Annotated in this window: 83 protein-coding genes and 1 other annotated feature (2 of these 84 cut by a window edge); of the genes, 76 read left to right on the forward strand and 7 right to left on the reverse strand. The window is 44.6% G+C overall.

Annotated features, from left to right (window positions below; translation table 11 throughout):
* The 17 genes from PWYN_RS14645 to tuf all read left to right on the forward strand — a co-directional run.
* A protein-coding gene (locus PWYN_RS14645) for an NYN domain-containing protein (protein WP_036652869.1) crosses the window boundary here: on the forward strand, nucleotides 1-470 show its 3' portion. Its footprint begins 55 nt before the window's first position; 470 of the gene's 525 nt are visible here — the last part of the coding sequence; its start codon lies beyond the left edge, outside the window; the stop codon is at nucleotides 468-470.
* A gap of 160 nt (nucleotides 471-630) precedes the next feature.
* On the forward strand, nucleotides 631-1275 hold the full coding sequence (gene sigH, locus PWYN_RS14650) for an RNA polymerase sporulation sigma factor SigH (protein ID WP_036652871.1): 645 nt from the start codon (nucleotides 631-633) through the stop codon (nucleotides 1273-1275).
* Nucleotides 1276-1694: 419 nt separating this feature from the next.
* Nucleotides 1695-1844, forward strand: a complete 150-nt coding sequence (rpmG, locus tag PWYN_RS28715; RefSeq protein WP_076099620.1) for a 50S ribosomal protein L33 — start codon at nucleotides 1695-1697, stop codon at nucleotides 1842-1844.
* A gap of 20 nt (nucleotides 1845-1864) precedes the next feature.
* Nucleotides 1865-2056: a preprotein translocase subunit SecE gene (secE, locus tag PWYN_RS14655; RefSeq protein ID WP_036652875.1), complete on the forward strand. Its 192-nt coding sequence runs from the start codon at nucleotides 1865-1867 to the stop codon at nucleotides 2054-2056.
* A gap of 21 nt (nucleotides 2057-2077) precedes the next feature.
* Nucleotides 2078-2611 carry a transcription termination/antitermination protein NusG gene (nusG, locus tag PWYN_RS14660; RefSeq protein WP_036652878.1) on the forward strand — a complete coding sequence of 178 codons (534 nt, stop codon included), beginning with the start codon at nucleotides 2078-2080 and terminating at the stop codon, nucleotides 2609-2611.
* 75 nt (nucleotides 2612-2686) lie between these two features.
* Nucleotides 2687-3112 (forward strand): 50S ribosomal protein L11, encoded by a 426-nt coding sequence (gene rplK / locus PWYN_RS14665; RefSeq protein WP_036652881.1) that lies wholly within the window; start codon nucleotides 2687-2689, stop codon nucleotides 3110-3112.
* An 80-nt stretch (nucleotides 3113-3192) separates the two neighbouring features.
* Nucleotides 3193-3885 carry a 50S ribosomal protein L1 gene (gene rplA, locus PWYN_RS14670; RefSeq protein ID WP_036652884.1) on the forward strand — a complete coding sequence of 231 codons (693 nt, stop codon included), beginning with the start codon at nucleotides 3193-3195 and terminating at the stop codon, nucleotides 3883-3885.
* Between the two features lie 72 nt (nucleotides 3886-3957).
* Nucleotides 3958-4110, forward strand: a sequence feature (ribosomal protein L10 leader region).
* A gap of 63 nt (nucleotides 4111-4173) precedes the next feature.
* The gene (gene rplJ / locus PWYN_RS14675) at nucleotides 4174-4677 is read left to right on the forward strand and encodes a 50S ribosomal protein L10 (protein WP_036652886.1); all 504 of its coding nucleotides are present in this window, start codon (nucleotides 4174-4176) and stop codon (nucleotides 4675-4677) included.
* Nucleotides 4678-4746: 69 nt separating this feature from the next.
* Complete coding sequence (gene rplL, locus PWYN_RS14680) at nucleotides 4747-5106, forward strand: 50S ribosomal protein L7/L12 (protein ID WP_036652889.1); 360 nt, start codon at nucleotides 4747-4749, stop codon at nucleotides 5104-5106.
* A gap of 79 nt (nucleotides 5107-5185) precedes the next feature.
* Nucleotides 5186-5782: a class I SAM-dependent methyltransferase gene (locus tag PWYN_RS14685; RefSeq protein WP_036652893.1), complete on the forward strand. Its 597-nt coding sequence runs from the start codon at nucleotides 5186-5188 to the stop codon at nucleotides 5780-5782.
* Nucleotides 5783-6210: 428 nt separating this feature from the next.
* Nucleotides 6211-9753 carry a DNA-directed RNA polymerase subunit beta gene (gene rpoB, locus PWYN_RS14690; RefSeq protein ID WP_036652896.1) on the forward strand — a complete coding sequence of 1181 codons (3543 nt, stop codon included), beginning with the start codon at nucleotides 6211-6213 and terminating at the stop codon, nucleotides 9751-9753.
* Between the two features lie 112 nt (nucleotides 9754-9865).
* Entirely contained in the window at nucleotides 9866-13477 is a 3612-nt protein-coding gene (rpoC, locus tag PWYN_RS14695; RefSeq protein ID WP_036652898.1) for a DNA-directed RNA polymerase subunit beta', read from the forward strand.
* 176 nt (nucleotides 13478-13653) lie between these two features.
* A complete protein-coding gene (locus PWYN_RS14700) occupies nucleotides 13654-13905 on the forward strand; it encodes a ribosomal L7Ae/L30e/S12e/Gadd45 family protein (protein ID WP_036652901.1) in 252 nt (83 codons plus the stop codon).
* 142 nt (nucleotides 13906-14047) lie between these two features.
* A complete protein-coding gene (gene rpsL, locus PWYN_RS14705) occupies nucleotides 14048-14467 on the forward strand; it encodes a 30S ribosomal protein S12 (RefSeq protein ID WP_036652903.1) in 420 nt (139 codons plus the stop codon).
* Between the two features lie 48 nt (nucleotides 14468-14515).
* Nucleotides 14516-14986 (forward strand): 30S ribosomal protein S7, encoded by a 471-nt coding sequence (gene rpsG / locus PWYN_RS14710; protein ID WP_036652908.1) that lies wholly within the window; start codon nucleotides 14516-14518, stop codon nucleotides 14984-14986.
* Between the two features lie 47 nt (nucleotides 14987-15033).
* Nucleotides 15034-17112 (forward strand): elongation factor G, encoded by a 2079-nt coding sequence (gene fusA / locus PWYN_RS14715; protein WP_036652911.1) that lies wholly within the window; start codon nucleotides 15034-15036, stop codon nucleotides 17110-17112.
* Between the two features lie 108 nt (nucleotides 17113-17220).
* Nucleotides 17221-18411, forward strand: a complete 1191-nt coding sequence (gene tuf / locus PWYN_RS14720) for an elongation factor Tu (RefSeq protein ID WP_036652914.1) — start codon at nucleotides 17221-17223, stop codon at nucleotides 18409-18411.
* Between the two features lie 139 nt (nucleotides 18412-18550).
* On the opposite strand, the gene PWYN_RS14725 is transcribed toward tuf, so the two are convergent.
* The 3 genes from PWYN_RS14725 to PWYN_RS14735 are packed head-to-tail and all read right to left on the reverse strand — an operon-like array spanning nucleotide 18551 to nucleotide 19640.
* On the reverse strand, nucleotides 18551-18892 hold the full coding sequence (locus tag PWYN_RS14725; protein WP_036652915.1) for a cupin domain-containing protein: 342 nt from the start codon (nucleotides 18890-18892) through the stop codon (nucleotides 18551-18553).
* A 33-nt stretch (nucleotides 18893-18925) separates the two neighbouring features.
* The gene (locus PWYN_RS14730) at nucleotides 18926-19171 is read right to left on the reverse strand and encodes a hypothetical protein (RefSeq protein ID WP_036652916.1); all 246 of its coding nucleotides are present in this window, start codon (nucleotides 19169-19171) and stop codon (nucleotides 18926-18928) included.
* A gap of 22 nt (nucleotides 19172-19193) precedes the next feature.
* Nucleotides 19194-19640, reverse strand: a complete 447-nt coding sequence (locus tag PWYN_RS14735) for a V4R domain-containing protein (protein WP_036652918.1) — start codon at nucleotides 19638-19640, stop codon at nucleotides 19194-19196.
* A 172-nt stretch (nucleotides 19641-19812) separates the two neighbouring features.
* On the opposite strand from PWYN_RS14735, the gene PWYN_RS14740 reads away from it, so the two are divergent.
* The 36 genes from PWYN_RS14740 to rpsI all read left to right on the forward strand — a co-directional run bounded on the left by PWYN_RS14740 (nucleotide 19813) and on the right by rpsI (nucleotide 39537).
* Nucleotides 19813-20511: a Crp/Fnr family transcriptional regulator gene (locus PWYN_RS14740; RefSeq protein ID WP_036652920.1), complete on the forward strand. Its 699-nt coding sequence runs from the start codon at nucleotides 19813-19815 to the stop codon at nucleotides 20509-20511.
* Between the two features lie 205 nt (nucleotides 20512-20716).
* Nucleotides 20717-22066, forward strand: a complete 1350-nt coding sequence (locus PWYN_RS14745) for a globin-coupled sensor protein (protein WP_052087959.1) — start codon at nucleotides 20717-20719, stop codon at nucleotides 22064-22066.
* Nucleotides 22067-22292: 226 nt separating this feature from the next.
* Nucleotides 22293-22601: a 30S ribosomal protein S10 gene (gene rpsJ, locus PWYN_RS14750; RefSeq protein WP_036652923.1), complete on the forward strand. Its 309-nt coding sequence runs from the start codon at nucleotides 22293-22295 to the stop codon at nucleotides 22599-22601.
* 42 nt (nucleotides 22602-22643) lie between these two features.
* Nucleotides 22644-23267: a 50S ribosomal protein L3 gene (gene rplC / locus PWYN_RS14755; protein ID WP_036652926.1), complete on the forward strand. Its 624-nt coding sequence runs from the start codon at nucleotides 22644-22646 to the stop codon at nucleotides 23265-23267.
* A 22-nt stretch (nucleotides 23268-23289) separates the two neighbouring features.
* Nucleotides 23290-23913: a 50S ribosomal protein L4 gene (gene rplD / locus PWYN_RS14760; RefSeq protein ID WP_036652928.1), complete on the forward strand. Its 624-nt coding sequence runs from the start codon at nucleotides 23290-23292 to the stop codon at nucleotides 23911-23913.
* Nucleotides 23913-24206: a 50S ribosomal protein L23 gene (rplW, locus tag PWYN_RS14765; protein WP_036652931.1), complete on the forward strand. Its 294-nt coding sequence runs from the start codon at nucleotides 23913-23915 to the stop codon at nucleotides 24204-24206. The genes rplD and rplW overlap by 1 nt, the downstream gene beginning before the upstream one ends.
* A gap of 27 nt (nucleotides 24207-24233) precedes the next feature.
* Nucleotides 24234-25064 carry a 50S ribosomal protein L2 gene (rplB, locus tag PWYN_RS14770; RefSeq protein ID WP_036652935.1) on the forward strand — a complete coding sequence of 277 codons (831 nt, stop codon included), beginning with the start codon at nucleotides 24234-24236 and terminating at the stop codon, nucleotides 25062-25064.
* Nucleotides 25065-25139: 75 nt separating this feature from the next.
* Nucleotides 25140-25418: a 30S ribosomal protein S19 gene (gene rpsS / locus PWYN_RS14775; protein ID WP_036652940.1), complete on the forward strand. Its 279-nt coding sequence runs from the start codon at nucleotides 25140-25142 to the stop codon at nucleotides 25416-25418.
* 33 nt (nucleotides 25419-25451) lie between these two features.
* Nucleotides 25452-25784 (forward strand): 50S ribosomal protein L22, encoded by a 333-nt coding sequence (rplV, locus tag PWYN_RS14780; protein ID WP_036652942.1) that lies wholly within the window; start codon nucleotides 25452-25454, stop codon nucleotides 25782-25784.
* Between the two features lie 13 nt (nucleotides 25785-25797).
* Nucleotides 25798-26463, forward strand: a complete 666-nt coding sequence (gene rpsC / locus PWYN_RS14785; protein WP_036652944.1) for a 30S ribosomal protein S3 — start codon at nucleotides 25798-25800, stop codon at nucleotides 26461-26463.
* Nucleotides 26464-26465: 2 nt separating this feature from the next.
* The gene (gene rplP, locus PWYN_RS14790; RefSeq protein ID WP_036652954.1) at nucleotides 26466-26900 is read left to right on the forward strand and encodes a 50S ribosomal protein L16; all 435 of its coding nucleotides are present in this window, start codon (nucleotides 26466-26468) and stop codon (nucleotides 26898-26900) included.
* On the forward strand, nucleotides 26890-27087 hold the full coding sequence (rpmC, locus tag PWYN_RS14795; protein ID WP_019908232.1) for a 50S ribosomal protein L29: 198 nt from the start codon (nucleotides 26890-26892) through the stop codon (nucleotides 27085-27087). The genes rplP and rpmC overlap by 11 nt, the downstream gene beginning before the upstream one ends.
* Before the next feature lie 43 nt (nucleotides 27088-27130).
* Nucleotides 27131-27397, forward strand: a complete 267-nt coding sequence (rpsQ, locus tag PWYN_RS14800) for a 30S ribosomal protein S17 (RefSeq protein ID WP_036652956.1) — start codon at nucleotides 27131-27133, stop codon at nucleotides 27395-27397.
* A gap of 39 nt (nucleotides 27398-27436) precedes the next feature.
* Nucleotides 27437-27805 (forward strand): 50S ribosomal protein L14, encoded by a 369-nt coding sequence (gene rplN, locus PWYN_RS14805; protein WP_036652959.1) that lies wholly within the window; start codon nucleotides 27437-27439, stop codon nucleotides 27803-27805.
* A gap of 47 nt (nucleotides 27806-27852) precedes the next feature.
* The gene (rplX, locus tag PWYN_RS14810; RefSeq protein WP_084146720.1) at nucleotides 27853-28206 is read left to right on the forward strand and encodes a 50S ribosomal protein L24; all 354 of its coding nucleotides are present in this window, start codon (nucleotides 27853-27855) and stop codon (nucleotides 28204-28206) included.
* 30 nt (nucleotides 28207-28236) lie between these two features.
* On the forward strand, nucleotides 28237-28779 hold the full coding sequence (rplE, locus tag PWYN_RS14815) for a 50S ribosomal protein L5 (protein WP_036652961.1): 543 nt from the start codon (nucleotides 28237-28239) through the stop codon (nucleotides 28777-28779).
* Nucleotides 28780-28818: 39 nt separating this feature from the next.
* Nucleotides 28819-29004, forward strand: a complete 186-nt coding sequence (locus tag PWYN_RS28720; protein ID WP_013312154.1) for a type Z 30S ribosomal protein S14 — start codon at nucleotides 28819-28821, stop codon at nucleotides 29002-29004.
* 32 nt (nucleotides 29005-29036) lie between these two features.
* The gene (gene rpsH, locus PWYN_RS14820) at nucleotides 29037-29435 is read left to right on the forward strand and encodes a 30S ribosomal protein S8 (RefSeq protein ID WP_036652964.1); all 399 of its coding nucleotides are present in this window, start codon (nucleotides 29037-29039) and stop codon (nucleotides 29433-29435) included.
* A 30-nt stretch (nucleotides 29436-29465) separates the two neighbouring features.
* Entirely contained in the window at nucleotides 29466-30008 is a 543-nt protein-coding gene (gene rplF / locus PWYN_RS14825) for a 50S ribosomal protein L6 (protein ID WP_036652967.1), read from the forward strand.
* 84 nt (nucleotides 30009-30092) lie between these two features.
* Entirely contained in the window at nucleotides 30093-30461 is a 369-nt protein-coding gene (gene rplR / locus PWYN_RS14830; protein WP_036652970.1) for a 50S ribosomal protein L18, read from the forward strand.
* A 27-nt stretch (nucleotides 30462-30488) separates the two neighbouring features.
* Nucleotides 30489-30986 carry a 30S ribosomal protein S5 gene (gene rpsE / locus PWYN_RS14835; protein ID WP_036652980.1) on the forward strand — a complete coding sequence of 166 codons (498 nt, stop codon included), beginning with the start codon at nucleotides 30489-30491 and terminating at the stop codon, nucleotides 30984-30986.
* A 14-nt stretch (nucleotides 30987-31000) separates the two neighbouring features.
* The gene (gene rpmD / locus PWYN_RS14840) at nucleotides 31001-31186 is read left to right on the forward strand and encodes a 50S ribosomal protein L30 (protein WP_036652983.1); all 186 of its coding nucleotides are present in this window, start codon (nucleotides 31001-31003) and stop codon (nucleotides 31184-31186) included.
* A gap of 40 nt (nucleotides 31187-31226) precedes the next feature.
* A complete protein-coding gene (gene rplO / locus PWYN_RS14845; protein WP_036652984.1) occupies nucleotides 31227-31667 on the forward strand; it encodes a 50S ribosomal protein L15 in 441 nt (146 codons plus the stop codon).
* Nucleotides 31667-32965, forward strand: coding sequence for a preprotein translocase subunit SecY (gene secY / locus PWYN_RS14850; protein WP_036652985.1), 1299 nt, complete (start codon nucleotides 31667-31669; stop codon nucleotides 32963-32965). Before rplO ends, secY begins: the two co-directional genes overlap by 1 nt.
* Nucleotides 32966-33062: 97 nt before the next feature.
* Complete coding sequence (locus tag PWYN_RS14855; RefSeq protein WP_036652987.1) at nucleotides 33063-33707, forward strand: adenylate kinase; 645 nt, start codon at nucleotides 33063-33065, stop codon at nucleotides 33705-33707.
* A 4-nt stretch (nucleotides 33708-33711) separates the two neighbouring features.
* The gene (gene map, locus PWYN_RS14860; RefSeq protein WP_036652989.1) at nucleotides 33712-34464 is read left to right on the forward strand and encodes a type I methionyl aminopeptidase; all 753 of its coding nucleotides are present in this window, start codon (nucleotides 33712-33714) and stop codon (nucleotides 34462-34464) included.
* 10 nt (nucleotides 34465-34474) lie between these two features.
* Nucleotides 34475-34783 (forward strand): KOW domain-containing RNA-binding protein, encoded by a 309-nt coding sequence (locus PWYN_RS14865; RefSeq protein WP_036652992.1) that lies wholly within the window; start codon nucleotides 34475-34477, stop codon nucleotides 34781-34783.
* A 2-nt stretch (nucleotides 34784-34785) separates the two neighbouring features.
* Nucleotides 34786-35001 carry a translation initiation factor IF-1 gene (infA, locus tag PWYN_RS14870; protein WP_036652996.1) on the forward strand — a complete coding sequence of 72 codons (216 nt, stop codon included), beginning with the start codon at nucleotides 34786-34788 and terminating at the stop codon, nucleotides 34999-35001.
* Nucleotides 35002-35091: 90 nt separating this feature from the next.
* Nucleotides 35092-35205, forward strand: a complete 114-nt coding sequence (gene rpmJ, locus PWYN_RS14875; protein ID WP_003322638.1) for a 50S ribosomal protein L36 — start codon at nucleotides 35092-35094, stop codon at nucleotides 35203-35205.
* 19 nt (nucleotides 35206-35224) lie between these two features.
* Nucleotides 35225-35593 carry a 30S ribosomal protein S13 gene (rpsM, locus tag PWYN_RS14880; protein ID WP_036653001.1) on the forward strand — a complete coding sequence of 123 codons (369 nt, stop codon included), beginning with the start codon at nucleotides 35225-35227 and terminating at the stop codon, nucleotides 35591-35593.
* A 19-nt stretch (nucleotides 35594-35612) separates the two neighbouring features.
* Nucleotides 35613-36008, forward strand: coding sequence for a 30S ribosomal protein S11 (gene rpsK, locus PWYN_RS14885; protein WP_019908251.1), 396 nt, complete (start codon nucleotides 35613-35615; stop codon nucleotides 36006-36008).
* Nucleotides 36009-36141: 133 nt separating this feature from the next.
* On the forward strand, nucleotides 36142-37086 hold the full coding sequence (locus tag PWYN_RS14890; protein ID WP_036653005.1) for a DNA-directed RNA polymerase subunit alpha: 945 nt from the start codon (nucleotides 36142-36144) through the stop codon (nucleotides 37084-37086).
* A 33-nt stretch (nucleotides 37087-37119) separates the two neighbouring features.
* The gene (rplQ, locus tag PWYN_RS14895) at nucleotides 37120-37485 is read left to right on the forward strand and encodes a 50S ribosomal protein L17 (protein ID WP_036653009.1); all 366 of its coding nucleotides are present in this window, start codon (nucleotides 37120-37122) and stop codon (nucleotides 37483-37485) included.
* 188 nt (nucleotides 37486-37673) lie between these two features.
* Nucleotides 37674-38453, forward strand: a complete 780-nt coding sequence (gene truA / locus PWYN_RS14900) for a tRNA pseudouridine(38-40) synthase TruA (protein ID WP_036653012.1) — start codon at nucleotides 37674-37676, stop codon at nucleotides 38451-38453.
* A 234-nt stretch (nucleotides 38454-38687) separates the two neighbouring features.
* A complete protein-coding gene (rplM, locus tag PWYN_RS14905) occupies nucleotides 38688-39125 on the forward strand; it encodes a 50S ribosomal protein L13 (protein ID WP_036653015.1) in 438 nt (145 codons plus the stop codon).
* A gap of 19 nt (nucleotides 39126-39144) precedes the next feature.
* Nucleotides 39145-39537: a 30S ribosomal protein S9 gene (gene rpsI / locus PWYN_RS14910; protein WP_036653017.1), complete on the forward strand. Its 393-nt coding sequence runs from the start codon at nucleotides 39145-39147 to the stop codon at nucleotides 39535-39537.
* Nucleotides 39538-39634: 97 nt separating this feature from the next.
* Here rpsI and PWYN_RS14915 read toward each other — a convergent pair whose 3' ends face one another.
* The 3 genes from PWYN_RS14915 to PWYN_RS30670 all read right to left on the reverse strand — a co-directional run bounded on the left by PWYN_RS14915 (nucleotide 39635) and on the right by PWYN_RS30670 (nucleotide 42202).
* A complete protein-coding gene (locus tag PWYN_RS14915; protein WP_052087960.1) occupies nucleotides 39635-40831 on the reverse strand; it encodes a site-specific integrase in 1197 nt (398 codons plus the stop codon).
* 12 nt (nucleotides 40832-40843) lie between these two features.
* A complete protein-coding gene (locus PWYN_RS28145; protein ID WP_052087961.1) occupies nucleotides 40844-41728 on the reverse strand; it encodes an ImmA/IrrE family metallo-endopeptidase in 885 nt (294 codons plus the stop codon).
* A 75-nt stretch (nucleotides 41729-41803) separates the two neighbouring features.
* Nucleotides 41804-42202 carry a helix-turn-helix domain-containing protein gene (locus PWYN_RS30670; RefSeq protein WP_052087962.1) on the reverse strand — a complete coding sequence of 133 codons (399 nt, stop codon included), beginning with the start codon at nucleotides 42200-42202 and terminating at the stop codon, nucleotides 41804-41806.
* A 196-nt stretch (nucleotides 42203-42398) separates the two neighbouring features.
* On the opposite strand from PWYN_RS30670, the gene PWYN_RS14930 reads away from it, so the two are divergent.
* The 4 genes from PWYN_RS14930 (at nucleotide 42399) to PWYN_RS14945 (ending at nucleotide 43621) form a co-directional block, all read left to right on the forward strand.
* Nucleotides 42399-42641, forward strand: coding sequence for a helix-turn-helix domain-containing protein (locus tag PWYN_RS14930; RefSeq protein ID WP_420805754.1), 243 nt, complete (start codon nucleotides 42399-42401; stop codon nucleotides 42639-42641).
* A complete protein-coding gene (locus tag PWYN_RS14935; protein WP_036653019.1) occupies nucleotides 42622-42939 on the forward strand; it encodes a DUF771 domain-containing protein in 318 nt (105 codons plus the stop codon). The genes PWYN_RS14930 and PWYN_RS14935 overlap by 20 nt, the downstream gene beginning before the upstream one ends.
* 58 nt (nucleotides 42940-42997) lie before the next feature.
* The gene (locus PWYN_RS14940; RefSeq protein ID WP_036653022.1) at nucleotides 42998-43351 is read left to right on the forward strand and encodes a hypothetical protein; all 354 of its coding nucleotides are present in this window, start codon (nucleotides 42998-43000) and stop codon (nucleotides 43349-43351) included.
* A 72-nt stretch (nucleotides 43352-43423) separates the two neighbouring features.
* The gene (locus PWYN_RS14945; protein ID WP_036653025.1) at nucleotides 43424-43621 is read left to right on the forward strand and encodes a hypothetical protein; all 198 of its coding nucleotides are present in this window, start codon (nucleotides 43424-43426) and stop codon (nucleotides 43619-43621) included.
* A 133-nt stretch (nucleotides 43622-43754) separates the two neighbouring features.
* Here PWYN_RS14945 and PWYN_RS14950 read toward each other — a convergent pair whose 3' ends face one another.
* Nucleotides 43755-43964, reverse strand: a complete 210-nt coding sequence (locus PWYN_RS14950; RefSeq protein ID WP_036653028.1) for a hypothetical protein — start codon at nucleotides 43962-43964, stop codon at nucleotides 43755-43757.
* An 88-nt stretch (nucleotides 43965-44052) separates the two neighbouring features.
* Here PWYN_RS14950 and PWYN_RS14955 point away from each other — a divergent pair, with 88 nt between their 5' ends.
* The 19 genes from PWYN_RS14955 to PWYN_RS15045 form a co-directional block, all read left to right on the forward strand.
* Entirely contained in the window at nucleotides 44053-44811 is a 759-nt protein-coding gene (locus tag PWYN_RS14955) for an ORF6N domain-containing protein (protein WP_036653882.1), read from the forward strand.
* A 13-nt stretch (nucleotides 44812-44824) separates the two neighbouring features.
* Nucleotides 44825-45088, forward strand: coding sequence for a hypothetical protein (locus PWYN_RS14960; RefSeq protein ID WP_036653031.1), 264 nt, complete (start codon nucleotides 44825-44827; stop codon nucleotides 45086-45088).
* On the forward strand, nucleotides 45072-45425 hold the full coding sequence (locus PWYN_RS14965) for a hypothetical protein (protein WP_036653032.1): 354 nt from the start codon (nucleotides 45072-45074) through the stop codon (nucleotides 45423-45425). The genes PWYN_RS14960 and PWYN_RS14965 overlap by 17 nt, the downstream gene beginning before the upstream one ends.
* Nucleotides 45415-45807, forward strand: a complete 393-nt coding sequence (locus tag PWYN_RS14970) for a hypothetical protein (RefSeq protein WP_036648389.1) — start codon at nucleotides 45415-45417, stop codon at nucleotides 45805-45807. The genes PWYN_RS14965 and PWYN_RS14970 overlap by 11 nt, the downstream gene beginning before the upstream one ends.
* Nucleotides 45807-46133, forward strand: a complete 327-nt coding sequence (locus PWYN_RS14975; RefSeq protein ID WP_036648386.1) for a hypothetical protein — start codon at nucleotides 45807-45809, stop codon at nucleotides 46131-46133. Before PWYN_RS14970 ends, PWYN_RS14975 begins: the two co-directional genes overlap by 1 nt.
* A gap of 105 nt (nucleotides 46134-46238) precedes the next feature.
* On the forward strand, nucleotides 46239-47198 hold the full coding sequence (locus PWYN_RS14980) for a hypothetical protein (RefSeq protein ID WP_052087716.1): 960 nt from the start codon (nucleotides 46239-46241) through the stop codon (nucleotides 47196-47198).
* Nucleotides 47195-47512 carry a hypothetical protein gene (locus PWYN_RS14985; protein WP_036648384.1) on the forward strand — a complete coding sequence of 106 codons (318 nt, stop codon included), beginning with the start codon at nucleotides 47195-47197 and terminating at the stop codon, nucleotides 47510-47512. Before PWYN_RS14980 ends, PWYN_RS14985 begins: the two co-directional genes overlap by 4 nt.
* A complete protein-coding gene (locus PWYN_RS14990; RefSeq protein WP_036648382.1) occupies nucleotides 47509-48039 on the forward strand; it encodes a Holliday junction resolvase RecU in 531 nt (176 codons plus the stop codon). Before PWYN_RS14985 ends, PWYN_RS14990 begins: the two co-directional genes overlap by 4 nt.
* A 95-nt stretch (nucleotides 48040-48134) precedes the next feature.
* Nucleotides 48135-48527, forward strand: coding sequence for a hypothetical protein (locus PWYN_RS14995; protein WP_036648379.1), 393 nt, complete (start codon nucleotides 48135-48137; stop codon nucleotides 48525-48527).
* 23 nt (nucleotides 48528-48550) lie between these two features.
* A complete protein-coding gene (locus PWYN_RS15000) occupies nucleotides 48551-49258 on the forward strand; it encodes a hypothetical protein (RefSeq protein ID WP_036648377.1) in 708 nt (235 codons plus the stop codon).
* Nucleotides 49259-49312: 54 nt separating this feature from the next.
* Nucleotides 49313-49660: a hypothetical protein gene (locus tag PWYN_RS15005; RefSeq protein ID WP_036648375.1), complete on the forward strand. Its 348-nt coding sequence runs from the start codon at nucleotides 49313-49315 to the stop codon at nucleotides 49658-49660.
* On the forward strand, nucleotides 49657-49923 hold the full coding sequence (locus PWYN_RS15010) for a hypothetical protein (protein WP_036648372.1): 267 nt from the start codon (nucleotides 49657-49659) through the stop codon (nucleotides 49921-49923). The genes PWYN_RS15005 and PWYN_RS15010 overlap by 4 nt, the downstream gene beginning before the upstream one ends.
* Nucleotides 49924-49927: 4 nt before the next feature.
* Entirely contained in the window at nucleotides 49928-50593 is a 666-nt protein-coding gene (locus PWYN_RS15015) for an HNH endonuclease (RefSeq protein ID WP_052087715.1), read from the forward strand.
* 32 nt (nucleotides 50594-50625) lie between these two features.
* Entirely contained in the window at nucleotides 50626-50820 is a 195-nt protein-coding gene (locus PWYN_RS15020; RefSeq protein WP_036648369.1) for a zinc-finger domain-containing protein, read from the forward strand.
* A 14-nt stretch (nucleotides 50821-50834) separates the two neighbouring features.
* On the forward strand, nucleotides 50835-51101 hold the full coding sequence (locus PWYN_RS15025) for an EthD domain-containing protein (RefSeq protein ID WP_036648366.1): 267 nt from the start codon (nucleotides 50835-50837) through the stop codon (nucleotides 51099-51101).
* 3 nt (nucleotides 51102-51104) lie between these two features.
* Nucleotides 51105-51896, forward strand: coding sequence for an RNA polymerase sigma factor sigma-70 region 4 domain-containing protein (locus PWYN_RS15030; protein ID WP_036648363.1), 792 nt, complete (start codon nucleotides 51105-51107; stop codon nucleotides 51894-51896).
* Nucleotides 51893-52210 carry a hypothetical protein gene (locus PWYN_RS15035; RefSeq protein WP_036648361.1) on the forward strand — a complete coding sequence of 106 codons (318 nt, stop codon included), beginning with the start codon at nucleotides 51893-51895 and terminating at the stop codon, nucleotides 52208-52210. The genes PWYN_RS15030 and PWYN_RS15035 overlap by 4 nt, the downstream gene beginning before the upstream one ends.
* Before the next feature lie 33 nt (nucleotides 52211-52243).
* Nucleotides 52244-52456, forward strand: a complete 213-nt coding sequence (locus PWYN_RS15040) for a hypothetical protein (RefSeq protein ID WP_036648358.1) — start codon at nucleotides 52244-52246, stop codon at nucleotides 52454-52456.
* Nucleotides 52457-52483: 27 nt separating this feature from the next.
* Nucleotides 52484-52723, forward strand: the 5' portion of a protein-coding gene (locus tag PWYN_RS15045; protein WP_036648356.1) for a hypothetical protein. 75 nt of this gene lie beyond the right edge of the window; the window shows 240 of its 315 coding nt (coding positions 1-240); the start codon lies at nucleotides 52484-52486; its stop codon lies off the right edge, out of view.

The raw sequence follows: 52723 nt of genomic DNA on the forward strand, positions 1-52723 counted from the left end.
GGCCAGATTTAGCGGAATTATCGCATACCGGCATGAAGGAAGCTCGAGACCGACTTCTGGATATGCTGGCTGATTTTCAGGCCTTTTCGGGCCGTCGCATCATCGCTGTATTTGATGCTTATCGTGTTCCTGGACTCGGACGGGCTTTTGTTCAGGGGAAGGTGCAGGTTTATTTCACAAAAGAAAAAGAAACCGCCGATGAATGTATTGAACGGCTGGTAGGTGAACTCAGTCACCGGCGCCGGCAGATTTATGTGGCAACCAGTGACTTGGTGGAACAGCATGTTATTTTTGCTCACGGTGCCTTGCGACTCTCTGCCAGAGAACTGCGTCTGGAGATAGACGAGAATCAAAGGGAAGTTAAAAAGGCCATCGACAAGCCGGGTGCTCGAAACTCCCGGCATGCTCTAGAAGATAAGCTCCCCCCTGAAGTGCGCAGCAAGCTTGAAGATTGGCGCAGAAAGTCTTGAGTAAGCAAAAGGAACATCAGTCCTCACAAATGCCATAATATGCTATTGATGATTGTTTTTGGACAAACTTCGGTTGACGGTGTAAGGTAACATAATATATACTGTTCGTATATTTCGAGAAGTAACGATGTGTCTTGCGTTGCAGCCGGGGGGATTCTTGGTGAGTGTCGACCTCAAGGAATTAATGCTATCCGAGTATGATTGCATCAGCGATGAAGATATTGTCGAGGTTTTCCGTGGTGGCGACAGTGGCGCATTGGAGTACTTGATTAATAAATACCGCAATTTCGTCCGCGCCAAAGCTCGCTCTTATTTTTTAATTGGTGCCGACCGTGAAGACATTGTACAAGAAGGTATGATTGGCCTTTATAAGGCAATTCGTGATTTCAAAGGGGATAAGCTTTCTTCGTTCAAAGCATTTGCCGAGCTATGTATCACGCGGCAGATCATAACTGCGATTAAGACTGCGACCCGTCAGAAGCACATTCCTCTTAATTCATACGTTTCATTGGACAAGCCCATCTATGATGAAGATTCCGACCGTACACTTATGGACGTCATTTGCGGAACCCAGGTGATGGACCCGGAAGAACTGATTATCAATCAGGAAGAATTCATGGGGTTGGAAGACAAGATGGCTGAGATACTCAGTGATCTTGAACGTAAAGTTCTAATGCTATACCTGGACGGACGATCCTATCAGGAAATTGCTGAGGATTTGAAGAGACATGTGAAGTCGATTGACAATGCACTGCAGCGGGTTAAGCGGAAATTGGAAAGATATCTGGAAGTGCGTGACAATTAATGATATAATGACAGGGAAAGGCTCGGACTTCGAGTCTTTTTTTAGTTTGTGATCAGGGTCCCTATGTTTATTCATAGCTGTAATGCATCATAATGTAAGAATCACAGCGGAGTGAAAAGGAAAAGACTATAGCAAAGACAACGAGCGTAAAAGATGTTGCATTCCCTAAATTCACCCAACATAGAAGGCAATTCTTTCGTTGACACAGACCTTGACATTATGCTAAAGTGTTTTAGGTAGGCCTAAATTCGCGGCTTTTTTTAAAATATCGGAAAGATAGAGCTCTGCTCCATTCTTTTTTGATATTTCAAAGAGATAGGATGCCGTTCTAATAAGGACGTCAACACCCTTTCTTTTTGGGATCAATATTTGCGTCTTCTAATTTGCATATTAGAAGAACGTCTCGGGAGGTGCACATCATGCGGGTAATTATCACTTTGGCTTGTACAAGTTGCAAACAAAGAAACTATGCGACAACCAAAAACAAGCGAAATCACCCCGACCGCATGGAGATGAAGAAATTTTGCAAGTATTGTAACTCGCAAACTCCTCATCGCGAAACCAGATAGTCTTTGGAGGTGTAGTCGGCGTGAAACGTAGTTTCAAGTCAATGTTTTCCTTTTTCACTGAGAGCTGGAGTGAACTCAAAAAAGTTCGCTGGCCTAGCCGTAAGGAACTGACAAACTATACATTGATCGTTCTCGGTACAATTGTAGTTGTCGCTGTTTACTTCTGGGTTCTGGACATCGGTATTTCCGCTGTGATTGAAGCGATTATTTAGAGAGGTCCCAGGTGGCTTGATATGGAAAAAAGATGGTATGTCGTTCATACCTATTCAGGGTATGAGAACAAAGTCAAAGCCAATTTAGAAAAACGCGTTGAGTCTATGGGCATGGAAGACAAGATATTCCGTGTTCTTGTTCCTATGGAAGAAGAACTGGTAAGCAAAGACGGCAAGACCAAAACGGTCATGCGTAAAGTTTATCCTGGATATGTCTTGGTGGAAATGGTCCAAACTGATGATTCCTGGTATGTTGTCCGCAATACGCCGGGCGTTACTGGATTTGTTGGTTCGACAGGCTCAGGTTCGAAGCCTACGGCTCTGCTTCCAGAAGAAGTAGAACAAATTCTGAAGCATATGGGTATGGTTGAACCTAAGGCTAAGATTGATTTCGAAATCAAGGAATCGGTACGCATTATGGTTGGTCCCTTTGCGAATTTTGTGGGCTCCGTGGAAGAAATTTTGGTGGATAAGAGCAAGATCAAAGTACATGTTAACATGTTTGGACGGGAAACCCCGCTAGAGTTGGATTTCACTCAAGTGGAGAAGATATAACTACGCATAAGGGTTTCTTGTGGGAGGGCGCGTAAGCGTACCGAAGACCACTATTTACGCAAGGAGGTGTCACTCATGGCTAAAAAAGTTATTAAAATGGTGAAACTGCAGATCCCTGCAGGGAAAGCGAATCCAGCGCCTCCAGTAGGTCCGGCGTTAGGACAAGCGGGTGTCAACATCATGGCATTCTGTAAGGAATTCAATGCTCGTACAGCTGACCAGGCTGGTCTTATCATCCCGGTTGAAATTACAGTATTTGAAGACCGTTCATTTACCTTTATCACCAAAACTCCACCGGCTGCTGTTTTGCTTCGCATCGCTGCGAAAGTAGAAAAAGGATCCGGCGAACCAAACAAGAAAAAAGTAGGTAAGCTAGGCCGCGCTGCAGTTCGTGAAATCGCTGAGCAAAAAATGCCCGATTTGAACGCTGCTAGTGTTGAAGCTGCTATGCTTATGATTGAAGGTACTGCTCGCAGTATGGGAATCACAATCGAAGACTAATAGGTCTTCGAGGATCGGTCATTCGTGACCTTAATATGTGGGAGGAATTTCCGCTAACACCACAAAGGAGGAACATTTTCATGGCTAAACATGGTAAGAAATACCAAGAAGCTGCTAAGCTGATCAACAGCGAAGCAACTTACGAGCCTTCAGAAGCTGTAGAGCTTGTTAAAAAGGCAGCGACTGCGAAATTCGACGAAACCGTTGAAGCAGCAGTTCGTTTGGGAGTAGATCCCCGTAAACAAGATCAAGCCGTTCGCGGAGTAGTAGTCTTGCCTCACGGCACAGGTAAAACTCAACGCGTGCTTGTATTTGCAAAAGGTGAAAAAGCGAAAGAGGCTGAAGCTGCTGGCGCGGATTTTGTAGGCGATCAAGATATGATCAATAAAATCCAACAAGGCTGGTTTGACTTTGATGTCTGCGTAGCTACACCTGATATGATGAGTGAAGTCGGTAAACTGGGTCGTCTGCTCGGTGGTAAAGGCCTTATGCCTAACCCTAAAGCTGGCACAGTTACATTCGATGTTACCAAGGCTGTTCAAGAAATTAAAGCCGGTAAAATTGAATACCGTCTCGACAAAGCAGGTCAAATTCACGCGCCAATCGGCAAAGTGTCTTTTAATGCTGATCAATTGAACGAGAACCTTAAATCTCTTATCGACGCTCTTAACCGTGCGAAACCGGCTGCTGCTAAAGGTGTATACCTTAGAGGCATTTCGATTTCTTCGACTATGGGACCAAGCGCTCGTGTAAACACAGCTAACTTCAAATAATTAAAGCTTGACTCTATGAGTCATCTTTGATAATCTATAGCAGTTGTGAAGAAGATTAACGGTTATCCTTCTTTAACTTGAATATGCTTACCGTAGACAGTAGGTGCCCTAAGGCTTAATTTCCTACCGAGGTGTTGTGATAGAAACAAGATGCTACTGGGTTCGCCCGTGCAACTAACGTTTATCAAGCCTTCGTGATTCTGCGGAGGCTTTTCTAATGCCTGCGTAGGAACAGCTGAGGTTCTTCGGAAATGATGCTGTCACATAAATTTTCAGGAGGTGTATACATTGGCAAATGAAAAAGTAATCCAAGCAAAACAGGACGCGGTAGACGTTGTTGCAGCTAAATTGCAAAACAGTATTACTACTGTTGTTGCTGACTACCGTGGATTGAACGTTTCTCAAGTGACTGAACTGCGTAAGCAGCTTCGTGAAGCTGGCGTTGAATTCCAAGTTCTGAAAAACACATTGCTTCGTCGCGCAACTGCTGCGGCTGAGTTGACTGAATTGGACGGAGTTTTAACAGGACCAACTGCGATCGCGTTCAGTAATACTGACGTAGTAGCTCCAGCTAGAATTTTGAATGATTTCGCCAAAAAGAACGACGCTTTGAAATTGAAAGGCGGCGTTGTAGAAGGCCGTGTTATTGATGCGGACCAAATCAAAGCATTGGCGGAACTTCCGTCCCGCGATGGTTTGCTCTCCATGTTGCTTAGCGTTCTGCAAGCTCCAATGCGCAACTTTGCGCTTGCGGTTAAAGCAGTGGCTGAGAAAGAAGAACAAAGCGCGTAAGCCTTTGATCTTCGCAGTATAATCAACACCAAACACAAAAATTTTAATATAAAAAATGGAGGTTCAATCATGAGTAAAGAAGCAATCTTAGAAGCAATTAAAGGCATGAGCGTATTGGAACTGAACGACCTGGTAAAAGCAATCGAAGAAGAATTCGGCGTAACTGCAGCAGCTCCAGTAGCAGCTGGCGGCGCAGTAGCAGCAGTTGAAGAAGAGCAATCCGAGTTTGACGTAATTTTGACAGGCGCTGGCGCTTCCAAAATCAACGTAATCAAAATCGTTCGCGAAATCACAGGTCTTGGCTTGAAAGAAGCTAAAGACGTTGTAGACAACGCACCAAAAGCAATCAAAGAAAAAGTAAGCAAAGAAGAAGCAGAAGCAACAAAAGCAAAATTAGAAGAAGCAGGCGCATCTGTAGAAGTGAAGTAATTCCTTCTCTTACGGCAAACCCCTTGAACTTGTTCAAGGGGTTTGTTTTTAATATAAACCATGGAAATGGAGGATTGGCATGTCGGAGCATTATTACTCACAACAACCGGGAGCTCGTCATGACAGACGAACCATTGATACAGTCCTTAGAGGAAAAAGTCTTCGCTTTACAAGTGATGCGGGTGTTTTCTCCAAAGGGGATATTGATTACGGCAGCCGGGTTCTAATAGAAGCAATGGATATACCTGAAGGTGCTGCGGTGCTGGATGTGGGTTGTGGATATGGACCCATCGGAATTACAGCTGCCCACCTTATCCCTAAAGGGCATGTGACAATGATTGATATCAATAGTCGGGCAGTTGAACTGGCTAAAGAGAACGCTCTGAATAACGGTATCCGGAATGTTACTATAATGGAAAGCGACATGCTCGGGGCATTGGATGGACAGACATTCGATGTAATCCTCACGAATCCACCGATACGGGCCGGGAAGGCTGTAGTCCATCAGATATTCGAGCAAAGCTATGAACATCTTAATGAAGGCGGGACTCTCTGGATTGTAATTCAGAAGAAACAAGGGGCTCCGTCAGCAGCGGCTAAGCTGGAGAGTTTGTTTGGAAGTGTGGAAGAAGTGGCGAAAGACAAAGGCTATCGAATTCTTAAAGCGAAAAAATAAATAGGTAGGGGTCATTGACTTCTACTATTGATAGTGTTATTATTATAAAATGTCAGTATTAAGATAGGCTCCATTTCTTTAGTTTTCTGAAATGTCAAGTGGTATATTGTCGCCCGGTAAGCGCATGCCGTACGGCAAGTTTTTGCGGATTTTGTTCTCTAGGTTAACTGTTAAGGTGCATTATGCCCTGACAATTTGGGAGCGGCAGCGCATAAACTGTTGCTTGGTGACGTATAATATGTACGTTTTGGGCAAATCTACTGGATATGGGGTATTTTGACCATGGATAAGTGCGCTCTTTATTCGAAGATTTCGATAAGGGCTTTTCTTTATTTATGGATGAATCTACTGCCTTGGTTCCATTATAATGGTCCAAACAGGGGTTCGCAATCAATTTTTAAGTGAGTAGACATGAGGGGTGAGTAAAGTTGGCAGGACATCTTGTTCAGTATGGTCGACGCACTCGGCGGAGCTATGCGAGAATTAACGAGGTACTCGAGGTCCCGAACCTGATCGAGATCCAACAAAAATCTTATGATTGGTTTTTGGAGGAAGGATTGCGGGAAATGTTTCAGGACATCTCGCCGATCCAGGATTTCACAGGTAATTTGGTACTAGAGTTCATTGATTACAGCCTTGGTGAACCGAAATATACGGTTGACGACGCGAAAGAGCGGGACGTTACGTATGCGGCGCCTCTACGGGTTAAAGTGCGGCTCATCAATAAGGAGACCGGAGAGGTCAAAGAGCAGGAAGTGTTCATGGGAGATTTCCCGCTGATGACGGAGACCGGCACTTTTATTATCAATGGTGCGGAACGGGTTATTGTCAGCCAGTTGGTTCGCTCTCCAAGCGTCTATTTCAGCACGAAAGTGGATAAGAATGGCAAAAAAACCTATACCGCCACAGTAATCCCGAATCGCGGAGCTTGGCTGGAGCTTGAGACCGACGCTAAGGACATCATGTATGTTCGTATTGACCGGACTCGTAAAATCCCGGTTACTGTTTTGCTTCGTGCTCTTGGTTTCGGCAGTGATGCTGAAATTTTGGAACTGCTTGGTAATGATGAATATATTCGAAATACGCTGGATAAGGACAACACCGACTCCACGGAGAAGGCGCTTATCGAAATCTATGAGCGTCTGCGTCCAGGCGAGCCTCCGACATTAGATAATGCCAAGAGCTTGCTAGTCGCGCGTTTCTTTGATCCAAAGCGTTATGATCTGGCCAATGTTGGTCGATACAAAATCAACAAAAAGCTTCACATCAAGAATCGTCTGTTTAATCAGCGTCTGGCTCAACCTTTGGTTGATGATTCTACAGGAGAAATTCTTGCAGAAGCTGGACAAATGGTTGACCGTCGCTTGCTTGATGAGCTGTTGCCTTATTTTGACAAGCAAGTTGGCTTCAAAAACTATCGCGTAAGCGGAGTTCTTGACAGCGAAGACATTTCTCTTCAAACTATTGACGTTCATTCGCCAATCGAAGAAGGCCGTGTTCTTAAGCTGATTGCTAACGGTAATATCGATAAGTCAATCAAGCACATTACTCAGGCTGATATTATCTCCTCAATCAGCTACTTTATTAATTTGCTGCATGGCGTTGGTAATACCGATGATATTGACCACTTGGGTAACCGTCGTCTCCGTTCCGTAGGCGAGCTCTTGCAGAATCAGTTCCGTATTGGCTTGTCCCGTATGGAGCGCGTAGTGCGTGAGAGAATGTCCATTCAGGATGCCAATGCGATAACACCGCAGGCCCTGATCAACATTCGTCCGGTTATTGCGTCGATTAAAGAGTTCTTCGGTAGTTCCCAGCTGTCTCAGTTTATGGACCAGACGAATCCACTTGCTGAACTGACGCATAAACGTCGTCTATCAGCACTCGGACCCGGCGGTTTGACTCGGGAACGCGCGGGCTTTGAAGTTCGCGACGTCCATCACAGTCACTACGGTCGTATGTGTCCTATCGAAACACCGGAAGGACCGAATATCGGTCTGATCAACTCATTGTCTACTTTTGCCCGCATTAACGAATACGGATTTATTGAAGCGCCGTACCGTTGGGTAGATCCGAAGACAGGCAGAGTAACCGAGCAAATCGACTACTTGACTGCGGATGAAGAAGATAACTACGTAATTGCTCAGGCAAATGTTCAAATTGAGGAAAATGGTGCATTTAAAGAAGACATGGTTATCGTTCGTTACAACAAAGACTCAGATAACATTACAACGATGCCAAGTAATCGTGTCGACTACATGGACGTATCTCCGAAACAGGTTGTATCCGTTGCGACAGCGCTGATTCCGTTCCTTGAGAACGATGACTCTAACCGCGCACTGATGGGATCTAACATGCAACGTCAGGCAGTTCCTTTGCTTATTCCAAAAGCGCCGCTTGTCGGCACAGGGATGGAGCATAAGTCTGCTAAAGACTCTGGTGTATGTATTGTTTCCAAATATGACGGTATTATCGAACGCTCATCGGCTAATGAAATTTGGTTACGCCGCGTAGAGGCTGTTGAAGGTAAAGAAGTCAAAGGCGATATCGTTAAATATAAATTACACAAATTTATGCGTTCTAACCAAGGTACCTGTATTAACCAGCGTCCTCTTGCAAAAAGAGGGGACATTGTTAAGAAAGGTGATATCCTGGCAGATGGTCCTTCCACGGAAATGGGCGAGTTAGCTCTTGGCCGCAACGTTGTCGTTGCGTTCATGACTTGGGAAGGTTACAACTACGAGGATGCGATCCTGCTGAGTGAGAAACTGGTCAAAGAAGATGTATACACTTCGATTCATATCGAGGAATACGAATCTGAGGCTCGTGACACTAAGCTGGGACCTGAAGAGATTACGCGTGATATTCCAAACGTAGGCGAAGAAGCACTGCGCAACCTAGACGAACGCGGTATCATTCGTATCGGTGCGGAGATTAGTGCCGGCGACATTCTCGTGGGTAAGGTTACTCCGAAGGGCGTAACTGAGCTTACAGCAGAAGAACGCTTGCTGCATGCGATCTTCGGTGAGAAGGCGCGTGAAGTTCGTGATACATCCCTACGCGTTCCTCATGGTAGTGATGGTATTATCGTCGACGTTAAAGTATTTACACGTGAGAATGGTGATGAACTGCCTCCGGGCGTTAACCAATTGGTTCGTGTCTACATCGCACAGAAACGTAAGATTTCTGAAGGTGACAAAATGGCCGGACGTCATGGTAATAAAGGTGTCGTGGCACGTATACTTCCAGAAGAAGATATGCCGTTCCTACCGGATGGCACACCTGTACAGGTTGTCCTCAATCCGTTGGGCGTACCTTCACGGATGAACATCGGTCAGGTGTTGGAAGTCCATATCGGGATGGCAGCATTGCGTCTTGGTATTCATGTAGCAACACCGGTATTTGATGGAGCTCGTGAGTATGACGTGTTTGACACTATGGAAGAAGCAGGCATGCAGCGTAATGGTAAGACCGTATTGTATGATGGCCGGACTGGTGAGCGTTTTGAACGTGAAGTTACAGTTGGCGTTATGCATATGATCAAGCTGGCGCACATGGTTGATGATAAGATTCATGCCCGTTCAACAGGACCTTACTCTCTCGTTACGCAGCAGCCGCTGGGTGGTAAAGCTCAATTCGGTGGTCAGCGTTTCGGGGAAATGGAAGTGTGGGCACTTGAAGCATACGGTGCTGCCTATACGCTGCAAGAAATTCTTACCGTTAAATCTGATGATGTGGTTGGTCGTGTGAAGACATACGAATCTATCGTCAAGGGTGAGAATGTACCGGAACCGGGTGTTCCAGAATCGTTCAAAGTATTAATCAAGGAACTGCAGTCACTGGGTATGGATGTCAAAATCCTCAGCGGTGACGAGCAGGAGATTGAGATGAGAGAACTGGACGATGAGGACGAGACGTCAGGCGACAAGCTGAGCCTCAATTTAGAAGGCGCAGAAGTCGGAGCAGAATAAATACACGATATATAAATTGCATTTAAAAAGAACCGTGCGCCCTCTTTTGATCTTCGGATCAAGGGAGGGTTAAGCGGTACTAAATCAGGATTAGGTTAAGGAGGGTTGCTCCTTGTTGGACGTTAACAATTTTGAATTTATGAAAATCGGACTTGCATCTCCGGAGAAAATTCGTTCTTGGTCCCGCGGAGAAGTTAAGAAACCGGAAACCATTAACTATCGTACGTTGAAACCGGAAAAAGAAGGTCTTTTCTGCGAACGCATCTTCGGACCGCAAAAAGACTGGGAATGTCATTGCGGTAAATACAAACGCGTCCGTTATAAGGGCGTTGTATGTGATCGCTGTGGCGTTGAAGTAACACGCGCTAAGGTACGCCGTGAGCGTATGGGTCATATTGAACTGGCAGCTCCTGTATCGCATATCTGGTACTTCAAAGGTATTCCGAGCCGTATGGGTCTGGCACTTGATATGTCTCCAAGATCTCTGGAAGAGATCATTTACTTCGCATCTTATGTTGTAACTGATCCAGGTGAAACTCCTCTTGAGAAGAAACAACTGTTGTCCGAGAAGGAATATCGCAGCTACCGTGAGAAATACGGATACGGATTTCACGCGGGTATGGGTGCAGAAGCCGTCAAAAAACTGCTTCAAGATATCGATATCGACAAAGAGTTGGAATTCCTCAAAGAAGAGCTGCGTACGGCTCAAGGCCAACGTCGTAACCGGGCGATTAAACGTCTGGAAGTTATTGAAGCATTCCGCAATTCCGGCAACAAACCGGATTGGATGATCATGGATGTTCTTCCGGTTATTCCTCCGGAGCTTCGTCCGATGGTCCAATTGGATGGTGGCCGTTTTGCTACGTCTGACTTGAATGACTTGTACCGCCGTGTAATTAACCGGAACAACCGTCTGAAAAGACTGCTTGACCTCGGTGCTCCTGATATTATCGTGCAAAATGAAAAACGGATGTTGCAGGAAGCTGTCGATGCATTGATCGACAACGGTCGTCGCGGCCGCCCGGTAACGGGTCCTGGTAACCGTCCTCTTAAATCCCTCAGCCATATGCTGAAGGGTAAACAAGGACGTTTCCGTCAGAACTTGCTAGGTAAACGGGTGGATTACTCCGGTCGTTCTGTTATCGTAGTTGGACCTTACCTGAAAATGTACCAATGCGGTCTGCCTAAAAAAATGGCTCTAGAATTGTTCAAGCCGTTTGTCATGAAAGAGTTGGTTAACAAAGGACTGGCTCATAACATAAAGAGCGCTAAACGCAAAGTTGAGCGTGTAAGCCCTGAAGTATGGGATGTACTTGAAGAAGTTATTAGAGAGCATCCAGTACTGCTTAACCGCGCACCAACACTTCACCGTCTCGGTATTCAAGCCTTTGAACCGATTCTAGTAGAAGGTCATGCTATTCGTCTTCACCCTCTCGTATGTACGGCTTACAATGCCGACTTTGACGGTGACCAAATGGCGGTGCACGTACCTCTGTCTGCAGAAGCGCAAGCGGAAGCTCGTATCTTGATGCTGGCATCCGGTAACATCTTGAACCCTAAAGATGGTAAGCCGGTTGTTACTCCTTCGCAGGATATGGTCCTTGGTACGTTCTACTTAACCATGGACAACAAAGAGGAAAAAGGCACAGGAATGATTCTGCGTACCGTGAATGAGGCTGTTTCAGCTTACCAACGGGGTACAGCAGGTCTTCACGCCCGTGTAGCTATTCCTGTTAAGGCATTAGGTAAAACTTGCTTTACGGAACAGCAACAAGGCGCAATGATGATTACGACTGTCGGTAAGATTATCTTCAATGAGATCTATCCGAGCAGCTTCCCGTACATCAATGAAGCTACCAAAACGAACTTGCTGCACGGCACACCTGAGAAATACTTTATCTATGAAAAAGGCGCGGATATCCGTCAGTTGATTATGGATGCTCCGGAAGCCAGTGCTGTAGGTAAAGAATACTTGGGTCTGATTATTGCCCGCTGCTTCGAAACCTATCACACGACCAAAACATCTGTGATTTTGGATAAGATCAAACAGCTCGGCTTCACCTACTCCACACGTTCCGGTGTTACGGTTGCCGTATCGGACGTTATCGTGCCGGAGGAGAAAGCTCAAATCCTGAAAGAATCCGAAGATAAGGTCGATGTGGTTGCTAACCAATATCGCCGCGGTCTGATTACCAATGAAGAGCGGTATGACCGTGTCATTGAGATTTGGTCCAAAACTAAGGATGATCTTACTACCGTACTTTTGAAATCGATGGATCGTTTCAATTCCATCATGCTCATGGTTGATTCCAAGGCACGGGGTAACAAATCGCAGATCACTCAGCTGGGCGGTATGCGGGGACTGATGGCAACACCATCAGGTCGGATTTTTGAACTTCCAATTAAGGCGAACTTCCGTGAAGGTCTTACGGTCTTGGAATACTTTATCTCCACTCACGGAGCGCGTAAAGGTCTAGCCGATACAGCACTTCGTACCGCTGACTCCGGTTACTTGACACGTCGTCTCGTAGACGTAGCGCAAGACGTTATCGTTCGTGAGGAAGATTGCGGAACAGATAAAGGCTTTATGGTTGCACGTATTCAAGATGGTAAAGAGATTATCGAGGATCTATATGACCGTATCGAAGGCCGTTATTGCTTCGAAACGATCCGCCACCCAGAAACAGGTGAGATCATCGTACATCGCAACGATCTTATTGACTCCGATAAATCGGAGGAAATTATCAATGCAGGCATCACCAAATTGCAAATCCGTTCAGTATTGAGCTGTCGTGCCCGTCATGGCGTATGTAAGAAGTGCTATGGTCGGAACTTGGCTACTGGTAAACACGTTGAGATTGGTGAAGCGGTTGGTATTATCGCAGCACAATCTATCGGAGAACCAGGAACCCAGCTTACCATGCGTACGTTCCATACCGGTGGTGTTGCCGGAGACGACATTACCCAAGGTTTGCCGCGTATTCAAGAGTTGTTTGAAGCCCGGAATCCAAAAGGTCAGGCGACAATCAGTGAGGTTGACGGCGTAATCAAGGAAATCCGTGAAACGAAGGACCGTCGCGAAATTGAGGTTCAAGGTGAAGCAGAATCCAAGACTTACTCTATCACTTACGGCTCACGCCTGCGTGTTACCGTTGGACAGGAAATTGAAGCTGGTGATGAACTGACAGACGGTTCTATCGATCCTAAGGAAATGCTGCGTATTAAAGGTATCCGCGGGGTACAGAACTACATTCTGCAAGAAGTGCAGCGTGTATATCGTAACCAAGGCGTTGAAATCAATGATAAGCACGTTGAAGTAATGATCAAGCAAATGCTGCGTAAGATCCGCATTATTGATGCCGGTGATACCACATTGCTGCCAGGTGCTTTTGCAGATATTCATGAATATGAAGCTGCCAACAAAGAAGCAATTCTATCCGGTAAAGAGCCAGCAGTTGCAAAACCTGTATTGCTCGGTATTACCAAAGCATCGCTTGAGACAGATTCCTTCCTGTCTGCCGCATCTTTCCAAGAGACTACACGTGTCTTGACAGATGCAGCGATCAAAGGAAAAGTGGATAAGTTGCTTGGACTGAAAGAAAATGTTATTATCGGTAAGTTGATTCCTGCCGGTACAGGTATGAATCGATACCGTAATGTAAAACTAAGCAATGCCAACGAAGAAAGCTCGAAAGAGTCATTAGAGACTGTTCCGGCTGAATAATGTAATAATCACATCAGAGCATCTCACGCCATGTCCCTTTTAGGGGCATAGCGTGGTTGCCTGTTATGAATATAATAAATTTTATCCTTAAATTCTTGACATCATCGAGTGTTGATGCTAAAATGTTTAAGGTGCGTGAGTAGCCATGTTATCCTTTTTCATTGGAGGAATTGATAATGACTGATGATAGAGGACTACAGGATGCTCAAGTCAAGATCGGGACCAAGCAAACCGTCAAGGCGGTTGAGATGGGCCTAGCCGCAGAAGTCTATGTGGCAGAGGACGGAGATCAACGGCTTACTTCCAAGATTGTTATGCTTTGTAGTAAACAAGGCGTCAAAGTCACTTATGTGGATACGATGCTGAATTTAGGCAAAGCCTGCGGAATTGAAGTGGGCGCTGCTATGGCAGCCGTCTTAAAACAATAGCTCTAGAAACGTTTTTGTACCGGGGGTACATACTTCGGATGCAAGGACTTTTCATTTGTCTTTTTATGAACCACCTGGGTCTGTGGACTTAATAATGAGGTTTATAACTAGATAATCATTTCAGGAAGGGGGTGGCAACAACATGCCAACTATTAATCAATTGGTTCGTAAAGGCCGTCAAGCCAAAATCGAGAAATCTAAATCTCCCGCTCTTCAAAAAGGTTATAACGCCCTTAAGCGTGAGAGTACAAATTTGAGCGCCCCGCAAAAACGCGGTGTGTGCACTCGTGTAGGTACTATGACTCCACGTAAACCTAACTCAGCACTTCGTAAGTATGCCCGTGTTCGTTTGACGAACCGTCTCGAGGTAACAGCTTATATCCCGGGTATCGGACATAATCTACAAGAGCACAGTGTTGTATTACTTCGCGGAGGTAAAGTAAAGGACCTTGCAGGGGTTCGTTATCATATCGTTCGTGGCGCTTTGGATACAGCAGGTGTAGCTAACCGTATGCAAGCTCGCTCTAAATATGGCGCGAAGCGTCCAAAAGCTAAAAAGTAAGACAAAAGACAAATAAGAATAATAACCATTTAAGAAAGGGGGATATCCATGCCACGCAAAGGTCCAGTTACTAAGAGAGACGTATTGCCAGATCCGTTGTATAATAGCAAGTTGGTTACTCGTTTGATCAACCGCATTATGCTGGGTGGTAAAAGAGGTGTCGCTCAAAGCATTCTGTACAATTCGTTCAAGTTAATTCAAGAACGTACGGGTAAAGATCCGATGGAAGTTTTCGAAGCTGCCATCAAGAATATCATGCCGGTTTTGGAAGTAAAAGCTCGCCGTGTCGGTGGTGCTAACTACCAGGTGCCGATTGAGGTTAAACCTGAAAGACGTACTGCTTTGGGATTACGTTGGCTTGTAAACTACTCACGCAACCGCGGTGAGAAGACTATGGAAGAGCGTTTGGCGGCTGAGATCATCGACGCTTCCAACAACACAGGGGCTTCCGTTAAGAAACGTGAAGACACACACAAAATGGCTGAAGCAAACAAAGCGTTCGCTCACTACCGTTGGTAGGATTATAGTCATTCAAATAACTTCTATTTTGAAAGGAGATCCATTTCATGGCAAGAGAGTTCTCCTTAAAAAATACACGTAACATCGGGATCATGGCTCATATTGATGCTGGTAAAACAACTACCACAGAGCGGATTCTTTTCTACACAGGCCGTACGCACAAAATCGGTGAAGTTCACGAAGGTGCTGCTACAATGGACTGGATGGAACAAGAACAGGAGCGCGGAATTACCATTACTTCCGCTGCTACTACCGCTGCTTGGAAGGGCTACCGCATTAATATCATTGATACCCCGGGACACGTTGACTTCACTGTTGAAGTTGAACGTTCCCTTCGTGTATTGGATGGAGCAGTAGGCGTATTCAGTGCGAAGGAAGGCGTTGAACCTCAGTCTGAAACCGTATGGAGACAGGCTGACCGTTATGGCGTTCCTCGTATCGCATATGTAAACAAGATGGACATCATTGGTGCGGACTTCCTTAACGTTGTTCAAGCTATGCGCGAACGTCTTATGGCGAATGCAGTAGCTATTCAACTTCCAATCGGTGCTGAGAATGATTTCATTGGAATCATCGATTTGGTTGAACAAAGAGCACATATCTTCAAAGATGATATGGGCCGCGACGTTGAAGAAACAGATATTCCAGCTGAATATCTGGAGCAAGTTGCTGAATTGCGTCTTGAGTTAATCGAGAAGGTAGCAGAACTTGATGAAGATCTAACGATGAAATATCTGGAAGGTGAAGAAATTACAGTTCCAGAAATCAAAGCAGCTCTGCGCAAAGGCGTAGTAGAAGTTAAGATTTTCCCTGTAATTGTTGGATCCTCATACCGCAACAAAGGGGTTCAGCTTATGCTGGACGCTGTTATTGATTACTTGCCAGCTCCTACCGATGTACCATCTATCACGGGTCACCTTGATGATGGAACTGAAACGATTCGTCAATCTTCGGATGAAGCGCCGTTCTCATCTTTGGCATTTAAAATCATGACAGATCCTTATGTCGGCAAACTTACGTTCTTCCGTGTATATTCAGGTGTCCTGGAATCCGGATCTTACGTATTGAATGCTACTAAGAACAAACGGGAACGTATTGGACGTATCCTGCAAATGCATGCTAACAGCCGCCAAGAGATTTCCGTTGTATACTCTGGTGACATCGCTGCAGCTGTAGGTTTGAAAGATACTAGTACTGGTGATACACTGTGTGATGAGAAGCATCCAGTAATTCTGGAGTCAATGAACTTCCCTGATCCGGTTATCGAAATCGCTGTTGAACCAAAAACCAAAGCCGACCAAGATAAATTGGGCGTTGCTCTCGGTAAGTTGACTGAAGAGGATCCAACTCTTCGTGCACATACTGATGAGGAAACTGGCCAAACCATCCTGGCAGGTATGGGTGAACTTCACCTTGAAATTATTATCGATCGTATGCGCCGTGAATTCAACGTTGAGACTAACGTTGGTAAACCACAGGTAGCATATCGTGAGACTTTCAAGGCACCAGCTCGCGTCGAAGGTAAATTCGTTCGCCAATCCGGCGGTCGCGGTCAGTATGGTCACGTATGGGTTGAGTTTGAACCTCTCGAGGCAGGTATTGGCAATACATTCGAAAGTAAAGTTGTCGGTGGATCGGTTCCTAGAGAGTACATCGCTCCTGCACTTGCTGGTATTGAAGAAGCTATGAAAAATGGTGTCATCGCAGGCTTCCCGCTTGTTGATGTTAAAGCCACTGTCGTAGATGGTTCATATCATGATGTTGACTCCAACGAAATGGCATTTAAAATTGCCGGATCAATGGCACTCAAAGCGGCTAAAGAAAAGTGTAAGCCTGTACTGCTTGAGCCAATCATGAAAGTGGAAGTAACTGTTCCTGAGGAATATATGGGCGATGTAATGGGTATGCTGAGTTCCCGTCGCGGAAGAATCGAAGGTATGGATTCCCGTGGTGGAGCGCAAATTATCCGGTCTAAGGTGCCTCTTTCCGAAATGTTCGGATACTCCACAACCCTCCGTTCTGGTACACAAGGACGCGGCGTATTCTCGATGGAACTCTCTCACTATGAAGAAGTTCCTAAATCCATTTCGGATGAGATCGTTGCTAAGAACAAAGGCGGAGAATAATATTTGTTTTGATTTGCCGTCCGGGTATAACCACTAAGTCACCCTAGATTAAGCATACAACGGACGGCTCCAATATAAGGAACCCCACATTAAGGAGGAACTGTTCAAATGGCAAAGGCAAAGTTTGAACGTAACAAACCGCACGTTAACATCGGTACTATTGGTCACGTCGACCATGGTAAAACGACTCTGACTGCTGCAATCACAACTGTATTGTCCAAAAAATACGGTGGTGCTGCTGTAGCATTCGACCAAATCGACAAAGCTCCTGAAGAGCGCGAGCGCGGTATCACTATTTCTACAGCTCACGTTGAATATGAAACTCCTAACCGTCACTACGCACACGTAGACTGCCCTGGTCACGCCGACTATGTTAAAAACATGATCACTGGCGCAGCGCAAATGGACGGAGCGATCCTGGTTGTATCCGCAGCTGACGGCCCTATGCCGCAAACTCGCGAGCACATCCTGTTGTCCCGCCAAGTAGGTGTTCCTTACATCGTTGTCTTCTTGAACAAATGCGACATGGTTGAAGACGAAGAGCTTTTGGAATTGGTTGAAATGGAAGTACGCGATTTGTTGAACGAATATGACTTCCCAGGTGACGATACTCCAATCATCCGTGGATCTGCTCGTGAAGCTCTTGCAAATCCTGAAGGCGAATATGCACAAAATATTATCGATATGTTCGAAACAATCGATACTTATATTCCGCTTCCAGAACGCGATACTGCTAAACCTTTCTTGATGCCTGTCGAAGATGTATTCTCCATCACTGGCCGCGGTACTGTGGCAACTGGTCGCGTAGAACGCGGAACAGTTAAAGTCGGAGAAGAAATCGAAATCGTTGGTATTCACGAAGAAACTAAGAAATCAGTAGTTACGGGCGTTGAAATGTTCCGTAAATTGCTTGATTCCGCTCAAGCTGGCGACAACATCGGCGCATTGCTGCGTGGTGTTGACCGTACTATGATCGAGCGTGGACAAGTATTGGCTAAACCGAACTCCGTTAAGCCACACACTGAATTCACTGCACAAATCTACGTTCTGACTAAAGAAGAGGGCGGACGTCACAAACCATTCTTTACTGGTTACCGTCCACAGTTCTACTTCCGTACAACTGACGTAACTGGCATCATCAACTTGCCAGAAGGTACTGAAATGGTTATGCCTGGTGACAACATCACTGTAACTGTTTCCCTGATCTCCCCTATCGCTATTGAAGAAGGAACTCGTTTCTCCATTCGTGAAGGCGGCCGTACAGTTGGAGCCGGTACTGTAGCATCTATCCAAAAATAATTTCAGTCTATCCTTAATGGATAGATACTGAAACTTTTAGAACAGAGGGTCTTCTCACGAAGATTCTCTGTTTTTTTATATTGATAACGCAAAAAGTCTGAGACTGGTATAATACCAGCTCAGACTTTTTAATGATTGACTACACTTCTTGAGCGTATATAGGACTTGGTATTTTGCATAGAACAACATGCAGACTAGCAGGAGCATCACCGCTGTTACTATAGGCAAAGGCTTCTTCACCACCAATGTGGATCGTTTCTCCTTTCATCAGGGGAGTGTCTTCTCCATCAACAGTCATCGTTCCGTTCCCTTCAAGTCCCAAAATATATACATCAGTTCCAGGGTGTTTATGAGTAGGTAAGGTTTGACCGGGCATAAAGTTCAAGATAAATACAACACTCTCACCTTTTTGAAACAATATTTTTTTCGTAAAGCGTTCCTCTTGATATTGTACAGCTACTACTAGTTGTTTCTTTTCCATGATAAAATTCCTCCTCGATTTTGGGTGTTCTAATTACATCTTTACACACATTAAACGGAAATGATTGTCCTCCAGCTGATTGATTATGGATGAGATTCCAAGAGATTCAAGCGCTGCAACAAGCGGTTCTGCCCGATGAGGTAAATGAATTTCGATTACAGTGCCTTGCTTCGCTTCACTTACAAACTGCATGAGCTCCTGCTTAGGGTGTTCTCCCCTCAAGACGCTTTCACGCAAATCCAGAATGGCAACGTCACCTTTATAATTTACGTCTAACACTTCATACCTCCTGTGAAAAGACTTAGAGTCTGACTTCATACTCACAATGCTCATGCCCCGTTACATTACACTTTATTTCCTTTACAGAAACCTTCTTATTCAGAATCTTGCATAATGCACCTTCCAGCATAGCGCCTTCTAAATCACAAATCATTTTTTCCTCTAGAAGGGGAAGTCCTATACAAAAGCAATCCTCTACAGCAATATTTATTCTACGCTCATCTTGATAAACGATACGTGGAATGCCAATTTTCAACCGCTCAAATAATTGCAATAAATCATCGATTGACTCAACGGGCAAGTTCTCGCCAATCTTTCGGCCAATGGTTACGGTCGTTCCTTTACCACCTAATGGTAAACCCTGACTCATACCGATTAGCCTGATCGTGCGGAATAACTCTAGCGGAACGGTATCGCCAAGGATCTTCCTATTCATTTTTTTCATATCTTCAAAAGAATAAGATAGCATATGTTCATCCCTCTCTTACTACATCTTCTATATACGTATTGTGACATAGAGGGGAGACGATAACCTTGATATAGATCAAGTAATAATAATTTACTTTGTGATGGTGATCACAAGGAGCTGGGACATTCATTGATAAGGTTAGTATAAGTATCAGTTAGAAAGGGGCGGTGGTATGGGTTGTTCCAGTTGTTGCGATTCAGCATCCTGTGTCCGTCGTGTACCTGTGTTTAATGGACTTTCCGATGTTGAAATCAATCAAATTGAAGGCCTTGTAGATTCAAGACCTTATGATAAAGGGGCTTTTGTTTTTAGAGAAGGGGAGAGATCAGACTCATTATTTGTAGTGAATGAGGGTCTGATTAAGCTCACACAGAGTAGTCGCGACGGTAAGGAGCATATATTGAAGTTTCTTTTCCCGGGGGACTACTTTGGACAGTTCGCGTTACTCCAAAACAAACAAAACTATGTGAATGCAGAGATTATTGAAAGCAGCACGGTGTGCCTTATACATCGCAAGGACTTTATCCCATTATTAGAAAACAACACAACTCTGGCTTATAACTTCCTATTATCCATGAGTGAACAGCTTCATCATGCTGAGGATTGGGCCGCAGCCCTTCATATGCTGGAGGTCGATAAACGTTTGGCTAAGATTCTACTGTATTTTCATTCTAAGGATACACTAAATAGCAAGGTGAACTTGCCGGCTTCCAAAAAAGAGATAGCAGCAATGATTGGGACAACCGCTGAAACGCTTAGCCGTAAGTTGAATCAATTCGAAGAGCTTAATCTCATTAAAGTTAGCAGAAGAGTTATCCACATCCTTGAGTTGGAGGATCTGCAGCATTTAGCTGGTACAAATCGCAGTTAAGTTAACCGTTTCATTCTCTCATGAATGAGGCGGTTTTTTTCTGTGGAGATTATTCTAAAAATTTATTTAAAAATTGTAGCAAAGATATTCATACTAGATTCATATATACCGATGATAACTATAATTATCTTAATTTCCGTCATTATTCGACAAAAGACAATATCCCTTGCTTATATAACATATTTGGAGAAAAGAGAGTGGTACTATGGAAAAATGTCCGTTTGCATTTATGCACGCTTTAGTTCCACAGAAAAAAGATATGAATTCTCCCGCCGCTCCCAATATGGATTCTAACGCACACTCCTTCATTACCGGTTCTTCTTTTCACGCTCTTGAGGGTCATGAAGAGTTAAATGAACAAATGAAGATGATTGCTCTTACTGAGGAAGATTTAGGCCTGCTGCGTGAGATGAAGCCGTCGGTGGAACGTAACATTGAGTATATTATTAATCAATTTTACAACTCGGTGTTGGGTGTGGAGAAGCTGGAAGAGATAATCATTGAACACAGTAGTATAGACCGTCTTAAAAAGACACTGCGTGATCATATTATTGAGATCTTTGACGGCAAGGTAGATCAAGCATATATAGCTAAGCGCTTGGTTATAGCAAGGATTCATAAAAAGGTAGGACTTGAACCGAAATGGTATTTGTCCGCTTTTCAGAATTTACAGAATGTTTTTATTCAAGTTATTTATAATGAGACGAATATTGAAATGGATCGACTGAAAGTAGTACAAACGGTAACCAAGCTCCTTAATCTGGAACAGCAGCTTGTTTTGGAAGCCTACGAGAAAGAAAACATACGTGAGAAGGAAGAGCAGTACGAAATCGTAAAAAATGAGCTGAAACAGAAAATAGCTGAGTTTAGCGGTGAACTCATTGATCTGAGCATCGATACTAATGCCGCTGTTGAGCAGCTGGTGGCGAGCAGTAATGAGGTGAATACATCTTTCCAACGAACCGCCTCCTCCGCTCTGGAGTCACAGGAGATGGCTAGAGATGGACGTGATCAGCTAACTGATCTTAGCGGACAGATTAATCGTATTTTTGAGAGTACAAATGAGATGGAACTTTCAATAGAAGAATTAAGCAGGTCCTCTAAACAAATACAAAAGATAGTAAGTGCTGTACAAGAGATAGCAGACCAGACTAAAATCCTCTCTTTAAATGCTACTATAGAGGCTGCCAGGGCAGGAGAGCATGGAAGGGGATTCACGGTAGTAGCTCAAGAGGTCAGTCGATTAGCGGAAGAAACCAAGAGCACTGTAATTCTAATTGGTGAATTAACAAATAAATCCGGTAAGTTGACATCACAGGTAGTAAATGAAATTCGAACGGTTCAGGAACTTACTAAGAGCGGTAAATTTCAATCGGTGGAGACTAGCCGGTTATTCTCCGATATTGTGGACTCTATGAAGAGCAGTACTCATGAGATTGTTACTGTGGAGGAAGAGATCAAACTACTGATTCATACTATAGAAGGAATAGGATCTTCTACTGCGCAGACAGCAGCTTCAGCGGAGTATTTTAAGTCAGCGACAGCGAGTTTATAACACTATATCTGCAATGAAAAACAACGCATGAAAAAAAATATGCGTTGTTTTAATTAGCTCTTGCAATAGTGCCCAATATTATATATAATAATAAATGTTGTTCTGAGACGTTGCGATGATGCGAGAGGTTACTGACACACCCGGCCCCTTTGCCATGAGGTCGATGTCGGAAAATTTTCGCGGAGTATGTCCGATAATAAATTGGGCGATAGAAGGAGGGACTAAAATGGCAAAGCAAAAAATTCGTATTCGCTTGAAAGCATACGACCACAGAATTCTTGATCAATCCGCAGAGAAGATCGTTGAAACAGCAAAACGTTCGGGTGCTAGTGTATCTGGACCGATCCCGCTGCCGACTGAAAAACAAATCATTACTATTCTACGTGCGGTACACAAGTACAAGGATTCCCGTGAACAGTTTGAACAACGGACTCACAAACGTTTGATTGATATCGTGAATCCAACACCACAAACTGTGGATGCCTTGATGCGCTTGGATCTACCGTCCGGTGTAGATATCGAAATCAAATTGTAATTCTTCTATTAAAGAACTAGGAAAAGAAAAGAGGTGTCAACATTGAAAGGTATCTTAGGAAAAAAACTCGGAATGACTCAAGTCTTTACTCCAGAAGGTAACGTGATCGCGGTTTCTGTTATCGAAGCTGGCCCTTGTGTCATTCTGCAAAAGAAAGACCTGAATATCGACGGATATGAAGCAGTGCAATTGGGCTTTTCTGATAAAAAAGAAAGTCGCTCCAATAAGCCTGAACAAGGTCACGCCAAAAAGGCAAATGCAACACCTAAGCGCTACGTTCGAGAAATTCGCGGTATTGACCTCGGGTCATTCGAGGTTGGACAAGTGCTGAAGGCTGATGTCTTCACTGAAGGCGAATTTGTTGACGTAACTGGTACATCAAAGGGTAAAGGCTTCCAAGGCGTTATCAAACGTTGGGGACAAAGCCGCGGACCAATGGCACACGGATCGCGTTACCACAGAAGACCGGGTTCCATGGGCTCCATTCAAGCTAACCGTGTACCTAAGGGCAAACGCCTTCCAGGACATATGGGTCACACTACCATAACGGTTCAAAAGCTTGAAATTATCAAAGTAGATGTAGAACGTAATGTATTGCTGGTTAAAGGCGCTATTCCAGGTCCTAAAAACAGCTTTGTGAAAGTTAAACAAACCGTTAAGAAATAGTCAAAGAAAGGAGGAACATGAAATGCCAAAAGTAACACTTTTTAATATGAGTGGTGCCGAAGTAGGCGAAGTTGAACTGAGTGATACAGTATTCGGTATTGAACCGAATGTACACGTTTTGCATGAAGCTGCACTTATGCAAAGAGCTTCCCTTCGTCGCGGTACACATAAAGTAAAAGGACGTTCTGAAGTACGTGGCGGCGGACGTAAGCCTTGGAAACAAAAAGGTACAGGTCGTGCTCGTCAAGGCTCCATTCGTTCTCCACAATGGAAAGGCGGCGGCGTTGTCTTCGGACCAACACCACGCAGTTATTCCTGGAAATTGCCTAAGAAGGTTCGTCGTTTGGCCATCAAATCCGCTTTGTCCTCAAAAGTTATTGCTAATGAGATCATCGTATTGGATAGCTTGACAATGAATGCTCCGAAGACGAAAGAATTCGCGGCAATCTTGAGCAACTTGAAAGTTGATCGTAAAGCGTTGATCGTAGCTATTGGTTATGATGATAACGTAGCACTTTCCGCACGTAACATCCCTGGGGTGAAATTCGTAGCGGCTGAAGGCATTAATGTTCTTGACGTACTGACGTACGACAAACTGATCATCACCAAGGAAGCAGTTCTGAAGGTAGAGGAGGTGTTCGCGTAATGAAAGATCCTCGTGATATTATCAAGCGTCCGGTTATTACGGAACGCACATCCGAATACATGAGCGAAATGAAATACGCTTTTGAAGTGGATATTCGTGCTAACAAGACCGAAATCAAAAAAGCTGTTGAGGCTATCTTTAAAGTTAAAGTTACCAATGTGAACACAATGCGTGTACCTGGCAAATTGAAACGTTATGGTAAATATTCCGGTTATACTCCGGAGTGGAAGAAAGCCATCGTTAAACTTAGTCCAGACAGTAAGCCGCTTGAGTTTTTTGAAGCGGTAGAATAAAACTCTGTGAAGTAAGGAGGGAATACAGTGCCAATCAAAAAGTACAAACCGACATCTCCGGCCAGACGTAACATGTCCGTGTCTACGTTTGAAGAAATCACCACCAACCAGCCTGAGAAATCGTTGCTATCACCGCTGTTCAAACATGCGGGACGTAACAACCAAGGTAAAATTACGGTTCGTCACCACGGCGGCGGACACAAACGTAAATACCGTATCATCGATTTCAAGCGGACTAAAGACGGCATACCAGGTAGCGTTGCTACGATCGAGTATGACCCGAACCGCACATCCAATATTGCTTTGATCCACTATGCTGATGGAGAGAAACGTTACATTATCGCTCCTAAAGGCCTTAAAGTTGGGGATAAGATTGAGTCTGGTCCTGCGTCCGACATCAAAATTGGTAACAGTCTTCCACTGGCTAACATTCCAGTTGGTACAGTTATCCACAATATTGAGTTGAAACCAGGAAAAGGCGGACAACTTGTTCGTGCAGCTGGTACAGAAGCTCAATTGCTTGGTAAAGAAGAAAAATACGTTTCCGTTCGTTTGACTTCCGGTGAGGTTCGTAGAATCTTGAGCGTATGTCGTGCAACAATCGGTTCCGTAGGTAACGAAGATCACGAGTTGATCAAGATTGGTAAAGCTGGACGTAATCGCTGGCTTGGCAATCGTCCTCAAGTTCGCGGCGTAGTTATGAACCCGAACGATCACCCACACGGTGGTGGTGAAGGACGCGCTCCAATCGGTCGTAAATCACCAATGTCTCCTTGGGGCAAACCAACCCTTGGCTACAAAACACGTAAGAAAAACAAAGCTTCTGATAAATACATCGTTCGTCGTCGCACAAAATAAGACGCTTCTAGCAAGTAGTAATAGCCCGAAGCGTCGATTCGCGGCTTGAACAGTTGATGAAGGGAGGATACACACATGGGTCGCAGTTTAAAAAAGGGACCATTTATCGATGGTTACCTGCTGAAAAAAGTTGAAGAACTGAACGAGGCTGAGAAAAAGGTTGTTGTGAAAACCTGGTCACGTCGATCAACTATTTTCCCTCAGTTTATCGGACATACGTTTGGTGTATATGATGGCCGCAAACACGTGCCTGTATACGTAACGGAAGATATGGTGGGTCACAAGTTGGGCGAGTTCGCTCCAACGCGTACTTACAAAGGCCACGCGGGTGACGATAAGAAAACAAGAAGATAATTAAAAGGTCTTCGTTTGAGAGGAGGGAAAACAATGGAAGCAAAAGCACATGCAAGATCGGTGCGGATTTCCGCTCGTAAAGCGAAACTGGTTATTGACTTGATTCGCGGAAAGCAAGTGGGGGAAGCAATTGCAATTCTTCGCCACACTCCGAAATCCGCTTCGCCGGTTGTTGAGAAATTGCTTAATTCAGCGATTGCGAATGCTGAGCATAACTATTCTCTGGACGTGAACAGCTTGTTCGTTAGCGAAGTTTTCGTTAACCAAGGTCCAACAATGAAACGTTTCCGTCCACGCGCGATGGGTCGTGCAAGCCGGATTAATAAACGTACTAGCCACATTACATTAGTGGTATCTGAGAAATAAGGAGGGATAACACGTGGGTCAAAAGGTAAATCCAGTCGGACTCCGGATCGGGATTATTCGCGATTGGGAATCTAAATGGTATGCAGGCAAAGATTTCGGTACTCTTTTAATGGAAGACGTCAGAATCCGGGAATACCTTAAAGGTAAGTTGAAGGATTCCGCTGTTTCCCACATTGAGATTGAAAGAGCGGCAAGTCGCGTGAATGTTACCATTCACACAGCGAAACCTGGTATGGTTATTGGTAAAGGCGGAGCAGAAGTAGAAGTACTTCGCAGCGCAGTTACTACAATCGCTAGCGGCAAAAAAGTTCACATCAACATCAATGAAATCAAACACCCTGAGCTTGATGCAATTCTTGTTGCTGAAAGTATCGCACAACAATTGGAACGTCGTGTATCGTTCCGTCGTGCTTTGAAACAAGCAATCCAAAGAACTATGCGTTCAGGTGCAAAGGGAATTAAAACTCAAGTAGGCGGACGTCTTGGCGGCGCTGAGATTGCTCGTTCAGAAGGTTATAGCGAAGGAACAGTTCCACTTCATACGCTTCGTGCCGATATCGACTACGGAACGGCTGAAGCACATACAACTTTCGGCCTTATCGGCGTAAAGGTATGGATCTACCGTGGAGAAGTTCTTCCCCCAGCTAAGAAACACGCTGCTCAGGAAGGAGGCAACTAATCATGTTGGTACCAAAACGCGTTAAACACCGCAAGCAACAACGCGGTCACATGAAGGGTATGGCAAAAGGCGGTACAGAACTAAACTTCGGCGAATTCGGCCTGCAAGCTTTAGAGCCTTCTTGGATCACTAACCGTCAGATCGAAGCTGCCCGTATAGCAATGACTCGTTACATCAAACGTGGCGGTCAAGTATGGATCAAGATTTTCCCTGATAAGCCAATTACTCAAAAGCCTCTTGAGGTTCGTATGGGTAGTGGTAAAGGTAACGTTGAGAAATGGGTAGCCGTAGTTAAACCGGGCAAGATTATGTTCGAACTCGGAGGCGTGTCGGAAGAGATCGCTCGCGAAGCGATGCGTCTTGCCGCTCACAAGCTACCAATCAAGACTAAGTTTGTGAAACGTGAAGAATTGGGTGGTGAAGCAAATGAAAGCTAATGAACTTCGCAACTTAACCACTGCAGAGATTGAACAAAAGATCGCTGGTTTCAAAGAGGAACTATTCAATCTCCGTTTTCAATTGGCAACAGGCCAACTGGATAACCCTACTCGAATTCGTGATGTGCGTAAGGAAATAGCTCGTGCTAAAACCGTTATCCATCAAAGAGTACTTGGGATTAGTTAAGTGAGACGGATTTAATTATCCGTATTCAGGAAGGAGGCTAACAATGACCGAAGAACGGAATGCACGTAAAGTGCTCGTTGGTAAAGTAGTCAGCGACAAAATGGATAAAACCGTTGTAATTGCTGTTGAAACCTATAAAAAACATAACCTGTACCACAAACGCATCAAGTCTACGAAGAAATTCAAAGCACATGATGAAGAGAATGTGGCTAAAATTGGTGATGTCGTTAAAGTCATGGAAACTCGTCCATTGTCTAAAGACAAACGCTGGAGACTGGTTGAAGTGATTGAAAAAGCGATCATCCTTTAAGATGATTAGTAACCCTTTTATCGGAAGGAGGAAATTATAATGATTCAACCATTTACACGTTTGCATGTGGCTGACAACTCTGGTGCGAAGGAACTGATGTGTATCCGCGTACTAGGTGGTACTGGACGCCGTACAGCAGCAATCGGTGATTTGATCGTTTGTTCCGTTAAACAAGCAACACCAGGCGGCGTTGTCAAAAAAGGCGATGTTGTTAGAGCGGTTGTTGTTCGTACTAAACGTTCCGTACGCCGTAAAGATGGATCTTACATCGCATTCGACGAAAATGCAGCTGTTGTTGTAAAAGACGACAGAAGCCCACGTGGAACACGTATCTTCGGACCTGTTGCTCGCGAACTTCGCGATAGAGACTATATGAAGATCGTTTCCTTGGCACCGGAAGTTATCTAAATAAACGGCGATAACAAGCTGAAGGCTAGTCATAGGAGGTGTAATAAATGCCTAGAGTGAAAAAAGTTCTGGAATCCCATAACAATAAACTGCATGTGAAGAAAGACGACGTGGTGCTTGTGATTAGCGGGAAAGACAAAGGCAAAAAAGGCCGTGTCATCGCTGCTTATCCTCGCCAAAATCGCGTTCTGGTAGAAGGCGTGAACATGATGAAGAAACATCAGAAGCCGAACCAGCTGAACCCACAGGGTGGAATTATTGAGCAAGAAGCTTCGATCCATGTGTCCAACGTAATGCACATTGATCCGAAGAGCGGTAAAGTAACTCGTATCGGTTACAAAGTATTGGACAACGGTAAAAAGGTTCGGGTTGCTAAGAGATCCGGAGAGATTATCGACTAATATAGCCTTAAGGAAAGGAGGTAAATCTTCATGGCGGCAAGAATGAAAGAACGTTTTCTTAACGAAATTACACCTGCTTTGATGCAGAAGTTTAACTATACGACTGTAATGCAAGTGCCGAAAATTGAGAAGATTGTCATCAACATGGGTGTGGGTGACGCTGTATCGAACTCGAAAGTACTTGATGCTGCAGTTAATGACATGCAACTGATCGCTGGTCAAAAACCAGTAATCACAAAAGCAAAGAAATCTATCGCCGGTTTCAAATTGCGCGAAAATATGCCAATCGGGGTTAAAGTAACACTGCGCGGCGAGCGTATGTATTACTTCTTGGACAAATTGTTCAATGTAACTCTTCCACGTGTACGTGACTTCCGTGGTGTTTCGACTAAAGCTTTCGACGGTCGTGGTAACTACACACTTGGACTGAAAGAACAGTTGATCTTCCCTGAAATCGAGTACGATAAGGTTGATAAAGTTCGCGGTATGGACATCGTTATTGTAACGACGGCAAAGACGGATGAGGAATCCCGTGAGCTGCTGGGTCAGCTGGGAATGCCTTTCGCAAAATAAGTTCGGTTTCCGAAACTGTTTAGGAGGTGTCAGGCTAAAGTGGCAAAAACTTCGATGAAAGTTAAACAACAACGTACGCCTAAGTTTAAAGTACGTGCATATACACGTTGCGAACGTTGTGGTCGTCCACATTCAGTACTGCAAAAGTTCAAAATTTGCAGAATTTGTTTCCGTGAGTTAGCTTATAAAGGCCAGATTCCTGGCGTCAAAAAAGCAAGTTGGTAAGAAGTTTATAAACGGGAAGGAGGTTTACACACATGACTATGTCTGATCCTATTGCAGATATGCTTACTCGTATTCGTAACGCCAATACAGTGCGTCACGAAACCGTAGAAATGCCTGCTTCGACAATGAAGAAACAAATCGCTGATATCTTGAAGCGTGAAGGTTTCATTCGTGATGCGGAATATGTTGAAGATAGCAAACAAGGGATTATCCGTATCTTCTTGAAATACGGCCCTAACCAAGAGCGTGTAATTACAGGTTTGAAAAGAATTAGTAAACCAGGCCTTCGCGTTTACACGAAGAGCAATGAAGTTCCTCGTGTACTCGGCGGTCTAGGAATCGCGATTGTCTCCACATCTAAGGGAGTTATGACCGATAAAGAAGCTCGTCAATCTAAATCCGGCGGAGAAGTTGTCTGCTACATTTGGTAATAAACGTCACAAGATAAGGAGGTGCAACACATGTCTCGTATTGGTCGCAAACCAATCGCAGTACCTAGCGGTGTAGATATCACTTTGGATAACACCGTTATTACAGTAAAAGGTCCAAAAGGCTCTTTGACTCGTGAGCTTCATAAAGACATGAAGATTACGATTGAAAATAACGAAATCACAGTTGTTCGCCCATCGGACAACAAATTGCATCGTTCACTTCACGGCACAACCCGCTCCGTTGTCAACAACATGGTGAGTGGTGTTACTGAAGGGTTCTCGAAATCTCTGGAGATGGTAGGGGTCGGATATCGTGCCAGCAAATCCGGAGACAAAATCGTTCTGAACGTTGGTTACTCCCACCCGGTTGAAATTTCACCGGAGCCAGGTATCGAGTTCGAAGTTCCTGCGAACACGAAAATCATCGTTAAAGGGATCGACAAAGAACGCGTTGGCGCATATGCTGCTAAAATTCGTTCCGTACGTGAACCAGAGCCGTATAAAGGTAAAGGTATCAAATATGAAGGCGAGCGTATCATCCGCAAAGAAGGTAAAGCTGGTAAGAAGAAATAATCGGCTAAGCCTTAATTGGGAAATACCCCGCGCATCTTAATGTGAAACTGCCCTACGGCAACTGAAGGGAGTGAAAGGAAAGTCATGATTACAAAAGACGATAAAAACAAGGCTCGCCTCAAAAGACACCTGCGCGTTCGTAAGAAAATTCAGGGTACTACTGAGCGTCCACGTTTGAATGTGTTCCGTTCTTCGAAACACATCTATGCTCAATTGATTGATGATGTGACTGGCGTTACAATCGTATCCGCCTCGACACGTGATAAAGATCTGAGTGCTACAATCGGTAATGGCGGTAGCGTTGAAGCTGCAAGTAAAGTGGGCCAATTGGTCGCTGAACGTGCTAAAGAAAAAGGATACGCAGTGGTTGTATTTGACCGCGGTGGATACTTGTACCATGGACGGATTCAAGCATTGGCTGATGCAGCTCGCGAGGCTGGTCTTGAGTTCTAGAATATTTCTTAAAAGGAGGTTAACGACTTGCGTGTAGATCCGAACAGTTTAGAGCTGACAGAAAGAGTTGTACACATCAACCGTGTTGCTAAAGTTGTAAAAGGCGGACGCCGTTTCAGCTTTAGCGCACTGGTAGTTGTCGGCGATGGCAATGGCTACGTCGGTGCTGGAATCGGTAAAGCCGGCGAAGTACCGGATGCCATCCGTAAAGGCATTGAAGATGCTAAGAAAAACCTGATCCACATTCCAATCGTAGGAACTTCGATTCCTCACTTGGTTACAGGACATTTCGGCGCAGGCCGAGTGTTGCTGAAACCAGCATCAGAAGGTACCGGCGTTATTGCTGGTGGTCCGGTTCGTGCAGTATTGGAATTGGCGGGCGTTGGCGATATCTTGACAAAATCTTTGGGTTCTTCGAATTCCATGAACATGGTCAATGCAACTTTGGAGGGACTTTCCCGCTTGAAGCGCATTGAAGAGGTCGCGAAACTTCGCGGCAAATCTGTCGAAGAATTACGCGGTTAAGGAGGGGAACGTCAATGGCAAAATTGCAAATTACCCTCGTTCGCAGCGTAATCGGACGTCCGGAAACACAACGTGTTACCGTTAAGACGCTCGGCCTGCGTAAACTTAACTCGTCCGTGGTTCATAATGATACTCCCGCGATTCGCGGAATGATCAATAAAGTGGGCCACTTGTTAGCAGTTACTGAAATCGAAGGCTAAATGCCTCGTATAAATTATCAGACATAAGGAGGTGCAAACGATGAAGTTACATGAACTTGCTCCGGCTCCGGGTTCCCGCAAAGAACGCAATCGCGTAGGTCGCGGTCCTAGTAGTGGAAACGGTAAAACGTCCGGCCGCGGTCATAAAGGTCAAAACTCCCGCTCCGGCGGTGGTGTTCGTCTAGGCTTCGAGGGGGGTCAAAACCCACTCTATCGTCGTCTGCCTAAACGTGGTTTCGTCAATCCTACCCGTAAAGAGTACGCGATTGTGAACCTTGAAGAACTCAACAACTTTGCAGAAGGTACTGAAGTAACCCCTGCATTGTTGCTTGAAACAGGCGTTGTCAAGAACTCTAAGAGCGGTATTAAGATTCTTGGTAATGGCGAATTGTCCGTTAAATTGACTGTACAAGCTAATAAGTTCTCTCAATCTGCGGTGGAGAAAATCGAGGCTGCCGGCGGTAAAACCGAGGTGATCTAATGTTCAAGACGCTTAAGAATATATGGCATGTTGAAGATTTGCGCAAAAGGATCCTGTTCACCCTGTTTATTCTGTTCATCTATCGGATTGGTTCGTTCGTACCAGTACCAGGCGTGAACAAAGATGTACTGGAAACAGCGAATCAGAGCGGCGACGCTTTGATGGGTCTTTTGAACACCTTCTCGGGTGGAGCGCTCAAAAACTTTTCGATATTTGCGATCAGTATTTACCCGTACATTACAGCATCCATTATCGTACAATTATTATCGATGGATGTTGTTCCTAAGTTTGCTGAATGGGCAAAACAAGGGGAGCACGGAAAAAAACAATTGGCGCAGATTACCCGATACGGTACAGTAGTATTGGCTCTAATCCAGGGTTTTGCTACTTCAATCGGGTTTAACCGGATTTATGGCACTGAAATGATTCCGAATGCGACCTTTGCGGATTACCTGCTCATAGCTATTATATTGACTGCAGGTACTTCTTTCCTGATGTGGCTAGGTGAGCAGATTACAGAAAAGGGAATAGGAAACGGGATTTCGATCCTGATTTTTGCTGGAATCGTCTCTGCCATACCGGGTTATATCACGAGTACGGCACAATCAAGCTTTATTCAGCCGGATCAGGTGTTCCTGAATATTCTTAAAGTGGTTATTGTGATTATTGTGATAATTGCGATTATTACAGGAGTTATCTTCGTGCAGCAAGGTATTCGTAAGATACCAGTGCAATATGCTAAACGAGTAGTCGGTAACAAAATGTACGGTGGACAAAACACCCACATTCCGATGAAAATTAATGCTGCAGGTGTAATTCCAGTTATCTTCGCAGTTTCACTACTTCAGTTTCCAGTTGTTATCTCCAGTTTCTGGTCTACACATGGTTGGGCGAAGTGGATTGCCAAGTATATGGCAATGGACGCACCGCTCGGCATGCTTCTGTATGTTGTGATGATTATTGGATTTACGTTCTTTTACACGTTTGTTCAGATGAATCCACAGCAGATGGCTGATAACATGAAGAAGAACGGTGGATATATACCTGGTATTCGGCCTGGTAAAGCAACGGAGAAGTATTTGACCAAGGTAATGTCCCGCCTGACCATGTCTGGTGCGTTGTTCCTGGCTCTTATCTCTGTAATGCCAGTAATCTTCGGTAGTTTCTCTGGGTTGCCAAGACAGGTTCAAATCGGCGGTACTGCACTGCTGATCGTAATCGGTGTGGCATTGGATACTATGAAGCAGATCGAGAGCCAATTGATTAAACGCCATTACAAAGGCTTCATTAATAAATAGGCGATAGGTTCCGGAGAAGCTTTGAGTTTACTGCCTTCCCGGCACCTATTGTGCTGTTTCTTGCTTGGTGGCGAACTTTTGGGGGGAGAGAGAAATCGTGAACATTTTATTCATGGGCCCTCCTGGGGCAGGCAAGGGAACACAAGCAGCAGAGATCGTGAAGGAACTTGGAATACCTCATATCTCTACAGGAGATGCATTTCGCTTAGCTATTAAGCAAGGTACTCCTGTGGGTCTGAAGGCCAAATCCTTCATTGATCAAGGCTTACTTGTACCAGATGATGTGACCATAGGAATTGTAGAAGAGCGGTTGCAGCAGTCCGATTGCGAAAAAGGTTTTTTATTGGACGGCTTTCCAAGAACTCTTTCGCAAGCGGAAGCGCTCAATGAAATTTTAGCCCGCTTAAATACTTCATTGGATCATGTAATCAACTTGAATGTGGACCGGGGCTTGCTGATGGCGCGTCTAACTGGACGCCGTATCTGCAATGTTTGCGGGGCATCCTACCATTTGATTTTCAACCCGCCGAAGCAAGATGGCATTTGCGATGTTGACGGCGGTGAACTATATCAACGTCCGGATGATAATGAACAAAGTGTAGGCAAGCGTCTGGATGAGTATGACAACAAGACTGCACCGTTGCTTGCTTTTTATGAGAATATGGGTCTTTTGCGTCAGGTTAACGGAGAAAACGAAATTAATGTCGTTTCCTCTGAAATTGTATCTTTACTGCGGGGTTAATGTAATGATCATTTGTAAATCCGAACAGGAACTTGCCTTTATGAGGGAAGCTGGTCGAATTGTTGCCGAGAGCCACCGTCTTATCGCACAGGCCATTGAACCTGGGATTACGACCGGAGAGCTCGACAGCATCGCCGATCAATACATTCGCAGTCAAGGTGCCGTGCCATCTTTCAAAGGCTACAACGGTTTTCCTGCCAGCATTTGCGCTTCAGTCAACGAACAATTGGTGCATGGATTTCCGGGTAAACGCAAGTTGATCGAAGGCGATATTATCTCGCTTGATATCGGTGCGCAATATCGTGGTTATCACGGTGATTCCGCTTGGACCTACGGAGTGGGTAGTATTTCGGAACAGGCACAGCAGCTGCTGGATGTTACGGAAGGCTCTCTCTACGCAGGACTGGCGTTAGTTAAACCGGATGTGCGCTTGTTTACAATCTCCCATGCTATCCAAATGTACATCGAAGAGGCTGGTTTCTCGGTTGTACGCGAGTATGTCGGTCATGGCATTGGGGCAGAACTGCATGAAGAACCGCAAATCCCGAACTATGGCATATCGGACCGCGGACCGCGGCTGAAACCGGGTATGGTACTCGCGATTGAGCCAATGGTTAACGTAGGTAAACGCTATGTCAGAACGCTGGAAGATAACTGGACAGTCGTTACGGTTGATGGCTCACTGTGCGCTCACTTTGAGCATACGGTTGCGGTTACTCCGGACGGCATGGAAATTTTCACGAAACTGAATGCGTAGGTGATCTTAGTTGAATGCTCAGAGCAGCCCGCAGGTTGGTCAATTGGTGAGAATCCTTAAAGGCAAAGATGCTGGAGAGGTTGCCGTTGTTATCAATGTAGTAGACAGCAGGTTTGTGTATATTGCGGACGGGGACAAACGTAAGTTTGACGTGCCGAAGAAGAAGAGTAATCTTCATCTGGAGCCTTTACCTATCGTCAGCAGTGAGGTTGTGAACAGTTTGAAAGAAAGCGGACGGGTTACGAATGGAAAGCTGCGTTTTGCAGTTATGAAGTTTTTGAAATCCACCGACAAAAGCGCTGATGAGAAAGGAGACTAACTGTGGCTAAAGAAGACGTTATTGAGGTAGAAGGAACCGTTCTTGAACCGTTGCCAAATGCAACCTTTAAGGTTGAATTGGAGAATGGTCATCAAATTCTTGCTCATGTATCCGGCAAGCTTCGGATGCACTTTATCCGTATTTTGACTGGAGACAAAGTAGTCGTACAGTTATCGCCTTATGATTTATCAAAAGGTCGTATAACTTACCGTAAATAGATGGGAAGCACAAAGAAAGTTGTTGCTTCACCTAAGCATAGGCTTTCGAACCCAGTTTTACTTACGTAAAACTTATAGGAGGTAATTAACATGAAGGTAAGACCTTCTGTAAAGCCCATTTGCGAGAAATGTAAAGTAATTCGCCGCAAAGGGACTGTTATGGTGATTTGCGAAAATCCGAAACATAAACAAAAACAAGGATAAGAAGGGGGTGTAGCGTAAAATGGCTCGTATAGCTGGAGTGGACTTACCACGTGATAAACGCGTTGAGATCGCCTTGACTTATATTTTCGGAATCGGTAAAACGACTTCCCAGAAAATTCTTAACGAAACAGGCATTAGCGCTAATACACGTGTCCGTGATTTGACGGAAGATGAAGTCAGCAAACTGCGTGAAACGATCGACAAAACAGCCAAGGTAGAAGGCGACTTGCGTCGTGAAATTTCCTTGAATATTAAACGTCTTATCGAGATCGGTTGCTACCGCGGTGTTCGTCACCGTCGTGGATTACCTGTTCGCGGTCAACGTACCAAAACGAATGCCCGTACCCGTAAGGGCCCGCGTCGTACGGTAGCTAACAAGAAAAAATAATAGGGGGGGATAAGAGACAATGGCTAAACCGAAAAAAGTCGTACGTACAAAACGTCGCGACCGTAAAAATATCGAATCCGGCGTGGCACACATTCGTTCCACGTTCAACAATACCATCGTTACCATCACGGATCCTCACGGAAATGCAATTTCCTGGGCTAGCTCCGGCGGCCAAGGATTTAAAGGTTCCCGTAAGTCCACTCCATTTGCAGCGCAAATGGCAGCTGAATCAGCAGCTAAAGCAGCTATGGAACACGGCATGAAATCCGTTGAAGTTATGGTTAAAGGACCGGGCGCGGGCCGCGAGGCAGCCATCCGTTCACTTCAAGCCGCAGGCCTAGAAGTTAACCTTATCAAAGACGTTACTCCGGTTCCTCACAATGGTTGCCGTCCACCGAAACGTCGCCGCGTATAGTTAAATCAGCAATGAGATGTGTGGTATATTTCCGGCACTAACTGCTAATAATGGGTGTTTAGGCATACTACATGATCCACCTGATGGGGTGACAGTTTCATATAGGAGCGACGTTTGAAGGAGGGGTACACTCGTGATAGAAATCGAAAAGCCGAAGATTGAGACCGTAGAAGCGAATGATGAAGGAACCTATGGGAAATTTATAGTTGAACCGTTGGAACGTGGATATGGCACAACTCTGGGGAACTCGCTTCGCCGGATACTGCTGTCCTCCCTTCCAGGAGCCGCAGTGACTTCGGTCCAAATTGACGGCGTTCTGCATGAGTTCTCGACCGTTCCTGGCGTAATGGAAGATGTGACAGAAATCATCTTGAACCTGAAAGCTTTGTCTTTAAAGATTCACTCAGACGAAGAAAAAGTGTTTGAGATTGATGCTGAAGGGGAAGGCGTCGTTACCGCCGGTGATATCCGTGCGGACAGCGACGTCGAGATCCTGAACCCGGATCTTCACATTGCAACGCTGGGACCTGGCGCGAGACTTCACATGCGTATTTTTGCAGGCCGCGGTCGCGGTTACGTCCAAGCGGACCGTAACAAGCATGATGACCAGCCTATTGGTGTTATTCCAGTTGACTCTATCTACACTCCTATTTCACGCGTTAACTATGGCATAGACAACACTCGTGTTGGTCAAGTAACTAACTATGACAAATTAACGTTGGAAGTATGGACAGATGGCAGTATCAGACCGGAAGAGGCTGTAAGCCTCGGAGCCAAAATTTTGAACGAGCACCTCGTATTATTCGTAGGACTTACGGATGAAGCGAAAGACGCCGAAATTATGGTTGAAAAAGAAGAAGACAAAAAAGAAAAAGTGCTTGAGATGACAATCGAAGAGCTTGATCTTTCTGTTCGTTCGTACAACTGCCTCAAACGTGCTGGTATTAATACCGTACAAGAGCTGACTACTAAAACTGAAGAAGATATGATGAAAGTCCGTAACTTGGGCCGCAAATCTTTGGAAGAAGTACAAGAAAAGCTTGAGGAACTCGGTTTAGGACTGCGGACTGAAGAATAGCACAAGATTGCTAGAGTAAAGGAGGGAATTAACATGGCATACCAAAAGTTGGGCCGTGATTCCAGTGCGCGTAAAGCGTTATTTCGCGACTTGGTAACGGACCTGTTCTTATATGAGCGTATCCAAACCACGGAAGCCAAGGCGAAGGAAGTACGTTCCATCGCTGAGAAACTAATCACTAAGGCGAAAAAGGGCGATCTTCATGCTCGTCGTCAAGTAGCAGCTTTTGTTCGTCGCGAGACTATTGACGGTCAACAAGATGCAATTCAAAAATTGTTCGCTGAAATTGCTCCTCGCTACACAGAGCGTCCAGGTGGATACACTCGTATCCTGAAACTCGGACCTCGTCGTGGTGACGCTGCGCCTATGGTTTATCTTGAACTGGTAGACCGCGCGTAGTAACAAGTTATGATTTCCGATTGTACCCTTATTTCCATTTTCTTCGGAGAATGGATTAGGGGTAAGATCAGAATTACTGTACTGCTTGGGCGGAAGCCTGTTGTGCAGTAAACCGCGGAGATCACCTTGGTTCAATGGAAGGAGCTCCCGCCGGGGCTCTTTTTTTTTGATAGAAGAAGGAGAACGCTATGCGCAATCTATTCATGAAGGTCAATTATGACGGAACCCATTATGATGGCTTTCAGACTCAACCTAAGGGCAATACGATTCAGGATCAGTTGGAGAAGGCAATACATCATCTGACGGGTGAAGGCCTTAAGATTACAGCTTCAGGCCGGACAGACGCAGGTGTACATGCTTACGGACAGCCGTTTAATTTCCTGACCTCATCACGTATACCTATAGAACGTTGGTGTCTAGCGCTGAATACCAGGCTGCCGCAAGATATCGTGGTTACAGAAGCTTGTGAGGTTCCGCTTTCATTTCACTCCCGCAGGGGGGCGAAGCGAAAGACCTACCGCTATCTGATTAACGGTAATCGGTTCCCTGATCCTTTTCAGCGGCGCTGGCAGTATCATCATCCAGTAGCTTTAAATATACCGGCTATGGAGCAAGGATTGGCTCATGTTATAGGTACACATGACTTTACGTCGTTTGCTTCCCGTAGGTCTACAAAGACTTCGCACGTACGAACAATCTTTGAGACTCATATGGAAGTGGACCGAAGTATGTGCCGACCGGGATCCTCGGATCAAGGGGTTATTCATACTTATATTACAGGCAGTGGGTTTCTTCAACACATGGTTCGCATAATAATGGGGACTCTGATCAACGTTGGAGAAGGCAAATGTCAGGCTGATGATGTTGCTCATATTTTAGCAGCATGCGATCGGGCCGCAGCTGGTCCGACTGCTATTGCAAAAGGTCTGGCACTTTGGAATGTCGAGTATGGTGAGACTGAAAAGTGAGTTTATCACTCTTGTTTTTTTATTTTAAAAAAGCACAGAATTATATGAAAATATGCTTGCACTTGGTATGTTTATACTGTAATATAAAAGTTGTGTTTTCTTGATGGCTATCCCACAGCCCCGATCGAGATTACACCAAACAAATGCTTTACTTAACTCACATAATCGTAATTCAATGAGAAACAAGATATACGAAACAGCTGATTTTCGTACGAGAACAAGGAGGAAACATTCATGCGTACCACCTATATGGCGAAGCCGAACGAAGTTGCGCGCAATTGGCACATCATCGACGCCGAAGGCAAAACTCTTGGTCGTTTGGCCAGTGAAGCCGCTGCTTTGATCCGTGGCAAACACAAACCGCAATTCACTCCACATGTTGATACAGGAGATTTCGTAGTTGTTATCAACGCTGAGAAGATTCACTTGACAGGCAAGAAAATGCAAAACAAGAAATACTACCGTCACTCGATGCATCCAGGTGGCTTGAAAGTCACTGTTGCTGAAGATTTGATTAAAACTAAACCTGAGCGGATGATTGAATTTGCTGTTCACGGTATGATTCCTAAGACTCGTCAAGGCGACCATATGAAGCTGAGATTGAAAGTCTATGCAGGCGCTGAGCATCCACACGCAGCACAAAAACCAGAAGTTTACGAACTTCGCGGATAAGATAAGGGAGGACAGTTTCATGGCACAAGTACAATACTATGGGACAGGTCGTCGTAAACATTCGGTAGCACGTGTTCGCCTCATACCGGGTGAAGGACGCATTGTCATTAACAAACGTGAGATGGACGAATATTTCGGTGTGGAAACACTGAAGATGATCGTCAAACAACCTTTGACACTGACTGAAACACTGGGCAATTATGATGTTCTGGTTATCGCTCATGGCGGCGGAATATCTGGCCAAGCCGGAGCAATCCGTCATGGTATCTCCCGTGCACTTTTGAAAGCTGATCCGGACTTCCGTCCATCACTTAAAAAAGCAGGCTTCCTGACTCGTGACCCACGTATGAAGGAACGTAAGAAATACGGTCTGAAAGCAGCACGTCGTGCTCCTCAGTTCTCGAAACGTTAAAAAGCCCGTCATATCAACGAATTTCAGCCCTTGGCCTTCATGGTCAGGGGCTTTAATTTTGCCCTCTGAATTGGCCGTGACCATATTTTGACCATATTTATTCTTCCTGACCATTCGTGACCACATCCGAACCAGTAATTTGTTCATCAGTCTCCATGAATTTTTCGAACCGGTCAGCAGTCTTCTCTTTCACTGACTTGGTTACGTGCGTATAGATGTTCATGGTCATTTTGATATCAGAGTGCCCCAGGCGCTCTTGGACTTCCTTAATGCTCGCTCCGGCCTCAAAGAGTAGCGAAGCATGGGTATGACGCAACCCGTGGACTGTGACAGGGTGAAGATTGTATAGGCGTATGATCTCAGCCAGCTTGTCGTTAGGATAGGCCAGCCGAAGAGGCGTATCATCTTCCCGTGCAAAGATATAACGATCATCCTTTGACCCGATAGGCGCTACAGGGCCTCTGTTTTGCTCAGAGCGGCGTTTTCGTAGTAATCCAAGAGTAGTGTCGTCCAAACTAAGGACACGGCGGGAAGCAGCAGTTTTGGAGGTCAGAGACATGAAGCCTGTCTTATCTTGGAACAAAGTTTTGTTCAATGTAAGACTCTTATTCTTGAAGTCAATGTCATTCCAGCGAAGTGCCAGAATCTCCCCTTTGCGTGCGCCGGTATAGATCAGCAAATGGAACAACATGTAATCGCGTTGGGAACAATCCTTCTTAACAATACCGAGAAATCTCCGGATTTCGTGTTTTTCCCAAAAATTTCTCTGTATACCATCCTCGTCAGCCAAATGTTCACTTTCATCCATGGGAATCACAACGCCTTTCATCGGGTTGGTTGTCCGAATATCCATCCTAATTGCATACTCAAAAATCTGATTGGCATACATTTTCATGTTAGCAATCGTCTTGATATCCTTCGCCATCTTGTTTATGACTTCCTGGCAGTAGGAGCGGGTGATATCCCGCATCTTGATTGCTCCAAAGTGAGGGAGCAGCTGCTTCTTGAATTTGGAGAGGACAGCCTTCTTTGTGCTGGGTTTAAAGTTTGGTGAATGAGTTTCGTACCATTGTTCATAGACCTGCTGGAATGTTGTAGTTTTGTCCTGAGCTACGAACGATCCGTCAGCAACTTCTTTTTCAGTTTGAGCAGCGTCCAACTGAGCTTCCTTTTTCGTTTTAAATCCACGTTTGGTTGAAGGCTTCTTCTTTCCGGTTTCTGGATTGACTTCACCGTAATACTTGTACAACCAGCGAACGCCATCTTTAGTCGTATATTTTTGAAAGCTTGCCATAACTAATCCTCCTTACCATGTTAAATTCCGTGTCATTGCCTGATCACGTGCAATTTTCATTTCAATATCGTTCATTTGAATAATAAAGCAATTCTTCTTTAATCCATGCCTGTACAAAAGCTGATGGACCTGCAGCGTAATAATTCCATCAAAACAAAAAACATCGCTACTAAGAGCTGGGATACACTCGATCTGATGCATTTCTTCAAGGTCGACCTCTGGTAGTCGCTCACCTATTGGTAATTCAATTTCCCGGCAATTCATAAGGGTCCATTCGTCTAGGGTGACAATAAGTTGAGAGGGGCCATCAATCGTTCCTGAAGGATCGTAATAAACCGCACATTCCATTTTATCGCCAATATTCGATTTCACCTCCTTTCGCGGTTGACATGTAGCGGAAGTCTTAGTACACACAGTTCCTTCGTATTCCCGGCGCAAAATTTGATCATATCGTTTTTTTGCCAATTTAATACTGGTAGAAAAGGCATTTGAAATTTGTTTGATAGCTTGTCCATGATCAGGAGATAAATTTAGTTGCTCAATCATGAAATAGGGTAGGGAAGCGTAAAGGACGAACAACTCTGCGTCTTCTTCCTGATACTTTACAAATGGTGAGGGTAGGGTAGCCTGATTTCCGGCATGACGCAATAAATGGCACAGCTCGTGTAGAAAATCCTCTCTCTGCTCCAAAACCGATTTGCGGTCATCAAGAAAAATAATTTTTTTGCCGTTATTCGTTTCATGAGATAGACTTTCTGAATTAAAAAGCACAACTGATATTCCGAGTCTGTCTGCAATAAAGTCAGTTGTAATATTCTTAGGAATCAGGATGTCATTCCCTATATAAAGTTGCTCTGTAAATTGTTCAAGATGAGTTTTTTTGTAATATTTAAACATAATACCCCTCCAATAGGATCATTTGTTCGTATGTATGGGTGTGCAGAACCAGCCTGATAGCTGATGCTACAGAATTTATTTTTCGTCTTCAGAAGCGCGTTTAATAATCTCCCAGACCTTTTGTAGGTCTTTTTTTCGCTCTTCAGGTGCATCTAAGTAACTCTTAAAGAAAATGCCATGTTCAGGATTGTTAATAAATGCCTCGAATTCGGCTAATTCTGCCGGACTAAGTGCATCTTGCCGTTCTGAACTTTCTATAAAGCCTTTTTCGTTAGCGACCATTTCTTCAAGTTCGTCAATTGTTATACCTAAACCCTTAGTAACCTTTAGGACGTTATCGATAGCCGCCCCGCCTACTCCGCGGTTTAACATAGACTGCAGGGTTGTTGGAGGTAGACCAATGCGTTCTGCAAAAGCGCGACGGCTGTATCCCTTTTCTTCGATTAAGCGAGATATAATTTTTGCTCTCTCCACGATCTCCATACCCCCATTATATTATGTACGCTATTCCGTATATAGGTACATATTACATCACAATAAAATCTTTGTAAATATAAAATGAACGAAATTAAGTATATATCTTTGAAATATCCTCTTGACCTTGAACGTCATTGCGTATATAGTTCAAATTACACCGAACGCAATTACGCACATTAAGGAGGAGAGATGAATGATTTATACGAATCTAAGTTCAGAAATGGAAAGGAGAGGTGTGACTATTTCGGCTATGTCTCGCGAATTAAAAATGAGACGCGGAACGGTAAGCGACAAACTTCATGGGAAGTTTAGACTTCACTATGATGAAGCCCTTAAAATTAAAAGAATTTTCTTTTCGGATTGCGATATGGAACGTCTATTCTCAACAAATTTAGAACTAGAGGGAGATGAGACGTGTGAACTCCCCAATCATTAAAGTTGTGATTGATCCGGATTATGTCCGACAACTAGCAGAGGCTGAAATCAAACGGCAAATGAAAGACCTTAGCCCCGGTATTTGGTGGGATATGAAGCGACTCGAAGTAGAAACGTGCCGTAAGAGGGATTGGCTGCTTGCAAACATTCTACTGAATCCAGCCTTTAAAAAAGAAATGCGTTCGTGCTCCAACGGATGCGAAGGCGGTCGTTGGATGTTTCGTGCTTCTGAAATGATTAGATTTCTTGACATGAATTTCGAGTCATTAAATAAGTCGCCTTCAAAGCTGATTCGTTAATACTCAGCCTTCATAACCACTTATTCGAAAAGTATACACAGGTAAGGAGATGCGAATCATGGACGCTAACTATATAGTTCTAACCCCTGAAAAGTATGAAGAGCTTAAAGCACAATTAAAAAAGGATCTTCAAGAGGAGCAAGTGCAACCAAGCTATTCATCGGACTGGGAGAAAATAAAAGCTATGGTCGAAGATAAATTTTCTGACACATATGGACCCTACAGATATCAAATCATTCAGGGATTATCAGCAGTAATTCGTTGCGGCGTGGGGATCAGTCAAATCAGATATTTGCATGGTGATGCTGGAAAGCAGGCTGTTGAGATGGTATCTGAAATTATCGAGCGATTAGAAGTGATCGGAAATACATTAAGGGAAGAGAAGTCGAGTCAGAGGGTATTTAGATCTTGAAGAAAAGAAAAATGCACGGGCTGGTGATGCGGAAAATTTTAATATGAGTCACTACAAAGGTAACAGTGAGATGTGAACAAAGATAAAGAAAATATCCTTAACACCGTACAGACATGTTTCGACATAGGAGCAGGAAAAGAGTTTTTATCTCAATTGATCGCAATGTTCCGACGTACTTGGTTGGACAAGCCTGCAATGTTGGCTTACATCGATGATTTGGAAGTAAGGTATATAACTTCTTTGGAAGGAGTGGAGCAGTTTGTTGATTAAACTTCTGATCAGATTCTTGTTAAGAAAACAGGAAAGTTACTTTCGGATTATTAAGGTGGGAAACCGGAATGTATCTATTGATATCGAAGAGTACATTCCAGCCAGTGAGATGATTGAAAAGTTTGAAAAAAGACTACATGAGATTTCCTAATAATTTAATCTCGGGCTTAAATTTCTCAATCGTGGAAATTACGGAAGAGTATAGTTCAATTTCTTGATCAACACTTTCCGGGTGGATTGGATTGTCGGGTGAAGATTTAATTTTTTCAAGAGTTTTTAGCTTTTTCATAAAGTGACCGTAAATGAACAGCGTGTCTCGGTCGGAAAACTCGATAAGCGGCATTGTTATCCCTCCTAAATTGTTGTGAGTCTGGACAACTACCAATATTCGACAGGAGGAAATGAAATACCTACTAGAAAGGAAAAACGCCATGACAGTAATTACACCGATTGAACATTCTGGATTTAGAGTTATCATGACAACCGATCTGGCTGCTTCACTTGGGACTGAAACAAAAATAATCAGCAAGAATTTTGAGAGAAACGAACATCGTTACCAACTGGGAAAACACTTTTTCATACTCCAAGGTGATGAGCTTAGGGAATTCAAAGCTTCTCGTCAAATTGACGATAACCTGAAATTCGCTCCAGTCATTTATCTATGGACAGAAAAAGGGGCTTGGATGCACGCGAAATCATTAAACACCGATGAGGCGTGGGAAGCATACGAAGCCTTAGTGGATGATTATTACAGAATTAAAAGTGCGTCAGTTAACATGAGTCAATTTAGCCCGCAACTGCAGTTACTCATACAAATGGAACAAGGCATCAAAGAGATTGAACAACGACAGGACAATACAGATCGGCAGCTCGCTATCGTAAAGGAAACATTCCTGGATCGGGATGAAGATTGGCGGGTCAAGATGAAAGGACTGCTTAACGGAGCTACAGCACGCCGTGGTATGTCACATAGGGACATGCGCACACTTAGCTATCAAATGCTCGAAGAACGCGCCCGCTGCGACTTGAGTCGACGTCTGAGTAATTTAAAAGAACGTTTGAAAGACTCCGGAACCACTAAAAGCAAAGTAGAAGAAGCGAATCGGTTAGATGTGATCGAATCAGAACCACGGCTGAAAGAGATATACACAATTATTGTTAAAGAATTAAGTATTGGAGCTATGAATTAGGGAGGAAAATCAAATGAAATTATCAATTAACTTACTTCGAAATATAATGGCTTTATTTTTAACCTTGAAGGATCGCGCAGAGATGGAAGGGGAAACGAAGACAGCTGAGTGGGCAGAAAAGCAATACCGTGCTTATCATGATTTGTATCTGCAAGCTCTTGAAAACGAAAAACGGCCTGCCGGGTTAGGAGCCGGAAGACCGTCACTGAGTTTCAAAATAATAATTAAGACTAGATTAACATCGTATGAGGATAAACGCAATGTCAAATGCAGCTAACAGCGACACAACGCCGTCATTAGCCGAGCAACTACTTGCTGAAAATGATCTAGAAATCGCTAAATGTAAGAAGTTTTTAGAAGAAAGTTTCTTTGTCACTTTTGATATATCGCTGTTTGCGTCAACCCCAAAGATTAAGCGAGTTCGTGCGGTTGAGCGCCTATTGAAGCGGATAGAGCCCGTGGGTATGACTCTACCTTGGAATACACACTGCACCGGATGTGGAGGACTTCTTGAGGTCGGTCGCAAGGTAATTAAAGTAAAGGGTGGCATTTGTTGTGACAGGGCTTGTCACGGGCTGTTGCTCGTAAAGCAGTGTGAAGACCATGGACGTTGAACAGTACATTCGGGAAATTAAGAAATTTAGAACTCAAGCAGATGCTTACAGTGATAATGCTCCAGGAGCGATCATGGAGAAGATACGGCTGCTAACGGCGGCTCATATGTTAATGGGCCGTGTATCTGCTGTGAGAGACGGTGAATATGCTCGGATATATGCTGCCCGTAAGAACGCCTATGCAAAGGCACGTAAGGAAGCACCACGAGGAGAAAAGGAAACAGCTGGCGATCTGGCAATTGAGAATTTACGTATGCTAGAGGCTGACGCTCTCGAAGAAAAAATGATGTGGAAGAACGAATTTTCCTCATTACGTGAGTACATCTATGAACTAAGGCTGCGGGTACGGGTAGATATGAACACATTAGGAGGCGGAGATTGATGACGGCAACCGTCCATAAAGAGCAACAGGCAAACCTTAAGAAGGAAATCCGTGAAATCTACTTCCGGAAAGAATTGATTCCGGCTGGCGATACAAAGGAGCACATCAGGCTCGAGCGAAGACTTTATACCCTCCGGCAGGATCTGGAAAGATTGAAGTCGCCTAAAGTAGCAACTAAGGGCGAGGCAGCTGGACACGCAAATGGAATTACACATTGCCACAATTGCGGGAAGAAGTTAGGAGAAACTGCTTATCGATGGGGAGCTGCTAGGTATTGCGGTCAGAAATGTGCCTTTTGGGTGGAGTTAGGTGTCCCTTATGCCTAGTTTCGGTCTTCACCTCCGTTCCAAAACTTAAGCATAAGGGAAGTCATGGGCAGAAAACTATCAAAAGACACTCTATGAAAATGCACAAAATAAGTAGGTGAAAGCATGAGAGGCGCTTTTCAGACGAGTCGAGAAATCTTTGAAAATCCAATATGGCAGGACATTCCTAAGTTTCGAATCTTCTTTTACATCGTTGGGAATGCAGTGTTTGCGGAGGAAGGGATTACGATTTCTGGCGTGCATGTGAAACGCGGTCAATACCTCCGAGCATACCGCAATCTCTCAAAGGATTTGGAATATGTTGAGAATCGTTCAATCAAAAGATACTCAATCTCAGTTATTTCGAGAAAAGTTGAACAACTTGTTAAGGAAGAACGATTGAAAATTGAAGACTCCGAACTTGGAACGCTGTTCACAGTTGTCAATTATGCTATGTATCAAGGCTTTGAACACTATAAAAAGGGAACTTGGAACAGCGTTGGAACGGAGTTGGAACGCACTGAGAACGGGGATGGAACGGAGTTGGAACAGGGATGGAACAATAATAAGAAAGATAACAAAGATATAAATGTTAAGAAAGAAAGGATAAAAGATTCTTCCACTCGAAAAAACGCTAAGCGCGTTTATTCCGAGGATGACAGGGTATACAAGCTGGCTAAAAGGTTTCATGAACTTGCTTATGAGAATGCCGTGGATCTAGGAACCAGCCACTTAATCAAGAATGCTAATTTTCAAAAGTGGTCTGATACTTTCAGACTCATTCTTGAACGGGACAAAATCCCTGAGTCAGAGTTGGGCGAAGTTATCAAATATGCTCTGGCCGAACAATTTTACCGAACAATTATTCTTAGTCCTGCCAATCTACGAGAGCATTATCCAAAAATACTTACACATATGCGAGTTCAGCAAAAAATTCGTCGAACTGGTGGTGCACCAAGCGGTAAACCGCATCTACCCGTAGTGGAACCAGGTGGGGGCACGGAAAGCTCTCCGGAAGAGTTGGCAGCTGCGATGGAGTATGCAAAAAAAATTAAAGAAGCAAAGAATCAAGGAGGGACACGATGAACTTTTTGAACTGGAGAACGGACAAGCAATTGCTGGAGATTATAAATAATGAATCTTTGGACTATGACATTCGGATTAAGGCACAAGAGGAACGCATGCGTCGACGGTGGCCATCTTGTAAGATTCCTGGATGCAAGACATTTGCTCAGCATACTTGGGCTACAATTCCGGTGTGTCAGCACTGCAAGGAAACACTGACTACGGAGCAACTAGACTATTACGCTGAGAAGCTGCTGCCCGAGGATCGAACACTTATCTATTCCATTGCTCCTTATATGCCTTGGCGTCATCAAGATTTGGTGGTGAACCCATGAAAACAGTGGTATACGGAAATCGCGGGTCTGGCTTTGAAGCAGTGATAAATTATATAAATCAAATTTACGAAAACCGAAAACTGGCAGTCATTAATAAACGTTCTACTCCTGTAAAAGTCACCAGAAGCAAAGGTACCAAGGTACTCGCAGGATTTTATGAAGCAAAATCCACTGTAGACTATGACGGTATATATCGAGGTCGTGCGATATTCTTCGAGGCCAAATCAACGCAGGAGCTTGATAGATTTGATTTAAAGAGAGTTGAGGATCACCAGTACGAGCATCTAGAAAAGTGCCACGCAGTAGGAGCTGTATGTTTTGTCCTTGTGGAGTTTCGCAGACAGCGTAAAACGTATCTGTTACCATTCGCCACGCTGCGAGCGTACAAAGGAGAGGCTACTCGGGGTGGGCGAAAGAGCATGACTATTGATAACTTTGAGGTGGATGCCTACGAAGTTATGCAGGGCCGGGTGCAGTTGGATTACTTGGCAACGGTCGATAAAATTTGGTTCACGGAAACAGCGTAGGTACCCATACATGACAGGGGACCGGGCACCTCCGCAGGTATAGAACGATCTGGTGTACCCATTAATACAAAATACGGAAATTGGAGTGATTAAGTATGAATATTGATTTCTCAACTCTGGCAGATGGAGCAGTTGCTGAGGTCGTTGAACTCGAGTTACAACGCATCCTCGAGAACATTGCAGATCTGAACACAGATCCAAAGAAAATCCGACAGCTCAAACTTACCTTGAAATTTAAAGCAAATGATAAACGGGATATCGTAGAAGTTGATATTTCCACAGCCAAGATCACCGCACCTATAAAGAGTGTCGGAACCACTTTCGTCATGGGTCGTGATGGTGGAGGAAAAGTGGCCGCAAAAGAGTTGAAGTCTGGAACTAAAGGGCAAACCTACATTGCCAACGATGGATCCGTGAGAGATGACACTGGTAACCCTGTCACTGAGCTCGAAGTCAAGAAAGATAGTAACGTAGTAGGTTTTAGATAATCAAATCATAGGAGGAATTATTCATGTTAAAAGAAGCATTTCAGTATATTGTTGGGCTCGGAAACAAGGAAATTAAAGAAGTAGGAACTCAAAAGTTTTCCACGGGCGCTTTCCAATTGATCCAAGAAGCAACACCAAGCCCGCTTAAGGTTAGAAATTTATCGGGCATCGTTGATTACATCAAAAACGACTATGATGGACAGCCACCAGTGATGATTCACATTGAAAGTCCTACAGAAGTTAAGGTTATGAGCTCATTCAATCGAGATATGAACCGGAACATACTTGTTCAAGCCGAAGCGCTCCTGCCAACAATTCCTTTTAAGCAATTTATCAACGTTGAGGAATTCAATATTCTCCTTCAGTCCTGCTTTGTTCCAAATGATGATCGAGCAACAATGCTGCGGATTGTAGGGAACATAAAAGAAGAGCAAGTGAGAAGCACTGGAGACGATGGGATATCCCAGGCGGTAACAACATCTGGCGGTGTCAAGATTGTTTCAGAGGAGAAAGTACCGAATCCAGTTTCACTTAAACCATTCAGAACATTCGTCGAAGTGCCGCAACCTATTTGTGACTTTGTGTTCCGGCTGCAGGATGGGCCTCGAGCTGCACTGATTGAAGCGGATGGTGGCGCTTGGAAGCTACAGGCAATGGCAAACATTAAAGATTTTTTACTAGTTGCGCTTGAAAAGGAAGTTAAATCAGACCGGGTTGTCATTATCGCATAACAAACCATATCGGGGCGGCTTCGGCTGCCCCATCTTATAAGGAGCTGAATCCAATTGCCCGATCACCGCGGATGGCTCACGAAAAATGAAATGATGGATACAGGAGCCGCTTGTTTTATACCAGACGCTATTGGAGCGTTTACGGGTAAATGGTACGGTTCTCCACCAGATAAAGGTATCTTACTTACACGAAAGCGTTGCAAGGATCTGGGCTGCCCAGTAGATGATGAACAAGCCACCGCCTATATGTACATTGCCCAAACTAAAACAGATTACAGATACGCCCCTTTTTATCATAGGAGCTTGGATGTACTGGACATTAAAAAAATCACTTATCTCGAACAACGAGTGTTACAAAAAGAAATTGATGCTATGGAAGCTAGAAAGGACGGGTCAATATGAACGAAGAGCAGCGCCGCCGCGCATTTCAAAAGATTAAGTCATTCAGTAACAAGAAGTTCTGGGCTTGGATGAACTTTATTCACTCCAGGGCTTATGCCAAAGCTGAACAGCATTTTACAGAAGCTATGTCGATTGTCCTGCAACCAAAACAAGCAGCTGCTGTACTTGCTAAAGCCAAAGAAATTCGAGAGCAATGGGACGGCATGGAAACGATCACCATGGATGATACGGAAGCGGCTGAGCTCCAATCGGTCGGAGTATAGTTCGGTGACTCACCAAACTTTTTGGAAACCGGAAAAGCAAGAAAAGCCGAAAAAGACAAGCAGCCTGGGACAGCACAAAAAGGAAAAGAAAGTAGTTTCGGAGTGGAAACGTGATTTATTCGCCGGTCATACTCCCGGAAAAAGTAGTGCTGATCGAGCAGAATTCCCTCGCAAGATAGTTGCCGAGTTAATTGCTGAAGCTGGCGAAGTATGCCAGCACTGCAGATCAGCACCGGACACCACCACACACCATGTCTGGCCTCGAGGCCGGAAGGGACGCGGTGTAAAAACAAACGGTCTAAGATTATGCGGATTGTGTCACGACTTAATCCAAACGACTGATGAGCTGCTGCAATACTGGATTGGAGTCTTCCGGGATCGATACGGCGAATACTTTTGGTATGACGAATTGGACTGGGAAGAACACAACCGTAAAATGGCGGCACAGGAGCAGTCAGAGAGAGAACTGGAGGTCCGCAGGCAGCAGATTGAACCTGTGGCTGACTTAATCACTACCGCAGCGGGGCGACCGTTAAGAGTAAAAGAATTGCAGTTGTTGCAATCACTAGAACCCAAGGCACTCCAAGTATTTACCGGAATGATTACTGACTCCTTAAACGGATATGCATCCCAGGGAACTTATCGGGCCCTTGATCGATTTGAGGATTAATAAATGCATATAACAACGGAGGTATGACGTTTATGAATCGGGTTCAGGCAGTTTATGAAATAGGAGACATCATTGAATTGAATTGTATAGGCTGCCTGAAACGGATCGAACTAAGCCGAGCCCACAACAATAATTACTCTTACATCGATGGACATTGCAATAAAGTCTGCCCAGTAGGAAAGCAACTGCAGGAGTTAGGGAAGAAACTTGTACGTGATAGTACGTGAAAGGATGGGAACTCATGACCGAAGAGCAGCGCCGCAGAGCGTTTCAAAAAATTAAATCATTCACGAATCAGAAGTTTTGGGCTTGGATGAACATGATCCACTCCCGGGCGTACGCCAAAGCCCAGCAGCACTATGAAGAGGCTATGAGCATCGTTCTCCAGCCGAAGCAAGCAGCAGCTGTCAAAGCCAAGGCTCAGGAAATACGGGAACAGTGGGACGGAATGGCAACAATCACAATGGATGACACCGAGGCAGCAGAATTAAAACAGGTGGGGGTGTAATCATTGGGTTGCGCCAAAAACTGGACAAAAGAAGAGATTGATTACCTCCAGGATAAATGGGGATCGATCAGTTTGAAATCAATCTCTGCAAACTTGGGTCGGAGCATCGATGCGGTAAAACTGAAAGCTGGCAGATTAGGGCTCGGAGACTCGCGGATGAACTTTGACGGAATCACAGTCAATCAATTAGCCCTTGCTCTTGATAAATCATATGGGCAAATCGTTAATTATTGGGTACCGGATTACGGGTTGCCGGTCAAAAGGAAACTCTTTGCAAATACTGCAAGGGTCCTGGTCATTGGATATGAAGAATTCTGGAAATGGGCTGAGCAGCATAAAGAACTCCTTAACCTTGCCAAGATGGATCCTAACACCTTGGGAGCAGAGCCGGACTGGGCAAAGGTGAAACGGAAAGCAGACAAAATGAGATCTCAGAAAACCTTTCAGGCTGTTAACTGGACTCCGGAAGAAGATCAGAGGTTAGTGCAGGTCCTCGGGACAAAAGGAATGACATATCCAGAGGTCGCCAGGCTCTTTGATCGATCGGAAGCATCGGTTAAGCGGCGACTGCATGACCTTGGCGTGAAAGTCCGACCTGAACGAATGGAAAACCATATCAAGTACACATTCGAAGAGGTACAAACTTTGCTCCGAATGGCTCAGGAAGGATATAGCTATGAAACGATCGGTCAAACAATCGGTAAGAGTGGACTAGGAGTTCGCGGGAAGCTCGAGAGAATGGGATTTGACTTTAAGCATCGCCGTTTGAAAGAGAGATCAGGTGTAACTTCATGAGCTGTTTCTTTTATGGTGATTCACCGCATGCAGTACGCGCTACCAAACAACAAATGCTCCTGCATGCAGAGGAGATCAAGAAAACTATAGCAGCTAAGAAACAAGATATTGAGTTGGTTGCGATAAACCAATTGTATAAGAATAGCTGTGTGTGTCTAGTAAATGGAAGTCTACAACGCTACTTAATTGATACTCAGGATGGATATATTCGGCGCGATGGTGAGTTTAGGGGTTACGGTGGAGACGCATGGGAGCAAGCACCGAATCTAGTTAAGCTCACTGATCTAGAGATAGGACAAATGGAGTTATTTTAATCGGGCATAGCCCCATAAGGAGAGATAAACGATATGGCAAAACAACCAAAGTTGAAGAAGTCCGGATTGAAGCCGGGTGATCAGGTAATCATGCACAGCTGCTATGAGGCCCGTAAAGAAGAAAACAAGGATAAGGTATGGGCGGTTAGATCGGAGCCGTGGGATCTTTGCGGGTCGGAGGTTGTGCTGCTGGAAGGTAAATCAGGCGGGTTCGCAACTGAATTTTTGAAGAAGGTTGAGGGTTAACCACCTACCCATAAAGGAGACGCTAGTATGAGACCGATTGAAGCAATTAAAGACGCGGGATCAATTGTTCTGCAGAAATTTCACGAGATAACAGAACGCCGTTGCGAGAAGTGTCCGGCATTTTGGGAGAATGTCGATTACTGGGGCGAATATGATGCGGGTTGCACGCTGAACAGGGACCACCTGGAATTTTGTCCATTATCCTTACTGCCCAGAGCGGTTATGAAACCAATTGTACTTCATAAGGAAAAGGTCGATGCACTGTAT

The sequence above is a fragment of the Paenibacillus wynnii genome, assembly GCF_000757885.1.
Classification (GTDB): Bacteria; Bacillota; Bacilli; order Paenibacillales; family Paenibacillaceae; genus Paenibacillus_AQ; species Paenibacillus_AQ wynnii.

Coding starts and splice junctions, on each gene's coding strand:
- rplW (WP_036652931.1), top strand. CDS start 23,913: ATGAAAGATCCTCGTGATATTATCAAGCGTCCGGTTATTACGGAACGC.
- PWYN_RS14745 (WP_052087959.1), top strand. CDS start 20,717: ATGGAAAAATGTCCGTTTGCATTTATGCACGCTTTAGTTCCACAGAAA.
- rpsL (WP_036652903.1), top strand. CDS start 14,048: ATGCCAACTATTAATCAATTGGTTCGTAAAGGCCGTCAAGCCAAAATC.
- rplR (WP_036652970.1), top strand. CDS start 30,093: ATGATTACAAAAGACGATAAAAACAAGGCTCGCCTCAAAAGACACCTG.
- PWYN_RS14685 (WP_036652893.1), top strand. CDS start 5,186: ATGTCGGAGCATTATTACTCACAACAACCGGGAGCTCGTCATGACAGA.
- rpsI (WP_036653017.1), top strand. CDS start 39,145: ATGGCACAAGTACAATACTATGGGACAGGTCGTCGTAAACATTCGGTA.
- PWYN_RS14980 (WP_052087716.1), top strand. CDS start 46,239: ATGAGAGGCGCTTTTCAGACGAGTCGAGAAATCTTTGAAAATCCAATA.
- PWYN_RS15035 (WP_036648361.1), top strand. CDS start 51,893: ATGAGCTGTTTCTTTTATGGTGATTCACCGCATGCAGTACGCGCTACC.
- rplX (WP_084146720.1), top strand. CDS start 27,853: ATGCCTAGAGTGAAAAAAGTTCTGGAATCCCATAACAATAAACTGCAT.
- PWYN_RS14985 (WP_036648384.1), top strand. CDS start 47,195: ATGAACTTTTTGAACTGGAGAACGGACAAGCAATTGCTGGAGATTATA.
- rplL (WP_036652889.1), top strand. CDS start 4,747: ATGAGTAAAGAAGCAATCTTAGAAGCAATTAAAGGCATGAGCGTATTG.
- PWYN_RS15040 (WP_036648358.1), top strand. CDS start 52,244: ATGGCAAAACAACCAAAGTTGAAGAAGTCCGGATTGAAGCCGGGTGAT.
- rpsJ (WP_036652923.1), top strand. CDS start 22,293: ATGGCAAAGCAAAAAATTCGTATTCGCTTGAAAGCATACGACCACAGA.
- rplK (WP_036652881.1), top strand. CDS start 2,687: ATGGCTAAAAAAGTTATTAAAATGGTGAAACTGCAGATCCCTGCAGGG.
- PWYN_RS28145 (WP_052087961.1), bottom strand. CDS start 41,728: ATGTTTAAATATTACAAAAAAACTCATCTTGAACAATTTACAGAGCAA.
- rpsS (WP_036652940.1), top strand. CDS start 25,140: ATGGGTCGCAGTTTAAAAAAGGGACCATTTATCGATGGTTACCTGCTG.
- tuf (WP_036652914.1), top strand. CDS start 17,221: ATGGCAAAGGCAAAGTTTGAACGTAACAAACCGCACGTTAACATCGGT.
- rpsG (WP_036652908.1), top strand. CDS start 14,516: ATGCCACGCAAAGGTCCAGTTACTAAGAGAGACGTATTGCCAGATCCG.
- PWYN_RS14965 (WP_036653032.1), top strand. CDS start 45,072: ATGTCAAATGCAGCTAACAGCGACACAACGCCGTCATTAGCCGAGCAA.
- rplQ (WP_036653009.1), top strand. CDS start 37,120: ATGGCATACCAAAAGTTGGGCCGTGATTCCAGTGCGCGTAAAGCGTTA.
- PWYN_RS14995 (WP_036648379.1), top strand. CDS start 48,135: ATGAATATTGATTTCTCAACTCTGGCAGATGGAGCAGTTGCTGAGGTC.
- rplO (WP_036652984.1), top strand. CDS start 31,227: ATGAAGTTACATGAACTTGCTCCGGCTCCGGGTTCCCGCAAAGAACGC.
- rpsK (WP_019908251.1), top strand. CDS start 35,613: ATGGCTAAACCGAAAAAAGTCGTACGTACAAAACGTCGCGACCGTAAA.
- PWYN_RS15000 (WP_036648377.1), top strand. CDS start 48,551: ATGTTAAAAGAAGCATTTCAGTATATTGTTGGGCTCGGAAACAAGGAA.
- PWYN_RS14960 (WP_036653031.1), top strand. CDS start 44,825: ATGAAATTATCAATTAACTTACTTCGAAATATAATGGCTTTATTTTTA.
- secY (WP_036652985.1), top strand. CDS start 31,667: ATGTTCAAGACGCTTAAGAATATATGGCATGTTGAAGATTTGCGCAAA.
- PWYN_RS14725 (WP_036652915.1), bottom strand. CDS start 18,892: ATGGAAAAGAAACAACTAGTAGTAGCTGTACAATATCAAGAGGAACGC.
- rplE (WP_036652961.1), top strand. CDS start 28,237: ATGGCGGCAAGAATGAAAGAACGTTTTCTTAACGAAATTACACCTGCT.
- fusA (WP_036652911.1), top strand. CDS start 15,034: ATGGCAAGAGAGTTCTCCTTAAAAAATACACGTAACATCGGGATCATG.
- rpmJ (WP_003322638.1), top strand. CDS start 35,092: ATGAAGGTAAGACCTTCTGTAAAGCCCATTTGCGAGAAATGTAAAGTA.
- rpmC (WP_019908232.1), top strand. CDS start 26,890: ATGAAAGCTAATGAACTTCGCAACTTAACCACTGCAGAGATTGAACAA.
- truA (WP_036653012.1), top strand. CDS start 37,674: ATGCGCAATCTATTCATGAAGGTCAATTATGACGGAACCCATTATGAT.
- rpsM (WP_036653001.1), top strand. CDS start 35,225: ATGGCTCGTATAGCTGGAGTGGACTTACCACGTGATAAACGCGTTGAG.
- nusG (WP_036652878.1), top strand. CDS start 2,078: ATGGAAAAAAGATGGTATGTCGTTCATACCTATTCAGGGTATGAGAAC.
- PWYN_RS14930 (WP_420805754.1), top strand. CDS start 42,399: ATGATTTATACGAATCTAAGTTCAGAAATGGAAAGGAGAGGTGTGACT.
- rplM (WP_036653015.1), top strand. CDS start 38,688: ATGCGTACCACCTATATGGCGAAGCCGAACGAAGTTGCGCGCAATTGG.
- rplD (WP_036652928.1), top strand. CDS start 23,290: ATGCCAAAAGTAACACTTTTTAATATGAGTGGTGCCGAAGTAGGCGAA.
- PWYN_RS14740 (WP_036652920.1), top strand. CDS start 19,813: ATGGGTTGTTCCAGTTGTTGCGATTCAGCATCCTGTGTCCGTCGTGTA.
- rplN (WP_036652959.1), top strand. CDS start 27,437: ATGATTCAACCATTTACACGTTTGCATGTGGCTGACAACTCTGGTGCG.
- rplA (WP_036652884.1), top strand. CDS start 3,193: ATGGCTAAACATGGTAAGAAATACCAAGAAGCTGCTAAGCTGATCAAC.
- rplP (WP_036652954.1), top strand. CDS start 26,466: ATGTTGGTACCAAAACGCGTTAAACACCGCAAGCAACAACGCGGTCAC.
- PWYN_RS15020 (WP_036648369.1), top strand. CDS start 50,626: ATGAATCGGGTTCAGGCAGTTTATGAAATAGGAGACATCATTGAATTG.
- PWYN_RS14955 (WP_036653882.1), top strand. CDS start 44,053: ATGACAGTAATTACACCGATTGAACATTCTGGATTTAGAGTTATCATG.
- PWYN_RS14975 (WP_036648386.1), top strand. CDS start 45,807: ATGACGGCAACCGTCCATAAAGAGCAACAGGCAAACCTTAAGAAGGAA.
- map (WP_036652989.1), top strand. CDS start 33,712: ATGATCATTTGTAAATCCGAACAGGAACTTGCCTTTATGAGGGAAGCT.
- PWYN_RS14970 (WP_036648389.1), top strand. CDS start 45,415: ATGGACGTTGAACAGTACATTCGGGAAATTAAGAAATTTAGAACTCAA.
- PWYN_RS14700 (WP_036652901.1), top strand. CDS start 13,654: ATGACTGATGATAGAGGACTACAGGATGCTCAAGTCAAGATCGGGACC.
- rplV (WP_036652942.1), top strand. CDS start 25,452: ATGGAAGCAAAAGCACATGCAAGATCGGTGCGGATTTCCGCTCGTAAA.
- PWYN_RS15025 (WP_036648366.1), top strand. CDS start 50,835: ATGACCGAAGAGCAGCGCCGCAGAGCGTTTCAAAAAATTAAATCATTC.
- PWYN_RS14735 (WP_036652918.1), bottom strand. CDS start 19,640: ATGCTATCTTATTCTTTTGAAGATATGAAAAAAATGAATAGGAAGATC.
- rpmD (WP_036652983.1), top strand. CDS start 31,001: ATGGCAAAATTGCAAATTACCCTCGTTCGCAGCGTAATCGGACGTCCG.
- rpsQ (WP_036652956.1), top strand. CDS start 27,131: ATGACCGAAGAACGGAATGCACGTAAAGTGCTCGTTGGTAAAGTAGTC.
- PWYN_RS14990 (WP_036648382.1), top strand. CDS start 47,509: ATGAAAACAGTGGTATACGGAAATCGCGGGTCTGGCTTTGAAGCAGTG.
- rplF (WP_036652967.1), top strand. CDS start 29,466: ATGTCTCGTATTGGTCGCAAACCAATCGCAGTACCTAGCGGTGTAGAT.
- PWYN_RS15010 (WP_036648372.1), top strand. CDS start 49,657: ATGAACGAAGAGCAGCGCCGCCGCGCATTTCAAAAGATTAAGTCATTC.
- PWYN_RS14915 (WP_052087960.1), bottom strand. CDS start 40,831: ATGGCAAGCTTTCAAAAATATACGACTAAAGATGGCGTTCGCTGGTTG.
- PWYN_RS14940 (WP_036653022.1), top strand. CDS start 42,998: ATGGACGCTAACTATATAGTTCTAACCCCTGAAAAGTATGAAGAGCTT.
- rpmG (WP_076099620.1), top strand. CDS start 1,695: ATGCGGGTAATTATCACTTTGGCTTGTACAAGTTGCAAACAAAGAAAC.
- PWYN_RS14950 (WP_036653028.1), bottom strand. CDS start 43,964: ATGCCGCTTATCGAGTTTTCCGACCGAGACACGCTGTTCATTTACGGT.
- rpsH (WP_036652964.1), top strand. CDS start 29,037: ATGACTATGTCTGATCCTATTGCAGATATGCTTACTCGTATTCGTAAC.